This is a genomic window from Proteus faecis, from assembly GCF_003144395.1.
Taxonomy (GTDB): Bacteria; Pseudomonadota; Gammaproteobacteria; order Enterobacterales; family Enterobacteriaceae; genus Proteus; species Proteus faecis.
Genome location: NZ_PENZ01000049.1, coordinates 1 through 57,671, shown reverse-complemented (window position 1 = coordinate 57,671; position 57,671 = coordinate 1). Strand labels below are relative to the sequence as shown.

Here is a 57,671-nt window from a genome sequence, read left to right as displayed (position 1 = left end):
ATTATAAAGCTAAAGTCATCTATTTAAACTGTGGGGATAAGTTATGCGTTGGAATGATCGCCGGAGAAGTGACAATGTTGAAGATAGAAGAGGGCAATCTTCCTCCGCGTCTGGTGGTGGTAATCTCCCATTAGGATTAATTGCACTTTTATTACGCACGAAATACGGGTTTGTAGTTATTATTATTTTAGTGATAGCCAGTTTTATGGGGTTTGACTTTAACTCATTAACCGGTGAAACCAACCAAGCGCCACAACGCAACGAACAACAAAGTGCTCTTTATAATGAGGCTGCAGATTTTAGTAGCGTTGTTTTAGCCAGTACAGAAGATTTTTGGCAAACTATTTTTGCTCAAGCAGGCAAACAATATAGCTATCCTAAACTCGTTTTATATACCAATAGCACCGCAACGCAATGTGGCACAGGCACGAAAATAATGGGACCTTTTTATTGCCCCGCGGATAGAAAAATTTATCTAGATCTCTCTTTTTATAATGAAATGAAACAGAACCTAGGTGGTGGTGGTGAATTTGCTCAAGGTTATGTGATTTCACATGAAGTTGGACACCATGTTCAGCATTTATTGGGTATCACTAATCAAATGCGTGAACAACAACAAATGGCGCGCTCGAAAGCAGAGGTAAATCGTTTATCCGTAAAATTAGAGTTGCAAGCAGACTGTTTTGCTGGAATGTGGGGACGTTTTATTGCGGGTGAAGGTCGTATTGACGAAAGCGATTTATTAACTGCGATCAAAACGGCACAAGCGATCGGTGATGACAAATTACAGAAACAACAGCAAGGTTATGTCGTGCCTGATAGCTTTACACACGGCACGGCAGAACAGCGTAAGACTTGGTTTATGAGAGGCTATAACAGTGGTAGCATCAAATCTTGCGATACATTTGCTTCTTCGTCTTTGAACTAATACCATTCGTCGGTAACTATAAGATAATTAACGCTATAAAGCGAAAGGCTTAGGAACAAATATGAGTAACGTTGATCCCTCACTATTAATTTTGCTGGTTCTCGCCGGACTTGGCATTATTAGTCATAATATGACTGTAACGCTAGCAATGCTTGCTTTGCTAGTGATTAAAATTACGCCGCTAAATCAATATTTTCCTGTTGTTGAAAAATATGGTATGACCATCGGGATCTTAATTCTGACTATTGGGGTAATGACCCCCATTGCAACTGGGCGTATTTCAGGGCAAGAAGTGCTTAACTCATTTTTAAACTGGAAATCACTGCTAGCAATTGCAATAGGTATCGCAGTTTCTTGGTTAGGTGCTCGAGGCGTTTCTTTAATGAATAACCAGCCTTCGACGGTTGCCGGCTTATTAGTAGGAACTGTCATTGGTGTCGCACTTTTCCGAGGAGTTCCCGTTGGGCCATTAATTGCAGCAGGTATTCTTTCATTGTTAATCGGTAAATCCTAGCTGTGTCATTTTCCCATTTACATCAATATCAGCAAAAATTAGCTCAATTAGGGCAACGCCAATTACTACTATTAGCGGGGGAACCGGCATGGCAAACTGCGCTGATCCAGCAAGTTACTCAATTATGCCAAGGTGATTGGGTCACAATTTCTTCCAATCAGCCTGATGCTTTGTTACCTGAACAAGCTATTCGTCTATTAGGGCGTGAGTTCTTACATGCTGTTTTTGATGCTAATGAGGGATTTAATACTGATGCTTTAGCTATGTTAACGGGGACATTAAAAGCAGGCAGTATATTGATTTTATGCCTACCTGAGATTGAAAGTTGGGATCGTTATATCGATAACGATAGTCAGCGCTGGAATGATGCTCAAGGTGTGCTTTCAACACCAAATTTTATAGCATGGTTAAAAAATATCACTTTAGGTGATGAGCAAGTGATGCTATGGCAACAATCCATGCCATTTCAATTACCTACATTGATTGAAAAAGCTAAACCTTGGGCGCTTCCACAGGGTAAACCGACAGCAGAACAGCAAGTTATTTTAGACAAATTGCTTTTATCGACATCTGGTATTTCGAGTGTTATTGCACCAAGAGGCCGAGGAAAATCAGCTTTAGCAGGAATGTTTATCGAGCAATATCAAGGAAATGTATTGGTATGTGCGCCTGCTAAAAATAGCACAGATGTTTTATCTGCACACACCAGTAAAGCTATTTCATTTTATTCTCCTGATAATTTATTAGCACTGTGTATAAATAACGAAATTCAAAGTGATTGGCTGATTATTGATGAGGCTGCTTCTGTGCCCATTGCACAATTAGAAGCGCTGTGTGGTTATTTTCCTAATGTATTAATGACAACTACAGTACAAGGTTATGAAGGAACTGGGCGAGGTTTTATGCTGAAATTAGGAGACAACATTCCTAATTTGCGTACCTATCAATTACAAACCCCCATTCGTTGGGCTACTGATTGCCCATTAGAAAATTGGCTTAATCAGTTGTTATTGCTTGATGAGCCGAAATACAATTTTGATTGTCAGCAACAAGGTGATGTCGATATTCACCAGCTTCAAGGAAATTGGCATAATAATATTTCACATCTATATGATTTTTATCAGTTACTGACTAGTGCGCATTATCGAACAACACCACTTGACCTACGACGTTTACTTGATGGTCAGAAACAGCGTTATTGGTCAGCATCAATCAATAACAAGATTGTAGGTGCTGTGTGGTGTATCGAAGAAGGGGGATTACCTTTCGAACTTGCTCACGATGTTTGGTTAGGTATTCGTCGGCCTAGAGGTAATCTAGTTGCTCAATCATTAGTCACTTATGGTTTAATACCTGATGCAATGTGTTTAAACTCATTGCGTATTAGTCGTATCGCTGTTTTACCTCAATATCGACGCCAAAAAATTGCCGCAACTTTGATTGCTAATATTGTAAAAGAGAGTCACAAACAGGCGATTGATTATCTTTCAGTGAGCTTTGGTTACACTGAGACATTAGCGCAGTTTTGGATGCAATGTGGTTTTCAAATAGTACGACTAGGGGTACATAAAGAGGCAAGTAGTGGATGTTACACCGCAATGGCGATGTATCCACTGACTGAAAAAGGCGAACAATTATTGCGCTCGTCTTTAAGTGCCTTTGCTTTGCAATATCAGCAGATAGAACTGCAAACAAAGCTCCGCTTAGCGGATAAGTTAATACCAAGTTATAGTGCGACAGCACAAGACAATTGGTTAATGATGGCAGGTTTTGCCTTTGCTCATCGTCCAGCTCTTACTGTTTATGAGAGTGTTGCTAACTTTTTGGTCGGTTATGAGCAACGCTATCCGTTATTAGTGGCTTTTTTTGTAGACAATAAATCAGTTGAGCAGTGTGTGGCTGAGTTTTCTTTATCAGGAAAAAAAGTCTTAACCAAGCAATTAAGAGAGCAATGTGCGCGATTAATGGCTGAAAAAGATGCTCAATTAACATCGCGTTATCAACAGTGGTTATCTACTTATTCTCATCCTTCTTGTTTTGATTTTGTTTAGGCCAATCATCTTCATCATCCCATTTATCATTAAAATCACGATGTGGAGGTAATTTCCGCTTATTTTTAAGAAATTGCTTAGGATCGATTTTGTTCATATCTTTAATAGCGTTAATAATAATTCCTATTAAAAGAATTAAAATTACCCACCAATAGTTAGCAAACCAGTGCATAAATAAGCCTTATATTTTAAAATTGTTGTTGAGAATGAGGATCTTTTTTATTTGCTCTATAAAATAACGCAATAAAGCATAGGTTGGAAAAACACAGCATGAAACGGATATTACTGATTATAGCAGGTTGGTTATGTGTTGGATTAGCCACATTAGGTGTTATTTTGCCTGTGTTACCTACTACACCTTTCTTATTACTTGCTGCATGGTGTTTTTCTCGTTCGTCAAAGCGTTTCCATTATTGGTTACTTTATCGCTCTTGGTTCGGTCCTTATTTACGATATTGGCAAACTTATCGCGCTATGCCTAAAGGGGCAAAGCCTAAAGCTATTTTAGTGATCTTAATTACCTTTGCAATTTCACTGTGGTTAGTGTCTATGCTTTGGGTCAGAATAATATTACTGGTAATTTTAGTCTGTTTATTGATCTTTATGTGGAGACTTCCTGTTAATGATCAACAAGAAGCTCCATATGAAAAATAACATTATTCAGGCAAAACAATGTAACGAGCAAATATCTCGTCAAGATTAGCTAAAAGCCACTGTTTACCATAAATATTCTCTTCTTCTAACACAGATTTTAGAATATCAGGTGTATAAGCAAGAGACGCTTCATGAGAAAGAGGCCAATAACTGATATGCCATGGCTCGTAAGCAATATTGCTCTCTTTATGAGTAAAAGGGCGATAAAAATCATACGCTGACATATTTTCTGTTAACCATTCATTAAGCTCTGCAAAATAGCCACCATCCTCGTATTCCCAAGGCTCTAATTGTAATGACTGGCCTGCAGGTAAACGAAAAGGATCATAAATATCAATCTCAGTGCCCCAATGATGACGACTTGCACCGGGCAATGCTGACCATTTTAAAATCGCAATACAGCGTTCACCTTCTGATAATGTATGAATATCTATTGGCTGACTTTGTGCATCTAAAACAGGACGAGAGCCTTCAAACTTTCCATTCCATATTGCTAATTGGCGATTAAAATCACGAAAAGAGCTAGCAGGCATTAATTTAAAACCCGCTTTTGTGGCTTGTTGTTGTAATGCTAAAAAAGCCTTAGTGGCATTAAATTGTAAGCGATGCTGACCGGATAAAGTGACTAAATGGTCGGTAGAACGGCCTGTTAACATTAAAGGCGTTATCATAAAATAAGTTGCTCCATAACCCGCTGATAAATTCGGCTAAGTTGTTGTAAATCTGCGGCATTAACGCATTCATTAACTTTATGAATTGTTGCGTTAACGGGGCCTAACTCGACAACTTGCGCGCCCATTTGGGCAATAAACCGACCATCAGAAGTCCCTCCACTGGTGGAGAGTTCCGGTTCTAAGTTGGTGTAATGTTTAACGGAGTAACGTACAGCTTCAAGTAATTTTCCTTGCCCAGTAATAAAAGGCTGACCAGATAAAGACCATTCCAACTGATAGTGAAGTCGGTGTTTTTGTAATAACGCCTCTGTACGTTGGCGAATTTCTTCATCTGTAATAGCCGTACTAAAACGGAAATTAAATTGAATAAATAGCTCACCGGGGATCACATTATTACTGCCTGTACCGGCATGGATATTGGCAATTTGCATTGTGGTCGCAGGGAAAAATTCGTTACCTTCATCCCAAACAGTATTAACGAGTTCTTGGATAAAAGGGGTGGCAAGATGAATAGGGTTTTTTGCAAGGTGTGGATAAGCGACATGACCTTGCACACCTTGAATAATTAAATTTGCTGTTATTGAGCCTCGACGACCATTTTTTACCATATCGCCTAAATGATGTTGACTTGAAGGTTCACCGACAAGGCAATAATCGAGGCGTTCACCTCGCGACATTAAAGATTGTACGACTTTAATCGTACCATCAGCAGCTTTTGCTTCTTCATCTGATGTAATTAAAAAAGCGAGTCGTCCACGGTGGTCGGGATAAGAGCGAACAAAACGTTCAGCCGCTACAACCATTGCAGCAAGCGAGCCTTTCATATCTGCGGCTCCGCGCCCATATAACATGCCATCACGAATAGATGGTTCAAAAGGTGGGTTATCCCACAAATTAGGATCACCTGTTGGTACAACATCAGTATGACCAGCAAAAGCCAGCGTTTCACCTTCACCACCACGGCAAGCCCAGAAATTTTCAGTTTCACCAAAAGGCATTCTTTCAATAGTAAAACCAAGAGGGACAAGCCTATCAATAATCAGTTGTTGACAACCTTGATCATCAGGACTGATTGATGGACGCGAAATCAGTTGTTGTGCAAGCTCAATAACAGGACAGGACATAAAAATTAAGCTCCTGTAAAGGTGGAATAATTATTGACATCAAAACCAACAATAAAGCGATTATCTGATGACACAAGGATAGGGCGTTTAATAATGGCAGGTTTATCTAACATAAGTGAGATTGCAGAGGTAACATCAGTGATTGCACTCTTTTCTTCATCGGATAATTGGCGCCAAGTTGTTCCTCTTTTATTCACAAGTGTCTGCCAATCTAAATTTTCTGTAAAGGTGCGTAATAATGCTTCCGTCAAACCCTCTTTGCGGTAATCATGAAATGCGTAAGGAATGTGATTATCATCTAACCATTTACGCGCTTTTTTGATGGTATCGCAATTTTTTATGCCGTACATGGTATATGTCAGGTTTGTCGTGGACATGATATTTTCCTTATATGACAATACGTAATATTAGTATTGATGAGAATGAGTGTTATACAATTCCAAAATAACAGCTTTTGGTGTAGTGAAAAATCCTATTTACATTATAAAATATATCGGATATTAAACTGTCACGTTAGTGTAACGAATTGTGTAGCGTAGGGTAATATAAATACGAATAAAGATTTCCGTTGGTAAAAGAAAATATGAAAAGTATTTCACTGAGTCTTATATTGCTTTTACTCTCTTCTTTTAGCTGGGCTGATGAAGAAAAAGATGACCCAAAAGTTGATGAGTATAAAATAGCCTTAGAGGCTTTTTTTAACAGTGATTATTTATTGTGTTTGGGCGAAGGGAAATGGCCTGTCTACAGCAATGAAGATGATGCACCATGGGTATTAGAAAGAATGCATGCATTAGTTGAAGCTGGATTGATTGAACAAACCGAAAATGGAGAAGAATGGGTGTTTAATCTTAGTGAAAAAGGGCGTAAAGCTTGGCAACCTTATCAAGACTTCTGTTATGGACACCTTTTCATTAGTCAGATAAAAGAAATTCAGCCAATAGACTCAGGTAAAAGTAAAATTTATTTTTATTATGGTGTGAGAGGTATTCCAGCATGGGCAACCAATGAAGAAATACAATCCGCCTTTAGTGAACTTGATATTGTGATTAATGGAATAAATCGAGAGTTGTATCAGCTAAACATCGAAAAATTACCTGGCAACCATTTTAAAGTATTGAGTTATCCAGTACCGATTGAGTAATACATGATTTGATATAGATTTAAATGGAATATTAAAGCGATATATCTTATTACCCCGACCTTGTGTCGGGGTAAAACGTTTAGTACTGATGCTTAATAAGAATAAGACTAGCAGCTAAACGGGACGTGACTTGCAATTTCTTTAAAATATTACGAATGTGAACTTTCACTGTTTCTTCAGAAATAAATAAATTCTCAGCAATTTGTTTATTTTTCATTCCAACAGACACTTCATGAAGAACATCTAACTCTCTTTTAGTCAACGCTGAAAGTGGATCAGAATAGTTTTGCCTAAGTTGAATATATTGCCACACTCGCTCACTATAAACGGGATGCCCAACAGCCGCTTTGCGTAGGCTAAGTAATAGCATGTCTAATTCACACTCTTTTAAAAGATAACCGTTTGCGCCAGCATCCAATGCAGCATAAACATCATTACGTGAATCAGAAACGGATAAAACAAGAACATAAGATGTTAATCCGGAGCGACGAAGTGTTCGAATAATATCAATACCTGAACGCCCTTGCAGATTTAAATCCATCATAATTAAATCTGGTTTTAACTGTTTTGCAGCGGTTACAGCCTCTTGAGCATTGCCACTTTCGCTTACTACGACAAAATCCTTGTCTTTTTCTAACAATAGCCGTAATCCATATCTCATGATAGGGTGATCATCCACTATCATAATTGAGTAGCTAGGCATAACCCCTCTCCCTAAAAAAAATAATAATGTGCGTAATCTTTTCAATCGCAGAAAATAAAAAAGCAAATTCCAAATGAGGAATAAAAATTAGAATCAGACATCTTATTAAAACAATAAGAAAATAAAATTGACGGTTGGCAATATTACACCAATTATTGTTACGGGTAAAAAAGAAAATAACCGAAAAGACTAACAAAAATTCTAATTCTATAAAATCTTTATAGTTACAATGAGTTGTACAGAAGAGAGTCTATATTAAAAATAATCAATAAGTGAAAACAGTTATTGTTTTTTTTAACTATATAAAAATTTTAATTATTTTAAATGTTAATTTAATATCTGGTAAATAATAAACAAATATTGTCTTTTTTCTGTTCGAGTTTATTACATCGATGAAATTAAATAGTGTTAATAATATACCTATAACTAGGTATTAATTGTTTTTAATAAATCGAGTTTACTAATTTGAAAAAAGTGTCGTAGCCGTCATGATTTAACGCTCCATTACCATTATACTAACGAAGCCCTTACCCTATTGATACAAAGGATATGAAGATGGAAGACAAATTAAAACAAAGCGCTCTAGATTTTCATGAATTTCCCGTACCTGGCAAAATCACCGTAACACCAACAAAACCACTCATAACCCAACGTGATTTAGCATTAGCTTATTCACCAGGCGTCGCCGTTCCTTGTTTAGAAATTGCAGCAAATCCTCTTGCTGCTTATCGCTACACAGCAAAAGGTAACCTTGTCGCAGTGATTTCAAATGGTACTGCGGTACTTGGACTTGGAAATATCGGCGCTTTAGCTGGTAAGCCTGTGATGGAAGGTAAAGGCGTTTTGTTTAAGAAGTTTTCTGGCATTGATGTTTTTGACATCGAAGTAAATGAAACAGATCCTGATAAACTTGTTGATATTATTGCGTCATTAGAGCCAACATTTGGTGGTATTAACCTCGAAGATATTAAAGCACCAGAGTGTTTCTATATCGAGAAAAAGCTGCGTGAGAAAATGAATATTCCTGTATTCCATGATGATCAGCATGGTACAGCGATTATCTCTACAGCCGCTATTCTCAATGGTTTGCGTATTATTAAAAAAGAAATTAGCAAAGTAAAATTAGTGGTATCAGGAGCGGGTGCCGCGTCAATTGCGTGTATGAATTTATTAGTTGCTTTAGGGTTAACACGCGAAAACATCACAGTATGTGACTCTAAAGGGGTTATTTATCGTGGACGTGAAGCTAATATGGCAGAAACCAAAGCTGCTTATGCGATTGAAGATAACGGCGCTCGTACATTAGATGATGTTATTAATAATGCTGATATTTTCTTAGGTTGTTCAGGGCCCGGTGTATTAACGCAAGAAATGGTCAAAAAAATGGCACGAGACCCACTGATTCTCGCGCTTGCAAATCCAGAACCTGAAATTTTACCACCGTTAGCGAAAGCAGTACGTTCAGATGCAATTATCTGTACAGGACGTTCTGACTACCCAAATCAGGTTAATAACGTATTGTGTTTCCCCTTCATCTTCCGTGGTGCATTAGACGTTGGTGCGACGACCATTAATGAAGAGATGAAACTTGCTTGTGTTCATGCGATAGCCGAATTGGCATTAGCTGAACAAAACGAAGAAGTTGCTTCTGCCTATGGTGATCAGGAGCTCTCTTTTGGTCCTGAATACATTATTCCAAAACCGTTTGATCCACGTTTGATTGTGAAAATTGCGCCAGCTGTTGCAAAAGCAGCAATGGATTCTGGTGTTGCAACACGTCCAATTGAAGATTTCTCTGCTTATATTGAACACCTTAATGAGTTTGTTTATAAAACAAACTTATTTATGAAGCCTATTTTCTCTCAAGCGAAAAAAGAGAAAAAACGTATTGTGTTAGCAGAAGGGGAAGAAAACCGTGTCCTGCATGCAACACAAGAATTAGTCACATTAGGATTAGCCACACCAATTTTAATTGGTCGCCCTAGTGTAATTGAAATGCGTATTCAGAAATTGGGTTTACATATTAAAGCGGGTAAAGACTTTGAAGTGGTGAATAATGAAAATGACCCACGTTTCAAAGAGTATTGGCAAGAATATCACCAAATTATGAAGCGTCGCGGTGTATCACAAGAGCAAGCTCGCCGTGCAATGATTGGCAATCCAACACTTATTGGCGCCATTATGGTGCGCAGAGGTGAAGCAGATGGTCTGATTTGCGGTACAGTGGGTAGCTATTCTGAACATTTTGAAATCTACAAAAATGTGTTTGGTTTACGTGAAGGAATGGAGACAGCAGGGGCAATGAATGCCCTGTTATTGCCAAGCGGTAATACCTTTATTACAGACACTTACGTCAATGAAGATCCGACGGCAGAACAACTAGCCGATATTACGATTATGGCCGCTAATACTATTCGTCGTTTTGGTATTGAGCCAAAAGCTGCGTTGGTTTCTCGTTCAAGCTTTGGCTCATTTGATAGCCCATCTTCAATCAAACTCAGAAAAGCATTAGAGATAATCAAACAACGTGCACCTGAATTAGAAATTGATGGTGAAATGCATGCAGATGCAGCATTAGTAGAATCTATTCGTCGTGATGTGATGCCAGATAGCCCATTAAAAGGCTCTGCAAACTTGTTAGTGATGCCAACAATGGAAGCCGCACGTATTAGCTATAATTTACTACGTGTAACGAGCTCTGATGGTGTGACTGTAGGGCCAGTATTAATGGGGGTTGCTAAGCCTGCTCATATTTTGACGCCAATAGCATCAGTACGTCGTATCGTGAATATGGTGGCATTAGCGGTTGTTGAAGCTCAGGCTCAATCTCAAAATTAATTGTTACTAATTAAATAGTTGTATACATAAAAAGCGCCTTTTATCCGGCGCTTTTTTTATACGTTTAAAATAGATAGTAATTATTAAATACAAATTAATATGAGAATGATATTGATAATTATTATTAATAATATTAATCTAGCAATCCAATTAAAATAAGTATATATAACTAATAGGATGATTATGTTTTTCTCAATATCAAAAAGGATCTTACTACTCGTTTCATTAATAAGCCTTTCAGCATGTCATTCGATAGAAAAACAACCAGTATCAACCATAGATCTAGAAATGATTCAGTCGGCAAACATCATTGATACACGAACTGGGCAATCCATCACGGCAGATACACTGTTAACACGATTAGCAAGTCAATCACGTGTGATTATTGGTGAAAAACATGACAATGCTTATCATCATGATATTGAATATTGGTTAATGACAGAACTGCCTAAAAAGCGCCCTCAAGGCGCCGTTTTACTCGAGATGTTAACACCAAGCCAGCAATCCTTAGTTGATAACACAAAGAAACGTTATTCTGGTTCTGAATATCTACGGGATGAACGTCTAATGGCGGCATTAAAATGGAATTCAGGTTGGCCTTGGAAATGGTACGGTAATATTGTTAAAGCTGGGCTAAGCGCTGATTATCCTTTATTAGCTGCTAATATTGACCGTAGTGAAATATCTAGCGCGTATAAAAATCCTCCTGTTATTGATGGTGTACATTCAACAGATATATCTGTTCGCCAACTCATTCAAAAAACAATCGAGCTTTCTCATGGCGGTGAGCTTGATGAAACACAAGCCGAAAAAATGACGGCTATTCAACAATTGCGTGATCGTGCAATGGCAAAAAGTTTATTAGATGCACCGACGCCCGCACTTTTAATTGCTGGCTCTTTTCATGCCACAAAAGTAATGGGTGTACCTTTACACGTTACTGATTTAGCACCACATGAAAACGTGACAGTCGTGATAATGGTGGAAAAGGGAAGTGATATTACTTCAGTTCATGCGGATTATCTTTGGATAACACCTGTTGCATTACCTTAATTTCTTGATAACACGAATATGATTATTTCATCTTGTATGGATCAAATGCCAAAATTTCAGCTTTATAGTTTTAAGGCATTGATTTTAGCTATCGGTGTACATGCTGTTTTTGTCATAGCTTATTTTTATTTCAATAAAGAGAAGGCGGTATTTATACAAGAGCCCGAATTAGCTGTAATGATGAGCTTAAGTGAAAACGTACAAGCGATCAGCGATGAAACACAGGTTATAGGCGTTGATCAACAACTGGCAGTGGCAAGCCAAAAAAAGGTAGAGCAAGATATTGCTGAAAAACAACCCGATCTGGTTGTGAATGAAAATGCTGATATTTTGTTCGAAAAGCCAAAAAAAAGAGTCAATATTGAGCAGACAGCTAAAACGATACCTGTTACTTCGCCTGTAAAACCAGCACCTACTGTTAGTGAAGATGTGTCTAGCCAATCAGCACCTTCAAGTAGTCGCTCTGCGGCGAAACAGCAATCTAATGATGTTAGTGCAAATTATGACAGCGATTCAGATAGTTCAGAAAGCGCGTTAGCATTATGGCAATCTAAAACAAAAGGGCACCTTAATCGCTATAAAGACTATCCTGAAGAAGCAAAAAACAAAGGTAGAACAGGTATCTCTAAAGTGCGCTTTATTGTTGATGAACAAGGTTATGTTATATCGAGTGAATTAATTCTCAGTAGTGGCGTGCGTTCTTTAGACAGAGAAGCACAAAGAGTACTCAAACGTGCTGAACCCTTGCCTATACCGCCTCTTGAGTTATTGTCGAAAGGTAAAATAATGGTTGAAATGCCAATTGAGTTTTCTACACTAATGTTCTAACGACAGGTTAAAAGGAAATAAACATTATGTTAATCGCAACAAAAAAACGGATGACGTTAAAATTAACGAGTGCGATCATGGCATTGTTAATTTCAGCAACACCTGCATTGGCTCAAAATCAGAAGGACTCCCTAGTGATGCCACCAAAAGCGAATAAAATACCTCACGTGATGACAGCGCATGGAGATACGCGTACCGACAATTATTATTGGTTACGAGATGATTCACGTAAAGATCCCAAAGTGCTCGATTATCTGAATGCAGAAAATGCTTATACTGAATCAGTGATGAAAGAAGGTAACGCCCTTGAGGAAACACTCTTCAATGAGATGGTAAGCCGTATGGCTCAAAACGATGAATCAGTGCCTTATATTTATAACGGATATACGTATCGTACTATTTATCAAGAAGGTAAAGATTTCCCTATTTATCAGCGTAAACCAGTAAATAGTGAAGGTGAATGGGAGGTTCTCGTTGATGGAAACGAACGTGCTAAAGGGCACGAATTCTATCAATTAGGTGATCTGACAATTAGCCCAGATAACAAACGTATTGCTATTGCTGAAGATAAAGAAGGGCGTAGAAACTATAATGTTGCCTATAAAGATTTATCGGATAATGCATGGAAAGAGAATGTGTTAACCAATATCTCAGCAAACTTAGTATGGGCAAATGATAGCAAAACACTATTTTATGTTGATAAAGATCCGCAAACGCTACTGCCTTATCAAATCTATCGCCATCAATATGGCACTGATCGTAAACAAGATGTCAAAATCTTCGAAGAAAACGATGATCGCTTTTATACATGGATGGGTAAAAGTAAATCTGAAGATTACATTCTGGTCTCTATTGAAAGTTCAACAACCTCAGAATCACGTTTAATTGACGCAAATGCGCCAGAAAAACCGATGGTTGTTTTCTCTGCACGTCAAGAAGGGCGTGAATATGATATCGATCATTTCAATGGCGAATTCTATATTCGTTCGAATCATGAGAGTGAACTATTTGGCCTTTATAAAACCGCGTCAATCGATAAGCCTTGGGAAACCGTTATTGCACCACAAAAAGATGTCGATTTAGAAGGTTTTGATCTCTTTAATCGCTGGTTGGTTGTTGAAGAAAGAAAACAAGGTCTCGTGTCATTACGCCAGATTGATTGGAAAACAGGTCAATCAACTTATGTTACGTTTGACGATCCTGTTTATATGGCATGGCTAGGATTTAACCCGCAAGCAGATAGCGAAGAGCTTCGCTTTGGTTATACTTCTATGACAACGCCGTCTTCAACTTATCAATGGAATATGCAAACGCATCAAAAGCAGTTACTTAAACAACAAGAAGTAAAAGGCTTTGAACGCGATCTGTATGAAAGTGAGCGTATTTGGGTAAAAGCACAAGATGGTGTTGAAGTTCCTGTATCATTGGTTTATCGCAAAGATTTATTTAAGAAAGGTGAAAACCCTATCTTAATTTATGGCTATGGCTCTTACGGTAGTAGCATTGATCCTTCATTTAGCTCACCTCGTTTAAGTTTGTTAGACAGAGGCTTTGTTTATGCGATTGTGCATGTGCGTGGTGGTGGTGAATTAGGTAAGCGTTGGTATAACCAAGGTAAAATGGAACATAAAGTTAATACTTTTACTGACTTTATTGATGCCACTAAATACCTAATTGCCAAAGGTTATGGAGCACCTAAACATGTTTATGCAATGGGAGGCAGTGCAGGCGGATTATTAATGGGCGCCGTTGTGAATATGGCACCAGAATTATACCGTGGTGTGGTATCTCAAGTTCCATTCGTGGACGTTGTGACAACAATGCTCGATGCTTCAATTCCTTTAACAACAGGGGAATATGAAGAGTGGGGGGATCCTGCGGATAAAGAAGTTTATTTCCGCTTAAAATCGTATAGCCCATACGATAATGTGGTTGCTAAGGACTATCCTCATTTATTAGTCACAACAGGGTTGCATGACTCACAAGTACAATATTGGGAGCCTGCAAAATGGGTTGCTAAATTACGTGAATTAAAAACAGATAATAACCTACTATTGCTTGATGCTAATATGAGTGCAGGGCATGGTGGCAAATCAGGACGTTTTAATCGCTTACGTGATACAGCGAAAGAATATGCCTTTATTCTGATGTTAGAACAGCCTGAAGTCTATTTTAAAACTCAAAATATAAAATAGAATAATTGGTATAATAAATTAGTTTAATAATTTAGCCTGTCTCTCTTTAAGAGGGACAGTGCTATTATTTAAAACGAATATAACAATAATAATATTTTCTAGTTTAATCACTTTATATTTATATAAAGCAACGTGAGCCTATTTAAATAAAAATAAAGAATAGGTTTATTATGAAAGTTACAAGGAAAATACTTAGCACTCTTATTTTATTTTCGGGTGTTAATCATTTTGTCATCGCATCTGAAACAGATAAAGCAGTTCAATTTAGTAGCTTAAAAGTTTCATCAGCACAAAAAGAAACACCAGAACAAAAAGCATTAGGAAAACCGGGGGCTTATAGCGCTATTGGTGAAATTAATAATCTTGAATCTGTAGAACAAGCATTACGTTCAACGCCAGGAACGTATACTCAAATGGATGTAAGTCAACCGGGCGTTAGTGTCAATATTCGCGGGCTTAGTGGTTTTGGGCGTGTGAATATGATGGTGGATGGTGTCACACAAACAACATATAGCACATCACCTAGTCAAATTAGCCATGGCGGCCAACCATATAACCAATTTAATAGCATGCTTGACCCAAACTTTATTGTTCAAGTGGATATTTCGCGAGGCCAACAAGATGGTGAAAATAGCATCAATGCCTTGGCAGGTAGCGCTAACTTTAAAACTATTGGTGTAGAAGATGTTTTATTTAAAGGTAATTCATGGGGAGTAAGAAGTAAAGCTGCTGGTGGTACGAATGGTCTAGGTTATAACGGTATGGTTGCTTTTGCTGGGCAACGTTCCCTATTTAATGATGATGGTTCAGTTGGCGCAATGCTTGCTTTAAGTGGACATAAAATAGAATCGTCTTATAAGAATGGTGCAGGATTTAATAGTGAAGAATTTGCCACTAATAAACACTTTAATCAAAAACCACATTCAGAATTGGCGAAAATTAATATTAAACCTAATGACTCTCATGAATTAGAATTAAGTGGTCGATTTTATAATAATAATTTTAATAGGCGTAAAATTGATGCCAAAGATTATTATGCAAAATATCGCTATACGCCATTAAATGACCTTTTTGATAGTGAAATTCGCTTAAGTCACAGCCAAGCATCTCAAAAATTTGAAGGTGATTCTTTAATGAGCTTGCGTAATGCAAATGCGGAAAATATCTCTGATTCATTAGTGGCTAAAAATACTAGTCGTTTTAATTATGGTGAATTAGATATGGCATTTACATTAGGTTCAAAGTTAATGTTTACAGAATATAAACGTAGCGTTATTGCCCCATCGACAGATGCTTGGCAAGCAAACAATATGGTTGAAAATAACGCGTTTGCACCTAAAGGGAAAAATAATTTAACCAGCTTCTTTTCACAAATGAAATTTGAATATGACATTTATACGTTAGATCTCAATTTAAATTATGTGGATTACAATATAAAAGGACATAAACCGGCGTGTGCTAGCCGTGATGCGTGCTTCCCTGAAGGTGCAATGGATCTTAATCGCCATGATAGAAATTGGGAGCCGGGAATGCTAATTGCAGCTGAAATTATTCCTGAATTTCAGCCTTTTGCAAGTTATGCTTACACTATGAGGGCGCCAACTTCACAAGAGATCTTCTTTGCCAATGAAGGTGGTGCGTCAATGAACCCATATTTAAAGAGTGAAAAGGCTGATACATTCCAACTTGGATTTAATAGTTATCGTCCTGATTTAATTATTGAAGGGGATAGCTTACGATTTAAAGGATTGTGGTATCACACCAAGATCAAAAATTATATTTCTAGTGAATCTTTTATCGTGTGTAAAGGAGGGATCCGTTGTAGAGCGGATGATTCACTAACATTGGATGACTACGTCAATATGGAAAATGATGGTAATATTCATCTTCATACTAACAGTATCGATCCTGTGACTTTGCGTGGTTATGAGTTACAAGCTAATTATGATGCAGGGATATTTTACGCTAACCTTTCCTATAGTGATCAACGCACTTCACAACCCACATCAATTGCGAGCTTAGATTTTGGACAAACTCCGGCTTCAGAACTTCCTAAATATTATGCCACTATTGATACTGGTGTTCGCTTCTTTGATGACCGGTCATTAGAATTAGGCACAGTGATCCAAATAACAGGTAAATCACGTAAATCTGCACCGGAAGGAATAGACTACGATTTAGGTATAGTACCTATGGTAGAGCAAGAAAAAATCCCAACGATAATTGACGTTTACAGTAATTATCAAATTAATAAAAATGTCTCATTGAAATTTGCTGTGCATAATTTAATGAATAAAAATTATTCTAATGCACTTGATAGAAGTAATTCATCACCAATTATGCAAGATCCGGGGGCTAACACACAGACCGCTCGCGGTAGAAGTTATTTGTTTGCAGGAGAAGTGCGTTTTTAGTATTCAATGATAATTATCTAAAAATACCATCTGAATAGATAAATAATAAAAGACGGCATCAAATATGATTTTGATGCCGTCTTTCTTTTGTATGAAATTAAATCAGCAATGAAGGTTAATTATCACTTTTAGTGGTTGTTTTACGTTTTGTTCTTATTTTTTGTGTTTTAACTACTTCACTAGTGATCCAGCCATCTTCAACACGGGTTTTTAGTGGATCACCCACTTTTACTTGTTTAGTATTTTTCAGCACCTCTCCAGACACTGTTTCACTAATACTGTAACCGCGAGAAAGTGTTGCGAGAGGGCTCACACTTTCTAATCGAGAACAGCTAATTGCAAACTGTTCACGTTGACGAGATAACTGTTGTGAAATACTTTCTCGCATACGGTAAATCAACAGTTGTTGTTGACGAAGTAATGCCTGAATTTGGGAGCTAGGTTCTTGGTAGTTAAGGCGTTTTTGTAGTTGTATTTGTTGATGTTGCTTGGTTTGAAATAGTCGTTGAAAACTAGAAACTAAACGTTGTTGTGTGGAAGCTAATACATTTTGCTGACGAGCAAGGCGTAAATGAGGATGCTGTTGCTGCAAACGATGATGGAGCTGTGTTATTGCACGAAGTTTTTTCGCTAAATAGTAATCCATTGCCATTTCGAGGCGTTGTTGCTGCGATTGTAATTGGCGCAATAGCTCAAGTTTGTTACGACTAATGAGTTCTGCCGCAGCAGAGGGGGTTGGTGCTCTAAGGTCGGCAATAAAATCAGCAATGGTCACATCGGTTTCATGACCAACTGCACTCACAATTGGAATTTCACTGGCAAAAATAGCACGAGCAACACGTTCATCATTAAACGCCCAGAGATCTTCTAATGAACCACCACCACGGCCAACAATTAAAACATCACACTCTTTACGGCGATTAGCAAGTTCGATGGCATGAACAATCTGCATAGGCGCTTCAATACCTTGAACAGCAGTAGGGTAGATAAGCACAGGTAATGAAGGATCACGACGGCGAAGAATATTTAAAATATCGTGTAATGCTGCACCCGTTGAAGATGTGATGACCCCGATTTGTTTTGCTGGTGATGGCAGCGGTTTTTTGTAAATGGCATCAAATAATCCTTCTGCACTGAGTTTTTGTTTTAATAGTTCAAATTGTTGTTGTAGAAGTCCGTCACCAGCTGGTTGCATACTTTCAACAATCAATTGGTAATCGCCTCGTGGTTCATACAAGGTAATTGTTGCGCGAACTAAGACTTGCTGACCATGCTGAGGGCGAAAAGTTACTTTAGTATTTTGCCCACGAAACATCGCTGCTCTAATTTGGGCATTAGTATCCTTTAACGTAAAATACCAGTGACCAGAAGAGGGCTGAGTAAAATTGGAAATTTCAGCACTGATCCAAATGCGACCCATTTCCATTTCTAATAACTGGCGAACGGTCTTATTTAGACGGCTAACAGTAAAAATATTATTGTTTATCGGTAGTGTCATGTGAGCCAGATCAAATTTTAAAACAAAGACTTAATTGATTGATACTACCTAAGTTAGTGGTAGGGTCAATAAAATTTTTGAAAAAAAGCTAGAAGCAACCGATTTCGGTGTGTATAATGCCGCGGCAATATTTTCTATTTCCTAAAAGCCGCCTTGGTGAGATATTGCTATGTTACGAATTAAAAAAGAAGCACTTACATTTGATGATGTTTTGTTAGTTCCTGCACACTCCACTGTTCTTCCTAATACTGCCGACTTATCTACTCAACTGACTGAAACAATCCGCCTAAATGTTCCTATGCTTTCTGCTGCAATGGACACTGTGACTGAAGCCCCTTTAGCTATTGCATTAGCTCAAGAAGGTGGAATTGGTTTTATCCACAAAAACATGTCTATCGAACGCCAAGCTGAAGAAGTTCGTCGCGTGAAAAAACATGAAAGTGGTGTTGTCACTGATCCTATCACCGTAACACCGGAAACTTCTTTACGTGAAGTTCAAGCAATGACTGAACGCAATGGCTTTGCGGGTTATCCTGTTGTGACTAATGATAACGAATTAGTTGGTATTATTACTGGCCGTGATGTTCGTTTTGTTACTGATTTAGACCAACCCGTTACTGCGGTAATGACACCTAAAGAACGTTTAGTGACAGTACAAGAAGGTGAAGCACGCGATATCGTTATGCAAAAAATGCATGAAAAACGTGTAGAAAAAGCGTTAGTGGTTGATAATCACTTCCACCTGAAAGGTATGATCACAGTAAAAGATTTCAAAAAAGCAGAACGTAAACCTAATGCTTGTAAAGACGAACACGGTCGTTTACGTGTAGGTGCAGCTGTTGGTGCGGGTGCAGGTAATGAAGAGCGCGTGGCAGCATTAGTCGCAGCTGGCGTAGATGTTTTACTGATTGACTCTTCTCACGGTCATTCTGAAGGTGTATTACAACGTATTCGTGATACTCGTGCTTTATATCCTAACTTACCTATTATTGGTGGTAATGTTGCAACCGCAGAAGGTGCTTTAGCATTAGCTGATGCTGGTGTAAGCGCAGTTAAAGTAGGTATTGGCCCAGGATCAATTTGTACAACACGTATCGTAACAGGCGTTGGTGTACCGCAAATTACCGCTATTGCAGATGCAGTAGAAGCACTGAAAGATCGCAATATTCCTGTTATTGCAGATGGTGGTATTCGTTTCTCTGGTGATATTGCAAAAGCATTAGCAGCAGGCGCGGCTTGTGTTATGGTTGGTTCAATGTTTGCAGGTACTGAAGAATCTCCGGGCGAAATCGAACTGTTCCAAGGCCGTTCTTATAAATCCTATCGTGGCATGGGTTCATTAGGTGCAATGTCTAAAGGTTCATCAGATCGTTACTTCCAAACTGATAATGCAGCAGACAAATTAGTACCAGAAGGTATCGAAGGCCGTGTTGCTTATAAAGGTTTATTGAAAACTATCGTTCACCAACAAATGGGTGGTTTACGTTCATGCATGGGCTTAACAGGCTGCGCAACAATTAAAGAGTTGAATACCAAAGCTGAATTTGTCCGTATCAGTGGTGCTGGTATTCAAGAAAGCCATGTTCATGATGTGACTATCACGAAAGAATCACCTAACTATCGTTTAGGCATGTAATTTATCCCGAGAAAGGCTTGTTTTAGTTATTACCTTGTTTTAATTATAAATTAGCAAGCCTTTCAACTTTATGACTTTATCTGTTTTGGAATTCACCACAAATGACAGCAAATATCCATAATCATCGCATTCTTATCCTTGATTTCGGTTCACAATATACGCAGCTTATTGCTCGTCGTATCCGTGAAATCGGCGTTTATTGTGAACTCTGGGCATGGGATGTTACAGAAGAACAAATTCGTGAATTTAATCCTAATGGTATTATTCTGTCTGGTGGCCCTGAAAGTACTACAGAAGACAATAGTCCTCGAGCACCCGAGTATGTCTTTAATGCAGGCGTTCCTGTATTAGGAATTTGTTATGGTATGCAAACGATGTCGATGCAATTAGGTGGCGACGTCGAAGTTTCTGGTGAGCGTGAATTTGGTTATTCACAAGTTGAAATTCGTGAAACTTGTGCACTGTTCAATGATATTCAAGATTCAGTTAGCGAAGATGGCAAACCATTATTAGATGTGTGGATGAGCCACGGTGACAAAGTTACTGCTATTCCATCAGACTTTGTGACAGTAGCTAGCACCGAAACTTGCCCATTTGCTATTATGGCCAATGAAGAAAAACGCTTTTATGGTGTTCAATTCCATCCAGAAGTTACACATACTCATCAAGGCTTAGCGATTTTAAAACGTTTCGTTTTAGATATTTGTGGCTGTGATGCTCTGTGGACTTCTGCCGCAATTATTGAAGATACCGTTGCTCGTTTAAAAGAGCAAATTGGTGATGATCACGTTATTTTAGCGTTATCAGGTGGTGTTGATTCTTCAGTGACTGCATTACTGTTAAACCGTGCAATTGGTAAGCGTTTAACATGTGTGTTTGTTGATAACGGTTTATTGCGTCTGAATGAAGCAGAACAAGTTATGGAAATGTTTAAAGGTAAATTTGACCTAAATATTATCCATGTTGAAGCAGAAAATCGTTTCTTAACTGCGTTAAAAGGCGAAAACGATCCTGAGAAAAAACGCAAAATCATTGGTCATACATTCATTGAAATCTTTGATGAAGAAGCCGTTAAACAGCCACAAGTTAAATGGTTAGCACAAGGTACTATCTATCCTGATGTGATTGAATCAGCCGCATCAGCAACGGGTAAAGCTCATGTGATTAAATCGCATCACAACGTGGGTGGTTTACCAGAAGATATGAAGTTGGGCTTAGTTGAGCCATTAAAAGAGCTGTTTAAAGACGAAGTACGTAAGATTGGTCTAGAGTTAGGTTTACCATACGATATGCTTTATCGTCACCCATTCCCAGGACCTGGTTTAGGGGTTCGTGTATTAGGTGAGATCAAGAAAGAGTACTGTGATTTATTACGTCGTGCTGATGCTATTTTTATTGAAGAATTGCATAAAGCTGACCTATATAACAAAGTAAGCCAAGCATTTACTGTGTTCTTACCTGTACGTTCAGTAGGCGTTATGGGCGATGGTCGTAAATATGACTGGGTTGTTTCATTACGTGCCGTTGAAACTGTGGACTTTATGACAGCGCATTGGGCTCACTTACCTTATGACTTCTTAGGCCGTGTTTCTAACCGCATTATTAATGAAGTTAGTGGCATCTCCCGCGTCGTTTATGATATTAGCGGTAAACCACCAGCAACTATTGAGTGGGAATAAAATAACGTTTATCAGCAATAGTTGATAAAGGTTAAAAAACCAAGAGCCATCAGTATGTTACTGGTGGCTTTTTTGTCTATTTCTATTTATTAGCGATAGGCTTATTTTTATAAATAATAAACTCAATAAATTTTTGAATTGATATTTATTCGCTTAACGGTAATTTAGAATAAGTTGTTCTATCGTAATGAATAGACCTTTATTATTCTTACTAAGAGATCTTACAAATTAAGAAAATAGGAGATAAGGAGATCATGCATAATGAGATATTAAAAAAACTCCCACAAATAGAGCAAGAGCATCAAGTTAAATTACTTTATGTTGCAGAAAGTGGTAGTCGAGCCTGGGGATTTGCTTCAACAGATAGTGATTATGATGTACGAGGTATTTTTATACGTCCTCGCAATGCTTATCTTTCTATAGATAAGCCAAAAGAAACCTTCGAATGGATAGAAAATAGTTGGTTTGATGTAGGCGCTTGGGATATTACCAAAGCACTACATCTATTGCGAAAATCGAACTGTATATTATTAGAATGGCTTCAATCGCCAATAGTTTATCAACAATATCCTAATGTTCAAAAAGAGTTGTTTGAACTGGCAACACTCTATTACCAGCCAAAAGTCATTGTGCATCATTATAGAGGGATAGCTAAAGTTGTGAGTGGCTATTTTCCGGAAGATAAAACAAAAAATGAAGCCGATGAAAAACCTATAAAATTAAAAAAATGGTTCTATCTATTACGCTCTCTGCTGTCGGCTTATTGGACAGTAAAAACAGGTGATATCCCACCCATGGAGCTAAATAAATTGATAAAAATCTTATCTGTTGAAGAACAAAATGTTATCCACGAATTAGTAGAATTTAAATCAGATAAAGATGAGCATTTTACTTGGGTTCCAACAGTGGCGATGCAACATCTGGTGATTTTTTTATGGCAAGAGACAAATGTCCAATTAGCTAAAAGAACAGTACCAGATAATGAAATTTTAAATAATTGGTTTAGGGAAAAATTAGATGAAACTGACTATTGAAGATATAAAACCTTACCTTTTATTTGAAAGTATTGCTGGAAGTCGTTCACATAATCTTGCAACGGAAACATCGGATACAGATATTAAAGGTGTATTTTATCTCCCTAAAGATCTTTTTTATGGATTGGAATACACACTCCAAGTAAGTAATGAAACTAATGATATAGTCTATTACGAACTTGGAAGATTTATAGAACTATTGTGTGCATCTAACCCTAATATTTTAGAGCTGTTGAATTCACCTGAACATATGGTTATTTATCGACACCCTTTAATGTCATTGATAAAACCAGAATGGTTTTTGTCTAAAACTTGCGTTCAAACATTTGTGCACTATGCTCAAGGACAAATTAAGAAAGCTCAAGGACTAAACAAAAAATAGTAAATCCGGTTGAAAAAAAATTAAAAACGATCCTCGATTTTTGTTATGTAATTGAAAATGGGAAAACAATATTAATCAATACGTGGCTAGAAAATCGACATTGGAAACAAGAGCATATTGGGTTAACAAAACTTCCCCATGCTCAAGATATTTATGCAATTTATTATGATGATAAAGCGCCTTATCAAGGAATAATAAAAAAAGAGAATGCTAATGATGTATTGCTAAGTAGTATTTCTAAAACAGCAAAACTAGAAGGTTATCTTAGTTTTAATAAAGAAGGTTATAGCGCATATCGCAAACAATATCATGAATATTGGCAATGGGTTGAGCAACGTAATGATGCTCGTTATCAACAAAACATCGGGCATGGAAGAAGTTACGATAGTAAGAATATGATGCATACTTTTAGATTACTTTATATCGCACTAGGGATAGCACAAGAAGGGAAAGTGAAGGTTTGGTGTGATAATAGAGATGAATTATTAGCAATTAAAGCAGGACAGTTTAGTTATGATGAATTATTAGAGCGTAGTGAAATTCTTATTAAGGCTATTAAGAGTGCATTTCAGCTAAGCTTATTGCCTGATGAAATTGAACCTTCAAGTGCGGAACTTGCTCTTATAAATATGAGAAAAGAGCTTTATAAATAGTAGGAAAATAAACTAACTAGAAATTAATATCCCTTACGTAATGTAAGGGATATGCTATTTTTAATATTTTAAATATACGAACAAAATATGAAAATATTTATTAAATAGCGTTAACGTATAAAAATATTAATTAGTTGCAAGGTACTCTGGGTAAGCATCTGTTAACTTCATATATATACGTTTGTGCTCTGCATTTTTTCTGAAATCTTGTTTTAAACAGATTTTAGCTGTATTTTTTAACTCTGCTGGTACATTTTCAGCGTTTGTAGCGGCAATAATGGAAAAACGCACTTTCCTTTTAGACCGACTTAAATTATAAGGTAAACCTAAAATACGTCTTGCGACTCTGTTTGTTTTCACAACTCACTCCTTTTTGCATGTAATTTAGAGAAAGCCTATTCATTATAACAGAAAATAAAAAGGATAAGATGCTGGTAATCTTATTAGTTTAGCATTAAAGGCTATTTAGTCTCTATATTTTAAAATATAACAAGACTAATAAAATAAATATTTTTCTATTTAAAATTTAATTAACTATCTAAATTGTATTTAGTTAAAATTAAACTATTTACACTTATTAGGTGTATTTTAAATATTTGTCATATTAAAAATAATAAATTTACTTTAATATTAACAATAAGTTATTTGTCTCATAATTGAGATAAAATAAGCTGTTTCAAATTACAATTAATTATCATTTTTTTGAAAAAATATTAGAAACGAGATATCGCTAAAAATTTACGTTATTTTAATTTAAAGAGGTATGGATCCAATTAAGATAACCTTTAAAACCATTTTCAATCGGTATTATAATCACTTCAGGAGTCTCATAGGGATGTATTTCGACAAGAGCATCAATTAAGTTTTGCTGTTTGCTTTTTTCGGACTTTATCATCATAAGTACTTCATTATCTTCAATAATTTTATTGTCCCAATGATAAATAGATTTAACTTGAGGTATTAAGTTTACACAAGCAGCAAGTTTTTCATTGATGAGGTAATGAGCAATTTCATTAGCGATTGTTTCATTTGGTGCTGTTGAGTATGCAATTATCATTGTTTTTCCTTTTAAAATTAACTTGATTTTTCATAGTAGCAATAAGGCTTGGTGATTTTAATTTTATCAAAATAAAACTTTTTAAAACTTAAATCTAATATTTTTATTTTTAGCGAAATAAAACAGTATTTTCAAAAAAAACTTTCTCGATACGAGCTGTTTACGGCATTATTAAGGGCATTTTACGTATTATAAGGTTCTTGTAGTAAAGAAAAATATCAGGGTGCCGATATTATTAGCAGATTAATGAAATCTATCTATTTGTGTTATAGGCTTAATTTGGCCAAAGGCATTTTATCTTCAATAATATCTCTAATATAAAATAAACTAATTAGTCATAAGATTTATAAAAATTTGTGGGGTTTAAAATGGATAATAATTCGCTAAAAAACGCGAGTTTATTTGATAATGATCCCGTTCTCTATGCAGCGTGGCTTTACTATCAGGACGGACTCAGCCAAAGTGAAGTTGCAAATATTATGGGTGTTTCTCGTGTTACTGTCGTGAAATATTTGCATTTAGCTAGAGAAAAAGGATTCGTAAATATTAACTTGGATTCATCAGTATTTTCTACGATTGATTATGCCATCAGAATAAAAGCAAAATTCGATCTTAATAATGTGCTTATTTTACCTGATGAAGAAAAGAATAAGTCGCAACATACTTTAAATATGAACAGAGAAAGATTAGCAAAAGCAGGAGCAATGTATCTTTCTCAGATAATTAATGATGATGATATTTTAGGTGTTGCTTGGGGACGAACAATTTATAAATTGGGTAATTATCTTTCACCCAAGTCATTAAAAAATATCACAGTACTACAAATGATAGGTGCCGTAGCACCACAGCCAGATTTTAAAACAACAGAAGCAGCCGCGTTAATTGCAAACAAGTTGTCAGGGTGCAGTATTAATTTGCATGTACCTGCGGTAGTTTCTAGTGCGCGTCTAGCAATGGAACTTCAAGCTGAGCCTATTATTAGGCGCAGTTTTTCAGCGCTAAATCAGTGTAATAAAGCCCTTTTTGTTGTGGGTAATACATTTGATGATAATCCTTTGGTAACAACGGGGGTTTTAACGAGCAGTGAGATGGCTCAATATCGTGATTTAGGTGCTGTTGGTGTAATTTGTGGCCGTTTTTATGATGCGCAAGGTAATCCTTTAGTTTCTGATATTGATCTTAGAATAATGGGAATAAGCCTTGCTCAGTTAAGACAAATAACACAGCGACTTTTTATTGCTGGTGGTGTGGAAAATATTCAAGCAACAATAGGGGCGATAAAAGGAGGTTATGCCACTGATATTGTGATTGATGAAGTGACAGCGCTGGCATTATTAGAGCTAGATAACTAATAATAAAATCCTCGTGAATGCGAGGATTTGTGGGCAAGTGTGACTATTTAAGATCTGCTTATCCCTGATAATAAGCATTTATTTTGAGCAGCCTTTTTCTTTATGTGTAAGCTTTAAGAAAAAGATAAAAATGATAAGTTGTTAACATTTTTATCTTTTTTAATATGACTCCCTTGCCTTAAACACTTATATCATTCATTATATAAAAAATTATATAGCGATGATTGGGATCACCACTTTTATGAAACGCCAATTGCTTGCTAGTCTAGGATTAGCATTAGGATTAATTTGCCATAATACATTTGCAGCCGAGCTTCATCTTTATGCAGGGGCTGGATTAAAGCAACCCGTAGAGCAGGTTGTGGATGTGTTTGAAAAAGAGACAGGAAATAAAGTCACTATTGAATATGGTGGCTCAGGCCAAATATTAACACGCTTTAATTTAACTAAGCAGGGAGATTTATTCTTTCCTGGGTCACAAGATTATGTTGAAAAGTTAGATAAAGAAGGCCAAGTTGTTAATCAGTATTCTATTGTTCGCCATATTCCAGTTATTGCTGTGCGTAAAGATAAAGTGGGTAATATTAAAACGCTAGAAGATCTTGCGAATAGTTCATTAAAACTAGGAATGGGGGATGCTAAAGCTATCGCATTAGGAAAAAGTGGCGAACAACTTATTGATGCATCAGGCCAAGGCGATAAATTACGTGATAAAGTTGTTGTACGTACAGCAACTATTAAACAATTGCTTATGTATTTATTAAATGGGGAAGTGGATGCTGCCATTGTTGGATATGCAGATGCAATGAAAAATCAAGATAAACTTGTTTTACTTCCAGTTCCCGAAGGTAGCCCAGAAGAAGTGGCAACACTTGCTGTTTTAAAAACATCAGTCAATCCAGAAGAAGCACAATTACTTGCTGATTATTTTACTCGAGCTGAAGGGATAAAGGCTTTTACTGATTATGGTTTTCTTCCTGTAATTTCGAAACCATAAATTTTTTCTCACATAAATTGTGTTTTTTTGCCACCAACTCACTGGTGGCTTTTTTCATTATTATAGCAAAATAAATATTATCTTAAAAAAAGGAAATAACGTGTTTCGATGGGCATTAATTCCACTTTTTTTATTGCTATTTCTGATCTTAGGCTCGCTAATTGCGCTGATATGTCAACTTTCTTATGTTGAATTGAGGCAAGTTATTATTGATCCTGAATTCCATTTTGCTATTGGTATGTCACTTAGTACAGCGCTAACGTCTTTATGTTTAGCAATTATCTTAGGTGTACCTGCCGCATGGGCAATGGCAAGAATTCCTTTTAAAGGGCATCGATTCATTGATTCGTTATTAGATTTGCCTTTGGTGACTCCTCCATTAGTTATTGGTATCGGACTATTATTATTGTTAGGAAATCAGGGGCCTTTAACGGGTATTTTTCCTGAGTTATCTCGCTCTCTTTTTTCACCATTGGGTATTATTATTGCTCAAACTTATGTCGCTAGCGCGATAATTATGAGAAATAGCCTTTCTGCTTTTAAGTCGGTTGATCCTGCTTATATTCAAACTGCACAAAATTTAGGATTAACACCAACAAAAACATTTTTCTTGATTGAAATACCACTTTGCTGGTCGGCGCTAATGAGCGGAAGCATTATTGCATTTTCTAGAGCTTTAGGTGAATTTGGCGCTACGTTAATGTTAGCGGGTGCAACAAGGCTAAAAACCGAAACGTTGCCTATGGCAATTTATTTAAATATCGCTAGTGGAGACTTCACTCTGGCAATAGGCTGTGCACTTGTTCTTATTGCTATCGCGATTACTTTATTATTTGCCTTACATCGTTTACAGCGAGAAAGGAAAAGATCATGCTAGAAATTCGTTCATTAACAACGGGTATATTAAAAAATGTTTCGTTGGAGGTAGAAAAAGGAACATGTTTAGGAATAAGTGGTACATCCGGAAGTGGTAAAACAACGCTTTTAAATGCAATTGCTGGATATACTTTATACTCTGGTGATATCTACCTTGCAGATAAAAATATAAATAAACAACCAGTATGGTTACGCTCTTGCCGATATTTAAATCAACGGCTTTATTTATTTCCGTTTATGACAGTGACACAAAATTTATGGTTAGCACAATATGGTGCAAAACAGAAAAGAAGTAAAGAGAGAGAAAAAGCGATATTAGAGCAAATGGGAATTGCACATCTTGCTACACGTTATCCTTATCAAATATCAGGAGGGGAGCAACAACGCGTCGCATTGGCAAGAGCGCTTATTAGCCAACCCAAACTTTTACTACTGGATGAACCTTTTTCAAGTTTGGATTGGGAAACACGTTATCAACTTTGGGATTTAATTGATTCCTTAAAATCTAAGGAGATAACGATGATCATGGTTACTCATGAGCCTCGTGAAATAAAAGCGCTAGCAGATAAAACGGTTTTATTGTCTAAAGGACAAGTTGTGACTGAGAATTCTATGCTATGAAATTATTGATTACCAAGCCATTACTGACCAATGGATAATACGGCCCATAATTTTTACAGAATTTGTTTCCGCTGATTCATCAGGAAATTCGTCTTTATTATAGCTACGTATAATCAATTTACCGCCCGGTTGGCGATAGAGCAGTTTTATTCTAAACAAGGCATCTTGTTCGATCGCATAAATACCACCATCAACAATACGTGTGTTGCCCGTATCGACAGTAACTGTTGAGCCATTTGGAATAACAGGTGACATACTGTCGCCATAAACAGAAAAACAAATTACGTTCTGAGATGATGCGCCATAACGGCGTAATGTACTTTTTGAAAATCTTAATTTATATCCATTATGATCTTCGTTAGTACAACAACCGTCACCTGCTGCGAGTTCAATACTTTTAAAATAGGGAATTTCTACTTCATCAGCACCTAAAGGGGTATTACTGTCCCATTCACTCACAGGTTGCCATTCATTCTCTGGTGGAATTTCTGAAGTTGCATTGGTTTTTTCTTCACCTTCAAGTAGCCAAGCTAAATCACAATCTAATGCTTTTGCTAATTCAGGTAAAAAACGGGGACGTTTAGTTTTACCGCTTTCTAGTTGCTCTATGGATTGCTGTGTCGTACTTGCTAAAGTGGCAAGTTCTGATTGTGTTAAACCTAACGCAATGCGTTTATCTTTGGTACGTTTCGCAATAGACATTAGTGACTCCTAATACGTGTCCTTACATATTCAAGTACAAAGAGTATATCGTAAAAAGAAAACAAATTAAATTGTATTTTATCTTAAGCTTAAAATGAAGAATAGATTAATTACTTAATTTTGAAAACGTCGTCAGCACTATCTGGTGGGGTAAGATAAGGGTTTTCATCAGTAACTTCAGGATCTCTCAAGACTTCTCCACAGAAAATAATAAGGTCAGGTCTTTTGTGTTTTAAGTAGTTAAGTCGCGTTGTGCATTCATCTTTAGTATAAATTGTTTCTGTAACAGGAACGGCATCACAAGAATCATTTCCACAAGGACTTACCAACAATACATAACCGACCAGCATGAGCTGTGAAGTAAACATAAAATATCCTTTTAACTATTCATGTTTGGTCATCAAAATCAGACCGCTAGATTACCTATTTGCTGATAAAAAAGCAGTTTCTATTTGTCTTAAATAGCATTAATGATGCAAAAAAGTGTATGTGATCACAATTTTTCTAGTGTTTGTTTGTATTTTTTTGCAATGTGTTATAGGCGAATGACCTAAATATCAGACAATAATACGCTATGATATATTGTGAAAACAAATAGAATTGTTTTTTGCTCTGCTTACTTGTTGTAATGTTGTTATTAGTATTATTTAAATTAATATTCTCTATGAAATATTAATTTAAATAATGTTTGTTAATTAGATAATTTTAGGTAAAAAACCTTATATTTAGAACGAGAATAATTAATGATGTATCCCACTTTCTAGTAATAAAGAAAGTGGGAACTTTATTGTCAATTAACCTTTACCAGATTGAAAAGAGGAATAAAGTGTCATCCCTCCATCAATAAAAATAGTTTGTCCGGTGATATAGGTTGATTGTTCAGATGCTAACCAAGCGGCTACATTGGCAACGACTTCTGGCTCAGCAGCATATTTCATGGGGATCATCTCTTCTAATTCTTCACGAAGCGTATCATCTTGCATTTTTTCTTGGTTGATTGGGGTATTTATTGCTCCAGGCCCAATTGAATTAATTCTAATACCCTTACTTGCATATTCAAGAGCGAGAGATTGAGTCAGCATTCTTACTCCACCTTTACTTGCTGCGTAACTTGCAAACGTGGGCCAAGGGATAATTTCATGAACTGAAGACATATTAATGATATTGCCTTGAATTTTATTTTCTACAAAATATCTTAACGCGGAGCGGGCGGTAAGAAAGTAACTAGTTAAATTCACATCTATAATTTTACGCCAATCAGCTAAATCAACGGCATGAGAAGGTGTTTGTGTTTCAATACCAGCATTATTAATAAGAAGGTCGAGCTTGCCAAAATGGTTGATGGCACAATAAATAAAATTATGAGCAACATCTTCGTTGCTAATATCACCCCCAAAAATAATGGCTTTACCTAAATTTAATTTATTTAAATCATCGGCAAGGCATTGAGCCTCTTTTTTATCAGAATGATAGTTAATCACGACATTCATTCCTTCAGCGACTAATCGTGACACAACAGCAGCACCAATTCCTCTTGATGATCCTGTAACGACTGCGACTTTTCCTTGAAGATCGTTGTACATACTTCCTCCGATATTCGATTTGAAAATTAAGCAAAAAGTAATATAAGAGATAAAAAGGATTATTTATCTAGCACTCTACTAATCTTATGGTTAATATAGCCACTTATTTATTTTTCACTTCTCTTTATTGTAGGTTGTTATTATGTAATACGCATTAAGGCACTGAAGGAATCGTGCAAATACAGAAAAATTAACGTACCGAGTTTATTTTAAAATTTGGTAGAGATTCTGTTACTTAATGAGTATTAAATAATGAATAATCAATCACAAAAATATGATAGAACCTATCACTATCCTTTTTCACCTGGCACAACAAATGACGATCGTATAAATGCGCAATGGTGGCAGGATATTTGTCAAATAAAACAACTTATCCATACAGAAAAACTAGATGGAGAAAATAATTGCCTAAATAAAATGGGGGTTTTTGCACGCTCGCATGCAACCCCAACACAATCAGCATGGACATCTCAATTACGCCAACGTTGGCAAATGATGAAAAATGATTTAGGTGAATTAGATATTTTCGGTGAGAATCTATATGCCATTCATTCTATTGAATATGCACACTTAGAAGAATATTTTTATGTATTTGCAGTTCGTTATAAAGATAAATGGCTAAGTTGGGAAGAAGTACAGTTTTATGCTTCTTTGTTTGATCTTCCCACTGTACCAGAAATTAAACTGCCTAAGTGTCAGGATAAAACCGATTTTGAAAAAATGATTGTTTCACAAGCCAAACAGGCAAGTTTTTTTCAATCGCATGATGTTTTAACGCAAAAACCAAGTCCAATGGAAGGTATTGTTACACGAGATGCACAGTCATTTTCGTTAGAGGATTTTTCACATCGTGTTTTTAAATATGTTAGAAAAGACCATGTTAAAACAGATGTTCATTGGAAAAAAAATTGGCGACGAGCCCCTTTAATTTGGGAAAAAACACAGGAGTCTCAATGATGCTTCATAAGAAACTACATACTGAAATGTCATGGGAACACCTTTGTGAACTGTATGATGAAATAAATGATATGGCTGGTGTTATGCAAGATCCAATTCATCATGCAGAAGGCGATGTGGCGATACATACACAAAGAGTAATCAATTCAGTTAAATCATTGCCAGAATATACAATGTTAACTGAAAGAGAACAGCAAATTTTATGGATCTCGGCACTACTTCATGATGTAGAAAAACGCTCTACAACTCGGGAAGAGGAGGGACGTATCGTTTCACCAGGTCATGCGCGTAAAGGTGAATTAACAGCACGTCTTTTTCTGTATAAAAAAGTACCTTTAAGCTTTGCTGATAGAGAGCAAATAGCAGCTTTAGTTCGTTTTCACGGTTTACCGTTGTGGGTGATGGATAAACCTGATCCTAAAAAAGCCTTGCTTGCTGCATCACTGAGAGTAGATTGCTATTTGTTGGCATTATTGGCTAAAGCAGATGTTTTAGGGCGAGATTGTGAAGATAAACCCGCTCTTTTTGATAAAATCGCGTTATTTACACTTTATTGTGAAGAGTTAAATTGTTGGCGTAGGGCTGCTCCATTTCCATCAAGTGATGCTCGTTTTCACTATTTTTATACAGAAAATAGTACAGATTGTAATTATGAGCCTTATCCTGAAAAAGGAAGTGAAGTGACCGTGTTATGTGGATTACCTGGTATGGGAAAAGATACTTTTATTCGCCAACATTGTGCAGACTTTCCGATTGTGAGTTTAGATGATCTCCGTCGCCAACATAATATTAAACCTGATAACAGAGATGCTAATGGTTGGATAGCACAGCAAGCAAAAGAACAAGCTCGTATTTATTTACGAGAGCATAAACCTTTTGTTTGGAATGCCACCAATATTACAAGAAAAATGCGAGATCAACTTATCTCTTTATTTTATCGCTATAATGCAAAAGTGACATTGATTTATATTGAAGTCCCTTATGTGCAATGGCAGAGGCAAAATAATGCAAGAAACGAAGCTGTGCCAGCTAAAGTAATGGAACGCATGTTGAGTAAATTGGAAGTACCAACACCAGAAGAAGCGCATAAAGTGATTTATTGGATTGAAGGTCAATCTCAGACCATATTTTAATTATTTGATTAAATTCGGTGAAATGATAATCCGGTTATAAAATAAAATGAGGGTTACTTATAAAAATAAGTAACCCTTTTTTATTTATTGGATAGGACTAATTTACAGGTAAAACAACGTATTAAATTTACTTTTTAACGTGATGGATAATATCGAAATAGACATTACGATCATCAGCATTTGGATAAATACGATAGGTATACTCATCATTTTTAACTGTGATATTTTCTACATCTCGGGTAAATAGCGTTTTACCTTCAGTATCTTTGGCAACTAAGGTACGTATTTTACCATCGTCTGACATTGACCAGTCACCTTGCATCTTTTGTTTTCCTTCTGGCGTAAACATAATAAATGTGCCATTAGGGTAGTATTCTGCAAGTCCAAAATAGTTGCTAACTTGGGCATTATCTGGAGATGTTTTATTTCCTTTTTCATCGATAGCATCAGTTGTTATCCAAACTTTTTCTATCATGACTTTTTCATAGTCGTTAAGTTCTTTTTGAGCCTGAATAACACCTTGAGTTTGAATATTAGTAGTAGTTGATGAACTCTCTGCAGCAAAAAGAGAAAAACTAGCGCTTAGTAATGAGATTGCGATAAGTGATTTTATTTTCATTGATATATCCTTATTGTACGTTGTGCTTTTTGTCAGTAATTTATGTTATGTCTGACGGTATGAATAAATTTAAGTATAAAATGGGAAAAGTGCGAGGAAAGAAGTATGTCTAAATGTTTCGTATAAAAAGACTTTTTGACAAAAATAAAGGGTTTAAAATATCAAGTGATCTATATTTATTGGTATTATTATCTGCTTTTATCCTTGTTCTAGATATAATTGCTATGAATAGAGTAATTAAAAAAACAAATGCTATTTATAGAGAGTATGGAAAATAGATAAAAAACTTTATTGATTTACAATATGAACTCAAAGATTGACTCATTGGTGAACTAAATAGACAAGATGATGACATTTTTATCTAACATAAATGTTATTTAGATCACAAAAATGAAAGATGAGAATTGAGTGTGTTTTAAGCATTGCTTTTGCATTACTTAAGTAATTTATGTTCTTTGTTAAAAGGGTATCGTTCTCTTTGGTCTTTAATGATCAAAAATTCTTTATGATAAATGTGTTTTAGAAATCGACGGCGATAAAAATAATTAATGCATTACTCGATTCAATTCGATTGTATTTTATTTAAGCATTATTACTAATACTTTATAGGAATATAAAGTGTTTTTTTATAATTCCTTATTTATAAAAGCGAATTCTATTTTTAAATTTCATCTTTTAATATTATTTATCGAGTGTAAATAAAAAGTAATATTAAATTTACTTATGGTAAATAAGTTGAAATGGCGTTATAAGTTGATTCCTCCTTTTCTAAAAAAGAAATAAATCTTAAATTTATTTATTAAATAATCTTACTGTTATCATTGTTTATTTCTGCTTTTTTTGTTTTTTTATTTTTGTATTTCTGCTTTTTTTTGCTTTTAATAAATAACATATGATTGTAATCACAATCCCATAACAACTAATAAACTAAAGTTGTTGCCATAGAGGTAACATTAAATGAAAGCAGAACGTCATAAAAAAATAATTAATCTGATCAAAGGTCATGGTGCAGTAAAAGTTTCTGTTTTGGCTAAAGAACTTGATGTTACCAAAGAAACAATACGATCAGATTTAAATACACTCGCAGAAAAAGGAATTATAAAAAGATGCCATGGAGGCGCTTTTATAGAATTTGAAACATTAGACAAAGTAGCTAAGAAAGAAATTATACAATTTCTAGAATGTAATGATCAAATTGATAAAAACGATTTAGCAAATAAAACAGCAATAAATAAGGTGTGCGTACTGGGTTCATTTAATGTTGATATGATTAGTTATCTTCCTAGACTGCCAGAAGCCGGGGAATCCTTATTATCGAATAAATTTATCTTTTCACCAGGAGGTAAAGGTTGTAATCAAGCATTGGCAGCGAGTTATGCTGATGCACAGGTGCATTTTATAACGAAGATAGGTACTGATCAATTTAGTGATTATGCAGTTAATTTTATATCGTCATCAAGAATAAAAACATCAACGATATATCAAACTGAAAATTATCAAACAGGAACTGCATCTATTTTTGTTTCGGAAGAGAGTGGAGAAAATATTATCTCTATTTACTCTGGTTCTAATATGGATATTTCTGCTGATGAAGTCAAAATACAAAAAGATAAAATTATTGATGCAGATATAATTTTACTTCAATTAGAAACGAATATTGAAGCATTAAAAGAAATTATTGCTATTGGAAACGAAAATAATATACCTATTATTCTTAATCCAGCACCTTATAACAAAATAGTTAATGAATTACTTCCAATGATAGATGTATTAACACCTAATGAAACGGAAGCTAGTTTATTATCTGGAATAGAAGTACTTGATTTAGAATCTGCAAAAAATGCTGCAGTTTCTATTTATCAACAAGGCGTAAATAAAGTGGTTATTACGCTGGGTAGTAAAGGTTCGTTAGCTTATGACGGATATAAGTATATTTATTCGCCAGCATATCCGGCAGTTGTAAAAAATACAGCAGGGGCAGGTGATGCTTTTAATGGTGCGCTCGCTGCCTCGTTGGCAAAAGGAAAGCAGTTTTCTTATGCGTTACGCTATGCATCAGCTTTTTCATCACTAGCTGTTGAGACGAGTAATGCTTCAGAAATGCCTGAAGATATTAATGTCATGCATCGCATCAATCAAACAACATATTCACAGATTGTCACCCAATCCCCTGAATAAATAGTCTTTTTTGAAAGAGGAATAAAAATGAAAATCTTATTTATTGGTGAGTCATGGCACATTCATATGATCCACTCCAAAGGCTACGACAGTTTCACTTCCAGCAAATATGAAGAAGGTTCAACGTTCTTATTAAGTTGCTTAAGAGAAAAGGGTGTTGAAGTTGATTATATGCCTGCTCATACCGTTCAGGTTGCATTTCCACAAACGGCTGAAGCATTGGCTAAATACGATGTCATTGTTATTAGTGATATTGGTGCAAATACGTTCCTTCTGCAAAACGATACTTTCTATAACATGAAAGTTATTCCTAACGCATTAGGGTTAATTAAAGAGTTTGTAGTTAATGGCGGTGGCTTATTAATGATTGGTGGTTACCTGTCATTTATGGGTATTGAGGCTAAAGCAAACTACAAAAATACATTACTTGCAGAAGTTCTGCCTGTTGAAATGCTGGATGGTGATGATCGTGTAGAAGCGCCTGAAGGTGTATTTGCAAGTGCTGTAAATGCTGATCATGCATCAGTAAAAGGTTTTGGTGAATGGCCTATGTTCCTTGGCTATAACAAAGTTTCAGCTAAAGAGAATACAGAAACTGTTTTAAATATTGGCGAAGATCCATTGCTGGTATTTGGTCAGTTCGAAAAAGGAAAAACAGGCTGCTTTATGAGTGATTGTTCTCCTCATTGGGGTAGCAAAGAGTTTTTAGCATGGCCTCATTATGCGGATATGTGGTTTAACATTCTTAAACAAATTGCTCGTTAATTAGAATTAAGAATAACAGTCATAAAAAGTAAAAAAGCGCAGAGTTGTCGCTCTGCGCTAATAAAAACCGATTACTTGAAAAATAAAAAAAGAAATCACTCATAGCCAATAATCCAAAAGGAACATCTTATGAGTACAAAAAATTTATCAACACCATTGCTGATGTTAGCAACTGTGTTAGCTGGTATGCTATCACCAATGCAGTCTGCGGTGAATGGGCAGTTAGGACATGTTTTAAAAGATGGTAATGCGAGTGCAGTTATCTCTTTTGCCAGTGGTTTAGTGGTAATGTTTTTTATCATTATGTCAAAAAAACAGTATCGCCAGCAATTTGCTTCAATTCCAAGTTTAATTAAAACGCGCAAAATTCCATTATGGAACTGGTTTGCAGGCCTTTGTGGTGCAATGGTTGTTTTCTCTGAAGGGGCTTCTGCAAGCGCGTTAGGAATTGCAACATTCCAAACAGCATTAATTTCAGCACTCTTATTATCAGGCTTACTATGTGACCGCTTTGGTGTAGGTGTTGATGAGAAAAAATATTTCACACCATATCGTGTATTAGGTGCAATATTAGCTGTTGTTGCAACTTTATTTGTAGTTTCTCCACAATGGCACTCAACCTCATTTATTTATTTAGCAATCTTACCTTTCCTTGCTGGTTTATTAGCAGGCTGGCAACCCGCAGGTAACGCTAAAGTTGCAGAAGCAACAGGTTCTATGATGGTGTCTATCACTTGGAACTTTATTGTTGGTTTCACTGTTTTAACGATTGCTCTTATTGTTCGCATGGCATTAGGTCATCTCACTCTTGAATTACCAGGTACTTGGTGGATGTATTTAGGTGGTCCTTTAGGGCTTATGTCTATCGCATTAATGGCTATTTTAGTTCGTGGTTTAGGCTTACTGATGTTAGGTGTTGCTTCAACAGCGGGTCAGTTATTAGGTTCTGTATTAATTGACTTATTATTACCATCATTAGGCAATACCGTTTATTTAGTGACAATCATCGGTACATTATTTGCGTTAGTGGGTGCGATTGTAACTACAATCCCTGAATTCAGAGCGACTAAGTCAGCAAAAGCGTAGGAGTATCGTAATGAAAGGTTATATTCAAACCGTAACTGGCCCCGTGAAAAAAGAAGATATGGGGTTAACATTGCCCCATGAACACCTTTTTAATGATCTCTCAGGTGTTGTTGATGAACCTTTTTATGAATTCTCGCATGTGTTAGTTGATAAAAAAGTGAGTGCAGATATTCAGTGGGGACTTAAATACGATCCATATTGCTGTTGCGATAATATGGATAAGAAGCCTATCGAAGATGTTATTTTTGAATTAAATAACTTCAAAGAGTTAGGAGGCAGAACAATTGTTGATGCAACTGGATCTTCATCAATTGGACGTGATATTAGAAAATTAAGACAAGTTGCAGAAATAACCGGTATTAACGTTGTTGCATCTTCAGGACTTTATATTGAAAAATTTGAAGGGAAGCGTTTGGCTGATGATATTGATGCAATGGCAAAAATCATTGATGATGAATTGAATGTAGGTATCGATGGTACTGATATTCGTGCCGGTATGATTGGCGAAATTGGCGTTTCTCCATTCTTTACTGATGGTGAAAAAAATAGTTTACGTGCTGCTGCTATTGCGCAAAATAGTAATCCTCATGTTTCAATGAATATTCATATGCCGGGTTGGCAACGTCGTGGTGATGAAGTTTTAGATATTCTATTAACAGAAATGGGATGTAACCCCGCTAAGATTTCATTGGCACACTCGGATCCATCAGGTAAAGATATTGATTATCAATGCAAAATGTTAGATCGCGGTGTTTGGCTTGAGTTTGATATGATTGGTCTGGATATCTCTTTCCCTAAAGAAGGCGCTGCACCAAGTGTTATGGATACCGTAGAAGCTGTCGCAACCTTAATTGAAAGAGGTTATGGTAGCCAAATCGTATTAAGCCATGATGTGTTCTTAAAACAGATGTGGGCGAAAAATGGGGGAAATGGTTGGGGATTTGTTCCTAATGTATTCCTTTCATTATTGGCTCAACGTGGCATTGATAAATCTATTATTAAAAAATTATGTGTAGAGAATCCAGCTAATTTGTTGGCTTAAATCTGAAGTGAGTAAATAACAATAAATATACCCCTTGAAGTAAATTTAGCGGCATCTTAATAAAGTGCCGCTTTTTTATGTCTCAAGGAAAAGAAGACAAAATGAGGCATTAACGTAAATGGAAATTTTCAATATAACGTAATGTATGCGTTGAACCATTAATGACCAAAGAGTGTGTTTGTAGGTATTGAGCTTGTTGATTAACGCCAGATAAGAAATCACCTTTGGTAATTGCTGTTGCTGCAAACATAACATCTTGGTTACGTACTAATGTGTCTAATGACAATTTAATATTTACATCTGTACCCATTTTATGACAACGTGCAATTTCAGAGACCGCATATTCTCTATTTTCTGCACTATTTCCCTTTGCAATATCCCGAGTAATCAAACGTGCTTGCATATCACCGCCTAATGCTTTAGCGATAGCCGCACTAATTACTCCCTCAGGTGCTCCACCAATACCATACATAACATCAATACTGTTATTAGGCATTGTGGCATATAAAGAAGCTAGAACATCACCATCAGGGAGTGTAATAACATTAATACCTTTCGCGCGTAGATCTTTAATAATATCGTGGTGACGTGGTTTATCTAAAATAGCAAGAGTTAGTTGTTCAATAGGTTTATTTAATGTTTGAGCAATAGCGTCAAGGTTATATTCAAGACAATGGTTAAGATCAATCACACCTGCAGCTTGCTTACCAACAATTAATTTTTCCATATACATGTCGGGAGCTTGTAAAAAACTGCCTTCAAAGCCAGCGGCTAAAATAGCTAGGGAATTATTTTCACCCATAGCTACCATACGTGTACCGTCAATAGGGTCAACCGCAATTTCTATTTTATCGCCTTTCCCATTTCCTACTTTTTCGCCAATATAGAGCATAGGTGCTTCATCTATTTCACCTTCACCAATGACAATTTCACCATTGATATTTAGGTTATTTAAACGTTCACGCATGGCACTGACAGCAGCATCATCTGCTGCATTTTTATTTTGTTTGCCAATCCAAGGCATTGCTGCAATAGCTGCTGCTTCTGTTACAGAAGCGATAGCATTAGTTAATTCGTCATTTAATTTCATATTATGAGTGTATTTTGCGATATAAATGGAAGATTAAGTTAGGTTACCGATCATACCTTTTTTTCGAAATTGTGTGCTAGGTTTAAATCAAGAGTTCTCGAAATAGATTATTTAGGAATAAACTAAGATAAATCTGTGAAAATTAAAGTATAACTAAGGGGAAGAGATTAAAACTATGTGATGCTTAACGCAAAAGGATTAGGTTTATGGACGACTTTTTGACGCTCATTGTTACAATATTTGTCGTGGTATCTTTGTATTGGCAATATCACGCTTATATAAATAGCAACTCATTGTTACATCGAATTAAACAGCTTGAAGAAAAGTTTACTGAGCAACAAGAGAAATTATTTAAGTTATTAAATAAAGATAACGCTGTGGATATTCGCACAGAGCTTGATACTCAGAAATGTGAAGTTAAGGATTTATCCCGTGATATAAAAAGAGAGCCTCAACCAACGGGTCCAACTTATCAATCTAAAACAGTTGAATCTATTGACACAATAGAACCGGTGCAAAATAAGGCGGAGAATAACGGTACACCTGTATATCAACATGCACAAGCATCACAAGAAAAGGCATTTAATAAAACTTTTCCTAATGAAGAAAATCCATCTGTGCAATCTTCTAGGGTTAATGATATTAACCTTGAAAACAAACAATCTAGTAAGCCAGAAATATCAACAGCCCCTACACCTAAAGAGCCTGAACCATATCGGCCGAAGGTAGCAACAAGCCGTTTTGCTCATCATTACCAAAAAGAGGTAAAACAAACATATGTTGAACCAGCATCAGATCTGCTTATGGAGAATAGAGCGGGTGTGGCAAGTGCAAGCCTTACGAGATCTGAAACCAGTCATTCAGAAAATGCTACACCTCAAGTAAATCGACCGGCATCGCAATATAGACCTAATTTAAATCCTCGCTCAAAACGCCAACAGAAATCGATTTTGGGACTTATTTGGAATTGGGTAGTAACAGGAAATCCGCTGGCTAAAATAGGGATGTTATTACTCTTTTTTGGTTTATCTTATTTACTTAAATACAGTATTGATAATGAGCTTGTCTCAGCATCAACACGTTTAATGATGGCGGGAACAGGATGTTTAGCCTTATTAGGTATTGGCTGGTGGCTTAGAAAGAAAAATCTGATATATGCATTAATTTTACAAGGTGGCGGTATTGGTGGGTTTTACATCACTATTTTTGCTGCGACTAAAATTTATGATTTTATTCCTATTGGCATCGCTTTAGCCATTATGGTCTTGATTTGTATTGTCAGTGTTATTTTAGCGGTTCTTCATCGAGCAATTAGTTTAGCTGTATTAGCCTCATTAGGCGGATATTTAGCTCCTGTTTTATTGTCCACGGGAAGTGGCAATTATATAGCTTTGTTTAGTTATTATCTTATTCTTTCAATTGGTATTCTTATTATTAGCCATTGGCAAGTTTGGCGTTTATTAAATCTGATTGGTTTCGCTTTCACTTTTGGTATTGGTTTTATATGGGCAATACCAAATTACACTCATGCGGATTATTTACCTTGTCAGTTATTTTTAATTGCGAATTGGTTGATTTTTGGTATTGCAACAGAACTTTCAACACTGAAAAATAAACTGAAACTTAATATTCCTTTTGATGCCACATTACTATTTGGTACACCATTAATTGGTTTTATTTTCCAATATCGATTAGCCTCAGAATGGCCATATGGAGTTGCTATTGCCTCATCTCTTTATGGATTAGCTTATTTTGCACTAAGTTGGTTTGTACTTAAGCGTTATCGTGAAGAGGGTAAATTACTGGCAATTGCCTTCTTGATGCTTTCTGCTACTTTTGCCACTTTAGCCGTACCATTTGCATTCTCTGCTGAATGGATATCGATTGTATGGGCAATTGAAGGGGTGATGATCCTTGCATTTTCTGTTTTACAGCAGCAAAAGAAACCGGCTATTGCAGGGACTATTTTAGTTGCAGTTTCTTTCGTTTTATTATTTAACATGCCTATTATCTCGTTAGGTGATTGGTTAATGCTTGTAACACAAGTCATTGTTGTATTTACTGTCGGAGTACTGTGGTATCGAGCTCAATTTACTCATCTTGATAATCGAGCTATTGGATATGTGACACTCTTTATCTCTACTGTAAGTTGGGGATATAGCGTATTACTTTTACAAGAATATGGTGAACATTGGCTCTCTCCAGAAGTAAAATCTATTACCTTTGCTTTTATTCTTATTAGTTGCTGGGGTATGTTCTTTGCAGGGAGAAAAGCTCAATTTTCTGAGTTAGCAAGTTGCTCTATTTTATTCTGGCCGATGTCGGCGCTTATTATGTTGGTGTATATCTATCTTTCAGGTTCGTTAATTGATAATGGGTTAAGTACAATTATCTGGATCACAATTTTTGCGAGTGGTTTCTACTTACTTAAAGTAAATACGTTATTGTTGAAACAAAGGATCAATAAAGCATTAATCCACAGTATGCATCTTATCTTTATTGGTCTTTTCTTATTTACTGAATTTATTTGGTTAATGGATGTTACGTACCTTTATGTGAGCCTACATTTCGCAAGTATTATTTTGGGTATAAGTTTATTTATCGCAATAAGTTACATGCTAGCAATGAAAGTGAATTGGATAAAAGAGTACCAAAATGCTTATTGGGTAGTGACTTTGCCCGCTTTAGGTTTACTGGTTCTTTCTTTGATCTTTGCAAACTTTAATGACGGAACTGAAAGTGGTATTAAATTTATTCCATTATTTAATTTGATGGATCTAATCGGGATTATTGGAATATGGATTGGCTATCAATTTATTTCAGTAATAAAATGCTCACCTAAATATCAAGCATTATTGAAAAATAACTTGCCTATATTGAATTACATTATTCCTGCGATGATTTTTTGGTGGGCAAATGGCATTTTATTAAGAGGATTAGTCTTTGCAACAGATATTGATTGGTCGAGTTATGCAATAATTAATTCCAAAGTGATCCAAACAGTATTAGCAATTATTTGGGCAATTACTGCGCTAGTGACAATGGTGATGGCGACACGTAAGAAGTCTCGTTCACAATGGTTTATTGGTGGTGTATTGTTGGCGGTGGTTATCGCTAAACTTTTCCTAATTGATACATCATTAAGTAGTGGATTACTTAGAGCATTAGCCTTTATTGGTGTTGCAATACTGATTTTATTAATTGGATATTTCTCACCATTACCACCGAAAAGGCAAAGTAACAATACAGGCGTGTAAGCAATAATTATGCTTGCATTGTGTTTATTTTATAAATTAAATCATGCATATAATCTTAAATGATTAATGCATGATTTAATGGAAAGGAGAACTATAATGCATCAAGGTCAATGTTTATGCGGTAAAGTTAAATTATCAACAGCACAAGATATCTCTGCGCTCAGTGTTTGTCATTGCAGTATGTGTTTACGTTGGAATGGAGGACCAGGTTTTTCAATTGATTGCAAATCAGATTTGAAGATTGAAGGCGAAGAAAATATAACACGTTATGATTCATCTTCATGGGGAGAGCGAGCATTTTGTAAGTATTGTGGCTCTCATCTTTTTTACCATCTAAAAGAACCCCATACTTACTATGTGTCAGCAGGGTTATTTCCTGATGCGAAAGAAAGCAAACTGACAATGCAAATTTATATAGATAGCAAGCCTCATTATTATAATTTTGTAGAAAAAACACCAATGCTAACAGAGCAAGATATTATGAATATGTTCAATCAATAATATCTTATTTATTGATTTTTTATATTTTTAAAGGCTCTTTTCTATATGAGCCTTTTTTATTATAGTGTAATGGTCATGTTAAGGTTTATAAAAATTGATTTAACATTCTTTGTTATGTTTTAATTTAAAAGGAAAGAGTTATTGATAAATACATTGATAATAAGTCGAGTTGAAATATTTAACTTGGGAATAAAAACACTGCTTAGTCAGATTAAAAAAATTAATATCCGAAAGGTAATGAATGATGAAAATGATGCATTTCGCTATTGCCGACAATTTTCGGTTAATCTTATTATTTTTTACTCAACGCCTTCAGTCTCATTAATTGACTCTATAAAAAGAATAAAGCGTTCTTCTTTATCAATTAAAATAATTGTTATTTCACCAAAAACAGACTCTATATTATCAATAACACTTCTTCAATTGGGTATTGAGGGTTTTATTGTTGTTGATACTTCTTGTGACAATATTCTGCAAGCTATTCGACAGGTTTGCATCGGTCAACGGTATATAAGCCAAGAGTTAGCGATGGAAATCGCACTAACAAAATTACAGCAAGAATTAAATCCTTTGCATCATCTGTCTGAAAGAGAATTGCAGATTATGTCGATGATTATCAGAGGGAAAAAAATCACACAAATCGCCAGTGAACTGAATATTAATACAAAAACAGTAAATAGCTATCGTTACCGAATGTTTAGTAAACTTAAAATCTCAGGTGATGTAGAATTAACTCATATAGCAATACGCTATGGGTTAATTGAGATAGAGAGTCATTTACAAAGTGGAAGACAAATTTGACGCCAAAGCATTTTTAAGCCGACTCACTGATAAACCAGGTGTGTATCGGATGTATGATGCGACAGACACAGTAATCTATGTCGGTAAAGCTAAGGATCTGAAAAAAAGGCTTTCTAGCTATTTTCGTACACAGGTAAATAGCCGTAAGACTGAAGCTTTAGTGAAGTGCATCGCAAATATTGATGTTACGATCACCCATACAGAAACGGAAGCTTTATTGCTTGAACATAGCTATATCCAGCGTTATCAACCTCGCTATAATGTATTGTTACGAGATGATAAATCCTATCCTTATATCTATTTAAGCAGTGATAAACACCCTAGACTTGCTAGTTACCGTGGTGCAAAACATGCCAAGGGTGAATATTTTGGCCCCTTTCCTAATTCATTCGCAGTAAGAGAAACATTGGCATTAATGCAAAAATTGTTTCCTATTCGTCAATGCGAAGACAGTGTTTATCGCAATCGTTCAAGACCTTGTTTACAATATCAAATTGGCCGTTGTCTTGCTCCTTGCGTAAAAGGTTATGTTTCTGATGAAGAATATGCTCAACAAGTTAATTATGTGAGGCTTTTCCTTTCAGGTGATGATACACAGGTTATTGACGGGTTGGTTAAACGTATGGAAGAAGCTAGCCAAGAATTACGTTTTGAAGAGGCAGCTCGCATTCGTGACCAAATCCAAGCTGTAAGACAAGTGACTGAAAAACAATTTGTCGCCAATATTGGTGATGATCTTGATGTGATCAGTGTTGCTTTTAATGGTGCGATTGCTTGTGTTTATGTTCTCTTTTTCCGCCAAGGTAAGGTGTTAGGAAGTCGGAGTTATTTTCCTAAAGTTCCTGCAAATACTTCAATTGATGAAGTTGTTCAGACTTTTATTGGTCAATTTTATTTACAAGGTAGTGCAATTCGCACTTTGCCAACTGAAATTTTGCTCGATTTTAATCTAGAAGATAAGGCGATCCTTTCTGAATCTATATCTTCAATTGCAGGGCGAAAGATTCAAATTCAAACAAAACCGCGTGGTGATAGGGCGCGCTATTTGAAATTAGCTAGAACAAACGCAGCTACGGCATTGGCTTCAAAACAAGTCGAACAATCGACAATATCACAACGTTATACCTCTTTGATGTCTCTTCTTGATATGAAAGAGATAAAACGAATGGAATGTTTTGATATTAGTCACACTATGGGAGAGCAAACTGTGGCTTCATGTGTAGTATTTGACATGAATGGCCCATTAAAATCGGAATATAGACGCTATAATATCAGTGGTATTACTCCTGGTGATGATTATGCAGCGATGAATCAAGTGTTAACTCGACGTTATGGTAAATCATTAGAAGACAGTAAGGTTCCAGATATTATCTTTATTGATGGTGGTAAAGGGCAATTAGCACAAGCAATAGAGGTATTTGATTCTCTTAATGTTGATTGGGACAAATCACACCCGAAATTAATTGGTGTTGCAAAAGGGAGTGATCGTAAAGCTGGGCTTGAAACCTTGTTTTTTGTGCCAGAAGGGGAAGGAATGGCGTTGCCTTCTGATTCGCCTGCGTTACATTTGATCCAACATATTCGTGATGAATCGCATCGTCATGCGATAACAGGGCATCGTCAACGTAGAGCAAAAGTAAAAAATACCAGCTCACTGGAGTCTATTGAAGGTGTAGGACCTAAGCGTCGTCAAATGTTGTTGAAATATATGGGGGGGCTACAAGCTTTACGAGATGCAAGTGTTGAAGAAATTGCGAAAGTTCCGACAATTTCGACTGCATTAGCAGAAAAAATTTTTAATGCGTTGAAACACTAAGTGTATTGATGCACCATATTAATAACTCTCACTTTTCTAGGTCGTGTAGAACGCTATGCAACTAAATATCCCAACTTGGCTAACTCTATTTCGTGTCGCTCTAATTCCATTCTTTGTTTTGGTGTTTTATTTACCATTCAAAGATGCTCCATTAGTCTGCGCTATTATTTTTATGGTAGCAGCTGCAACAGATTGGTTTGATGGTTTTTTAGCACGTAGATGGAAACAAACTACCCGCTTCGGCGCTTTTCTTGACCCGGTAGCGGATAAAGTAATGGTTGCAACAGCACTTGTTTTAATTACTGAGTACTATCATGAGTGGTGGATAACCTTACCAGCAGCAACAATGATTGCTCGTGAAATTATTATCTCTTCATTAAGGGAATGGATGGCTGAATTAGGAAAACGTAACAGTGTTGCTGTTTCTTGGATAGGAAAAGTGAAGACGACCGCACAAATGGGATCGTTGGTTGTGTTATTATGGCGTCCTACGGTTGAAGCAGAGTGGTTTGGATTCGCTTTATTATATATCGCAACAGTGTTGACTTTCTGGTCAATGTTTCAATATTTGAGCGCTGCGTGGTCAGATTTGCGCGAAGGTTGATCGAAATGACTGAAAATTCACCGAACAGTCAAAAAGATGCAAATATAGTGTTGACTAGATTCAGGAAATCAGTAGAATGCAACGCATCGAAAGGCACAACGGTTTACAGAAATAAATAAGTAAATCAGCAAGTTCGGTAAAGCGGGAATAGCTCAGTTGGTAGAGCACAACCTTGCCAAGGTTGGGGTCGCGAGTTCGAGTCTCGTTTCCCGCTCCAATCTCTTATGAGATTGAGCAGTTGAGGCGCGTTGGCAGAGTGGTCATGCAGCGGATTGCAAATCCGTGTACCTCGGTTCGATTCCGGGACGCGCCTCCATTAATGCCCAGGTGGTGAAATCGGTAGACACAAGGGATTTAAAATCCCTCGGCTGTAAGGCTGTGCGGGTTCAAGTCCCGCCCTGGGCACCATCTCTTTTAGATAAAGAGTTTGGTGCAAAAAGAAAGTCCATTCTAAATGGCAGTGAAAAGTAAATAAGTCGTCCATACCAGTATCTCTCTTAGTAGTAAGAATTTACGGACGCACCACAGAATTTAGCCCAGGTGGTGAAATCGGTAGACACAAGGGATTTAAAATCCCTCGGCTGTAAGGCTGTGCGGGTTCAAGTCCCGCCCTGGGCACCATATGAATAGCGGACCTTAACTTAGGTCCGTTTTTTCTTCCTCTAGCGATAAGTTAGTGAGAGAAAAGCAAAAAACTAAAGTTAGCAGTTTTAGACGTAAATGCTTTAAATTTATTTGTTATTTAGTTTGTATAAGCAAGTATTATGCATAACAAGTAAATACAATTTAGCCCAGGTGGTGAAATCGGTAGACACAAGGGATTTAAAATCCCTCGGCTGTAAGGCTGTGCGGGTTCAAGTCCCGCCCTGGGCACCATATGAATAGCGGACCTTAACTTAGGTCCGTTTTTTCTTCCTCTAGCGATAAGTTAGTGAGAGAAAAGCAAAAAACTAAAGTTAGCAGTTTTAGACGTAAATGCTTTAAATTTATTTGTTATTTAGTTTGTATAAGCAAGTATTATGCATAACAAGTAAATACAATTTAGCCCAGGTGGTGAAATCGGTAGACACAAGGGATTTAAAATCCCTCGGCTGTAAGGCTGTGCGGGTTCAAGTCCCGCCCTGGGCACCATATAAAAAACGGACCTCATTGAGGTCTTTTTTTTGATCATAAAAAATGAAAATCACTTTATTAGTTGTAGTAATAAGGTGATTTTCATTTAAATATTGTTTTTTATGAGTAATCGGTGATTAGTTCTTTGTATCTGAAGCAGTAACTCGATTTCTTAATGTAATAAAACGAGTCAATACATCCTCTACCGTAAGAAGTCCTACAGTATCTTCAGGTGCTTTCAGTACTTCACTGGCAATATGCCATGGTCCCCAAAAATCAGCATCGCTATTACCAAACATGGCTACTGTTGGCACACCAACACCAACTGAAATATGTAATGCTCCACCATCGCTGGTTAGCATCTGATCACATAAAGACATACCCGCCATTAATTCTCGAAGATTTTGTGTAGGTACTGGCGTAATAGGGATATCTTTGCATTGTTCGAGTATAAACTGTGCTTTTTCATCATCACCAGGATGTTGCTTATTATCATTGCTTCCTGGCGACCAAAAGAGAAGAATATGGCATTTTTCGCGTTGTGTTAATTGGTGCGCTAACGCGATAAATTTTTCTGCTTGCCAACGTTGTTGTGGTTTACGTGAACTAATTTGTAAGCCGTACACTGGAACATTTTCAGTTATTTTAATGCGTTGACGAATTGTAGAGATCTCTTCGTCTTTAACATACAACTTTAAAGGGCCTGCTTTTTTCTCTATTCCAAGAGGGTGAGCTAGTTGACAAAATAACTCAGCGATATGACCTTTGTTAGATGGTGTTGGGATGGGATCTGTCACTGCTGATGGTGCATCATCGCCAATAGCGATAATTCGTTTAGCTCCGGATAATTTTGCCCATTGTAATGCTCTTTTGGCCCAATGATCACGAGCAACAATTGCAATGTCATAATGCTGACGACGCATATCAAAAATAATTTTTAAGCGACTTAGAATGAGCTTTAAGGACGATTGTCCTGATTTTTTATGATGTAACTTACTGTAAATATGTACATTTCCGACAGAAGGGTTACCTTCTAAGATTGCTTGATTGTAAGAATTTACGAGAAGATCAATTTTTGTATTGTATTCACGGGAAAGAGCATCAATTAATGGTGTTGTAAGTATTAAATCACCAATGTTATCTCTTTGTATTATTAATATTTTGGGCATAATTAGATTTATTTATACTCGAATGAAAAAATAACACTGTAAGTAATAACTTATGTGTTAATCATAATCTATGGTTATGATTATAAACTATTCGATATGTATAGGCATTACTATCAAAAAATTAATTACTTTTTTGAATTGGAAATGCGTAATTATTATGCTGATTTGTAGAAAGTAAGGTGATTATCTATAAATAATCACCTTACTTATGATAAATCTTGATATGCAATTTGTTTTTAACAACTTACATAATATTCATTTTTTAAGATCATGTTTAAAAACAGGCTTCTAAAATATCTAGCACATCTTTAGTTGTTAGCTTTTTATAGCCTTTGCCAATAATTGTGGTTGACTGTGCAATTTCTGGAAGCATCTCTCTTGTTGCACCTAAGGCTTCTAATGAAGTAATAATGCCACATTCCTTTGTAAAACGTTCTAGTGCATCAATACCCTCAAGGGCAATTTGATCTTGTGTTTTTCCTTCAGGGGAAACTCCCCATACCTGAGTTGCAAAGCGTACAAATTTTTCAATACCAAACTTATAGATAAAACGATAATAAGGTAGAGAAATTGCAGCGAGTCCCATTCCATGTGCACAATCTGTATAAGCCCCTAATTGGTGCTCAATCATATGAACTTGCCAATCTTGAGTTTTGGATAATCCTGTGAGGGTATTTAATGCAAGTGTTGCATTCCACATAAGATTACTTCTTGCTTCGTAATCCGTTGGATTTTTAAGTGCGATACGTAAGTTATCAATAGAAGATTTTAATAAGCTTTCAATTAAGTAATCGGTTGTATTTGCACCTTGATCAGAAAAGTATTGTTCCATTAGGTGAGACATTGTGTCATATACACCACTCACCATCTGGTATTGAGAAACTGTAAAAGTATATTCTGGATTTAAGATTGAAAACTTTGGAAATACATTGGCAGGAAATAAACGCCCAATTTTATATTTAGTCTCTTCATGAGTAATGACCGAGCCCCCATTCATTTCAGAGCCTGTACCTACCATGGTAAGAATTGATGCGACTGGAACAATTTTATTTGTCACATCTTGATATTCAATCCAATATTTTTGAAAAGGATCTTCATTTTCACAATAAGCTGAAATGGAAATGCCTTTCGCACAATCAATAACGGAGCCACCACCAACCGCTAATATTAAACTGACATTGTGTTCGCGAACTAATTGAACACCTTCCATCATTTTTTTATACGTTGGGTTTGGCATAACACCTGGTAACTCAACCACTTTTTTACCTGCATATTTTAGTATTTCTATGATTTCATCATATAAGCCACTAGACTTGATTGCATTACGGCCATACATCAACATAACTGTTTCGCCATAACGCGGTAATTCATCATTTAATTTAGCAAGGGAATTCTTTCCAAAATAAATAGTTGTCGGATTGTAGTAAGAAAAGTCGAGTTGCATTTTGATATCCTATTGAGATAATAAGTTAATAATCATCCTAATTAAATATAGCTTATGTTTTAACTTCAAAAGAGATATTGATACATATTTATTGAGATAAATGTTATCGCTAAGATCCCTTAGGCAATTAAGCTTATTCCTGATTTGTAAGTATGGCTAATAATTTGTATAGAAGACGCTTCGTGTATCAGTGTTTATTTAGGAATTGAGTTTCAAATTGATTACTTTTATGAGTTCATCTTTCAATTTTCATGGTTAAATTTGGGGTTGAAAATATTATATTTTCAATCTCTTCAGATGGGCTCTATACGATATAAAATAATTAATATTGCTGTGGTCAAGTAATTATAAAGTATGGATTAACTATTTGAAAATTATTTGTTTTTTAATAAGAGTATTAGAAGGAAAACATGAAAAATAAGATAGATTGTGCTTAATAAATGACACTCTTATCGATTTATTATTTGTTGTTCTTTCAGAGGTAAAAATAAATAGAACTGTATACCTCCGTAATAAAATGTAAAAAATAAAAAGAATCGTAATTCAGATTGAACCTGGTTTATTTAAACTATATATATTAAAAAGAAATCTTAAAAAAATATAATTTATATGTGATGTGGGGTTTTATATGAAACAGATACTTATTATTACAGGAGGGGTATTATCGCTGACAATTATGCTAGCTATTCTTGTCGCTATTTTAATGGTGTCTGTGATTAAAGAAAATACAGATGAATTTTGGAGTGAAAGCCGCGAAGTGATTGAAAATTCATCATCAACATTACGTGAAACTCTTTCTACCGTAGAAGCAAAACGCGATACGCTTATGGCTCTTTATCAATCTAAAGATAATAATGGAAGTTGCCAGCAGTTAGCTGAAAAACTAAACGATGTTGAAAAAGCTCTTTCTAATGGAAATTTAGTGTTACCACGACCAGCAAAAGAACAAATTTCGACTATCAAAAATGCTTTTAATGGTTCAACATCGCCTACGAAAAACATTGCTTGTGAGCAAGCACTTCAAGTTATTAATGACTTAAGTCAGTAATCTCAATATCCTTTCTATTTTTATTTATCTTTTATCCAACAGTAAGATTATTTTCGGTTATTAAATTAATATATCTTAACTTAATTCAATGAATACACGATATATTTTTATTAAAAAGAGTAAATTTTCATTCTTCAACATAAAGTAGTAACCGATCATTTATATCTACATTTTTACTATTAGTAGATTATGTTAACGTTAAAAAGAAGTTGCTAAGGGGATTTAAAGTTGCGATATGAATATGCTAAAATTAATAGCTGATTCGCTTTAGCAATGAAGTTTAGTGATAATTTGGTTTATTTTTTGTTTCTAATAAAATGCATTTTTATCTTTATGCTATTTTTTATTTTCAATGTAATAAATCCATTTTATAGCTCAAGTAAGAAAAGCAAATCAGATAAAAGCTTCTACAAAAAAGCATGGTATATATATCAATATAATTTAAGAAAATATCAATTAACTATGAATATCGCAACATCAAACGTAAATGAAGTTAGCCGTCAAACAGCATGGATCAGAGTAATAATATTATCATTCGCGGCTTTCGTTTTTAATACAACAGAATTTGTTCCTGTTGCTCTGTTAAGTGATATTTCTGAAAGCTTTGGAATGATCCCAGCTCAAACAGGTTTAATGATCACGATATATGCTTGGGTTGTTGCTTTAATGTCTCTACCTTTAATGATAATGACCAGTAAAGTTGAGCGACGTAAGTTACTTATTATTTTATTTATAATCTTTATTTTAAGTCATGTTTTATCTGGCGTAGCATGGGATTTTAAATCTCTGATAGCAGGGCGTATTGGTGTCGCTTTTTCTCATGCTGTGTTTTGGTCTATTACCGCGTCACTGGCTATTAGGGTGGCGCCTGCCGGTAAACGAGCTCAGGCATTAGGTTTATTAGCGACAGGAACTGCGTTAGCAACGGTACTTGGTTTGCCTTTAGGTCGTGTTGTTGGGCAGTGGTTAGGATGGCGTGCAACATTTATGGGAATTGGCGTTTTAGCTTTAATTACCATGTTTGCGTTAATGCGTTATTTGCCTTTATTACCGAGTGAACATTCAGGATCATTAAAAAGTGTGCCTGTGTTATTAAAACGTGCTCCATTAATGGGGATTTTTCTGCTAACGGTCATAGCAGTTACAGCACACTTTACAGCTTATAGCTATATTGAACCTTTTGTTATTGATATTGCAAAGTTAGATCAAAATTTTGCAACCTTGGTTCTACTTATTTTTGGTGGTGCAGGCATTATTGGTAGTGTGTTATTTAGTCGTTATAGTGCCAAGATGCCAACATCATTCTTATTTTTTGCTCTTGTTTTACTCACTGCGTGTTTAGGTTTATTAATGATAAGTAGCCAAAATTTAACAACATTTATTGTGTTGATTATATTTTGGGGAATTGGTTTTATGTGTATTGGCCTTGGGATGCAAGTCAAAGTGATTGATTTAGCGCCTGATGCAACAGATATCGCTATGTCTATTTATTCTGGTATTTTTAATATCGGTATTGGTGCTGGGGCATTGATTGGTAATCAGGTTATTTTACATGCCGGTATGACAAATCTTGGCTATGCAGGAACAATATTAAGTATTATTGCAGTGGTTTGGTGTGGTTTTATCTTTAATCGCTATCGCGTTTCTATGGGCGGAGAGCCCCGTAAAAAGAATCAACTCCATCAACACTAACTAAGCACTCACATAATATAAAGGCACTTATTCAATAGAAAAAGTGCCTTTTTTATTAATAGAATTATATATCTAGCGATGAGATTAACGTGGATTTCATTTCATTATAGTGTGAGTCTAAGCTATCATAATTCCAAACTTTTTCTTTCATCATTAAGTGTTGTTTAATACTGTCAATATCATTGTTATGATAATAACTTTGTTTTGCTTCAAACATGAGATTACTTAATCGTGAGTTTTTACTATGACTAATTAAACATAAGTTACCGAAACTATTTAGCTTATTAGTTTCCCATTTTTCATACCCATTCATAGGGGTTTGTGGGTAATAGTGTTCAACAGAACTTCGGAATGTAAATTCAAATTTTTTTATGGCGTCATCGCTATTATAATATTTTTTCCATAATAGATAATCTAAGTAATTGAATATAAGATTATGTGCTATTTTTCCATAAGATAAGCGGTTTTCTAGATGTTCAATTTCTTTATTATTGGGCAAGTTTTCACATAGGTTGCTGAAATATTTTCTGTTCTTATCAATGTTTTTTTCTATTTCACTTTCAGAAGAATAAATTATTTTTTGATAAGAGAGTGTGTTAGGTACTAACCAAAGATCAAAAACGAATCTATTTGTCATCTTTTCTAAATAAGTTAAGTAGAGCTCTCCTTGTACCTTATGGGCATTATAAAGCCAATTTAATGCGCCATTGAGCCAATATTTATATGCTTGTGTAGGGGTCGACACATGAAGTGCAGAAAGTATCATTATAAGTGAACGCTGGGTCATATCATCATGATCTTCTTTACCATGAGTATTAGCATAATAATGCGTTTTGCTATTACTTTTACGATAAGTTTTTAAACTCCAGCTATCTTTATTTTCAATATATTCTCGTTTAATAATCCATTGGTCAAAAAGATATTTACATTTTAATAATGACCAAATAAAATTTCTTACATTATTGATGATATTTTCATCGCTTGAATTTATTTCAGAGGGTTTCAAAAGAAATTGATCAAAAAAGTCTAAAAGTCGTTTATCATCTAATGCAATTTTTTCATCTTTAGTGACAATATTAAGAACATGAATTAAAAAATTCGGAAATGAAATAACAGAATGGAAACGTTCAGAGCCTTCACTATTAGGAGAGTTTTGTTTATTTTCCTTGATAAAAGGTAATTGGATTAATTCATTTAAATTGAATTTTTTTGATGTGTTATCATTAGTGTTGATTTTTTCATTATTCTTATTATCAGTCGATGCATTTTCTAACGATTGAATAAATGAATTTATATCTGATGGTAATAAATTATCCCAATTTTCACCGAATATATGTTGGCGTTGCGTAGAGTCAAAACCAGATTGAATGTAACTATTCATATTAGCACAAGCATTCCAAACTAGATCCAATGCTAATTTGCTATATTTTTTATCTTTTTCATTTTTTATTCTATCAAGGATACTTAATAACTTAGCTTTTAATATTTCATGTTTTTCTAATTGTTCTCCTCGATTATTCATCACTTCAAAATAGTGATTTAAATCAGTTTGTGCAGGCACTTCAACTCGAAGAATTTGTACTTTATTGATGAGGTAATCAGTAAATTTTTCTAAACTTACATTCCGTTCGTTAAGGATTTTAATAAGAGAATCATTAATTATTTTATAACCATTTACAATAGCATTATTGATAGGATAAATATTTTCTGACTTTAAATCGTCACTATTTTTGTTTAAATTAAAAAGGCTATTAATGGTGTTTTGTGAACTCTCTCGGCACTCAAATTCAATATTGGGTGAAAAGTAAAAATCTTTGTTTTTTAATTCTTTTTGTATCCAAATCATCAATAGTGATAATGTCGTTAAACGTTGTTGGCCATCAATAACTTCATAGATTTCTTTTTTATTATGTTGTTCATGCTTAAAAACAACAAGAGTACCAATATGATAATAATTAGCATTTTTATGTTGTAAGTAATCTAATATATCATTGATTAATTGTGATACTTCACCTTTTTCCCAAGAGTAATTACGCTGATACATAGGGATCATGTAATGAGCATGTTGAAGTAGATCTTTAACAGAAAGAGAAATAGGTTGGCTCACGACATATACCTCATTTTTTTAAATAACTCTTCAATAGAATTTGTCTTACTAGAATAATTTTTTTCTACAATAGGTAAGTAAAATTGTAAAAAATCTGTGGGCTCAATCGAGTTTCTCAATAATTTAAAAAGATTGTTTTCGAGTACATAATTATCCATACTGGCCAATTGTAATACTTGATAATTTAAGCGTAAGCTGTAAGCCCATATAAAGATCTTTTCAATAGCCTCAGAAATTTGTTCAATACCGAATTTGTCATAATAGTAGAGAAGTAGGCAATTAAACATCGTTCGAACATAACTATCACCAATACGATGTCTTGCATTATAAGTGTTAATCGTGGTTAAAATATTTCTAGCATTTTCTGTAAGATGCACCTCATCCATGACTGAAGTGCTTTTTAAATGAGGTAATAGCATTTGATAATAGCTAACCATTTCAAAAAAACGACGACCATTAATAATTTTTTGTTCAAGTTGAAATGGGTACATCATCGATTGGTGATCAATTTTTCTTGTGTAGTGAGCATTATAATCATCAACAACATGATGTATCATTTGAAGAGCTTTAACACAGGGATAAGCATGACTTTTTTCTAGATTAACACCTTTAAATAAGCCTATATCGTTTTTAGTAAATTTACGAGCAGATTCCCCATTTATCCACTTTTTAATTCGATAAAGGTATTCTCCAAATAAGTTACTTAATGTTTCACTATTACTATTTTCCCATAAATGTACGGTATGTTCTTTTAACACACTATCCTGAGTACTAAATTCACGTAAATGAAATGCCTTTAGTAGATCGTGAGGAACAAGATCTCGTCCTCGAGCATTTTGTGAATCAAAGAATTGGAAAGCTTCTGAGATATTATCAATAGTTACTTTAACTAACTCACAATTGTTCAATAAAAAAACAATTTGTTCTTTACCAAATGTGGGACGATTAATATGTTGACAAATAAGTTGGTAGTTAGTCTGAATATTAAATTGAGAAATCTTATTATCAAAAATAGGATTAAAAATAACTTTATCTAATTCTAAAAGTTGTTTTTTTAGTTTTTTATCGATTTCATTGTTGTCATCGAATAAATTGGTCTCTAATCGTTCGTAGATAAATGCTTTAATTATCAGTATTAAAGTAATAATTCTTTGCTGTCCATCGACAATATCGTCTATTATTTTTTCATTTAAGCAATGTTGATGAATTACTAATGTACCAATTCGCCAAGCCTCCTTATCTTGATGATGAAATAAATCAATAAAAAATTGTTCAATATGCTGTGTTGTCCATTTATAAGGGCGTTGGTAATCAGGGATGGAGAGATGGGGATTGAGTAAGATGTTCTGTATTTTTGTAATCTCAGGCTTTATTTTAAATACATTATTAGAAGATGTTTGTAAATTCATGGTTTTTAACTTAGATAAAAATATTTTTATAAGATGAGAATGTAAATTATACAATAATTAGAAAGTGTACCTAATTTAGATAGATGAGGGTATAGAAATCATTCAAAATAAGTCATTGTACTTAGTGCTAAATCTAAGTAATCCTCAAATAAGCGCATTGAGCCTTAGCGAAAAACGCCGTAAACCCTCGCCCAATGCGAGCGGGGATATAAGGCGAAAAGCCCGCAGGGCTTTAAAGATCAATCAGGCGTTGACTGACTCTGAACGTAGGCTCNCACAAAAGCCCCGTTTTACTTTGCATCCGTAAATGTGTGTTTTGCTGCCGGAGCAGGCGCGACGATACTGATTTCAGATTGTTGACCATCACACTGACTGCCAGTTTTGGCGGGTAAGCAACCAGCAGATGCACATGGTCAGGCTCTCCGTCCATCTCAATAATTTCGCATTCAAGTTTTGCCGCAGCGGAGCCAAATGCGTCACGCAGTTGAGCGATCATCTGTCCGTCAAATAGCTTGCGTCGATACTTTGTCATAAAGATCAGATGCACGACCAGTTTACTGACACTGTGTCGCTTGCGGAGGGATCCCTCCAGTAAATCATCATGATTACTCAATTGATATATTCACCTAACATGTTAAAATAAAAACATT

General features: G+C 35.6%; 49 protein-coding genes, 6 tRNA genes and 1 pseudogene. 38 read left to right on the top strand and 18 right to left on the bottom strand.

Annotation, left to right across the window (positions count from 1 at the left end):
- Nucleotides 1-43: 43 nt before the first annotated feature.
- From ypfJ to DK858_RS16960, 3 genes are all read left to right on the top strand, one after another.
- Nucleotides 44-928 carry a KPN_02809 family neutral zinc metallopeptidase gene (ypfJ, locus tag DK858_RS16970; RefSeq protein ID WP_109398412.1) on the top strand — a complete coding sequence of 295 codons (885 nt, stop codon included), beginning with the start codon at nucleotides 44-46 and terminating at the stop codon, nucleotides 926-928.
- A gap of 61 nt (nucleotides 929-989) precedes the next feature.
- The gene (locus tag DK858_RS16965; RefSeq protein ID WP_006533030.1) at nucleotides 990-1,442 is read left to right on the top strand and encodes a DUF441 domain-containing protein; all 453 of its coding nucleotides are present in this window, start codon (nucleotides 990-992) and stop codon (nucleotides 1,440-1,442) included.
- 2 nt (nucleotides 1,443-1,444) lie between these two features.
- Nucleotides 1,445-3,493 (top strand): tRNA(Met) cytidine acetyltransferase TmcA, encoded by a 2,049-nt coding sequence (locus DK858_RS16960; RefSeq protein ID WP_109398411.1) that lies wholly within the window; start codon nucleotides 1,445-1,447, stop codon nucleotides 3,491-3,493.
- On the opposite strand, the gene DK858_RS16955 is transcribed toward DK858_RS16960, so the two are convergent.
- On the bottom strand, nucleotides 3,456-3,665 hold the full coding sequence (locus tag DK858_RS16955; protein ID WP_109398410.1) for a YpfN family protein: 210 nt from the start codon (nucleotides 3,663-3,665) through the stop codon (nucleotides 3,456-3,458). The genes DK858_RS16960 and DK858_RS16955 overlap by 38 nt on opposite strands.
- A gap of 98 nt (nucleotides 3,666-3,763) precedes the next feature.
- Between DK858_RS16955 and DK858_RS16950 the strand changes: the two genes are divergently transcribed.
- On the top strand, nucleotides 3,764-4,147 hold the full coding sequence (locus DK858_RS16950; protein WP_109398409.1) for a DUF454 family protein: 384 nt from the start codon (nucleotides 3,764-3,766) through the stop codon (nucleotides 4,145-4,147).
- Nucleotides 4,148-4,149: 2 nt separating this feature from the next.
- Here DK858_RS16950 and DK858_RS16945 read toward each other — a convergent pair whose 3' ends face one another.
- From DK858_RS16945 to DK858_RS16935, 3 genes are read right to left on the bottom strand one after another with little or no spacing between them, the layout of a single operon-like run.
- A complete protein-coding gene (locus DK858_RS16945; protein WP_109398408.1) occupies nucleotides 4,150-4,818 on the bottom strand; it encodes a M15 family metallopeptidase in 669 nt (222 codons plus the stop codon).
- A complete protein-coding gene (gene dapE, locus DK858_RS16940) occupies nucleotides 4,815-5,945 on the bottom strand; it encodes a succinyl-diaminopimelate desuccinylase (RefSeq protein WP_109398407.1) in 1,131 nt (376 codons plus the stop codon). Before dapE ends, DK858_RS16945 begins: the two co-directional genes overlap by 4 nt.
- A gap of 5 nt (nucleotides 5,946-5,950) precedes the next feature.
- Complete coding sequence (locus tag DK858_RS16935) at nucleotides 5,951-6,322, bottom strand: ArsC family reductase (RefSeq protein WP_109398406.1); 372 nt, start codon at nucleotides 6,320-6,322, stop codon at nucleotides 5,951-5,953.
- A gap of 206 nt (nucleotides 6,323-6,528) precedes the next feature.
- On the opposite strand from DK858_RS16935, the gene DK858_RS16930 reads away from it, so the two are divergent.
- On the top strand, nucleotides 6,529-7,089 hold the full coding sequence (locus DK858_RS16930; protein ID WP_109398405.1) for a hypothetical protein: 561 nt from the start codon (nucleotides 6,529-6,531) through the stop codon (nucleotides 7,087-7,089).
- A 79-nt stretch (nucleotides 7,090-7,168) separates the two neighbouring features.
- On the opposite strand, the gene DK858_RS16925 is transcribed toward DK858_RS16930, so the two are convergent.
- Complete coding sequence (locus DK858_RS16925; protein ID WP_109398404.1) at nucleotides 7,169-7,792, bottom strand: response regulator; 624 nt, start codon at nucleotides 7,790-7,792, stop codon at nucleotides 7,169-7,171.
- Between the two features lie 555 nt (nucleotides 7,793-8,347).
- On the opposite strand from DK858_RS16925, the gene maeB reads away from it, so the two are divergent.
- From maeB to DK858_RS16900, 5 genes are all read left to right on the top strand, one after another.
- Nucleotides 8,348-10,630: an NADP-dependent oxaloacetate-decarboxylating malate dehydrogenase gene (gene maeB, locus DK858_RS16920; protein ID WP_109398403.1), complete on the top strand. Its 2,283-nt coding sequence runs from the start codon at nucleotides 8,348-8,350 to the stop codon at nucleotides 10,628-10,630.
- 183 nt (nucleotides 10,631-10,813) lie between these two features.
- Nucleotides 10,814-11,683: a ChaN family lipoprotein gene (locus DK858_RS16915; RefSeq protein WP_109398402.1), complete on the top strand. Its 870-nt coding sequence runs from the start codon at nucleotides 10,814-10,816 to the stop codon at nucleotides 11,681-11,683.
- 45 nt (nucleotides 11,684-11,728) lie between these two features.
- Nucleotides 11,729-12,511 (top strand): energy transducer TonB, encoded by a 783-nt coding sequence (locus tag DK858_RS16910; protein WP_228407359.1) that lies wholly within the window; start codon nucleotides 11,729-11,731, stop codon nucleotides 12,509-12,511.
- 26 nt (nucleotides 12,512-12,537) lie between these two features.
- Nucleotides 12,538-14,706, top strand: a complete 2,169-nt coding sequence (locus DK858_RS16905) for a S9 family peptidase (RefSeq protein ID WP_109398400.1) — start codon at nucleotides 12,538-12,540, stop codon at nucleotides 14,704-14,706.
- A 170-nt stretch (nucleotides 14,707-14,876) separates the two neighbouring features.
- On the top strand, nucleotides 14,877-17,120 hold the full coding sequence (locus tag DK858_RS16900) for a TonB-dependent receptor (protein WP_109398399.1): 2,244 nt from the start codon (nucleotides 14,877-14,879) through the stop codon (nucleotides 17,118-17,120).
- Between the two features lie 115 nt (nucleotides 17,121-17,235).
- Here the strand turns inward: DK858_RS16900 and xseA are convergent, their stop codons facing one another.
- Nucleotides 17,236-18,618, bottom strand: coding sequence for an exodeoxyribonuclease VII large subunit (gene xseA, locus DK858_RS16895; protein WP_109398398.1), 1,383 nt, complete (start codon nucleotides 18,616-18,618; stop codon nucleotides 17,236-17,238).
- 169 nt (nucleotides 18,619-18,787) lie between these two features.
- Here xseA and guaB point away from each other — a divergent pair, with 169 nt between their 5' ends.
- From guaB to DK858_RS18390, 5 genes are all read left to right on the top strand, one after another.
- Nucleotides 18,788-20,254 (top strand): IMP dehydrogenase, encoded by a 1,467-nt coding sequence (guaB, locus tag DK858_RS16890; protein ID WP_109398397.1) that lies wholly within the window; start codon nucleotides 18,788-18,790, stop codon nucleotides 20,252-20,254.
- Between the two features lie 101 nt (nucleotides 20,255-20,355).
- Nucleotides 20,356-21,933, top strand: coding sequence for a glutamine-hydrolyzing GMP synthase (gene guaA, locus DK858_RS16885; RefSeq protein WP_023581924.1), 1,578 nt, complete (start codon nucleotides 20,356-20,358; stop codon nucleotides 21,931-21,933).
- A gap of 254 nt (nucleotides 21,934-22,187) precedes the next feature.
- On the top strand, nucleotides 22,188-22,967 hold the full coding sequence (locus DK858_RS16880) for a nucleotidyltransferase domain-containing protein (protein WP_109398396.1): 780 nt from the start codon (nucleotides 22,188-22,190) through the stop codon (nucleotides 22,965-22,967).
- Entirely contained in the window at nucleotides 22,951-23,349 is a 399-nt protein-coding gene (locus DK858_RS18395; RefSeq protein ID WP_228407357.1) for a DNA polymerase beta superfamily protein, read from the top strand. Before DK858_RS16880 ends, DK858_RS18395 begins: the two co-directional genes overlap by 17 nt.
- A gap of 221 nt (nucleotides 23,350-23,570) precedes the next feature.
- Nucleotides 23,571-24,002, top strand: coding sequence for a hypothetical protein (locus tag DK858_RS18390; RefSeq protein WP_228407356.1), 432 nt, complete (start codon nucleotides 23,571-23,573; stop codon nucleotides 24,000-24,002).
- A gap of 126 nt (nucleotides 24,003-24,128) precedes the next feature.
- Here the strand turns inward: DK858_RS18390 and sra are convergent, their stop codons facing one another.
- Complete coding sequence (sra, locus tag DK858_RS16870; protein ID WP_109398395.1) at nucleotides 24,129-24,362, bottom strand: stationary-phase-induced ribosome-associated protein; 234 nt, start codon at nucleotides 24,360-24,362, stop codon at nucleotides 24,129-24,131.
- A 388-nt stretch (nucleotides 24,363-24,750) separates the two neighbouring features.
- A complete protein-coding gene (gene cutA, locus DK858_RS16865; protein ID WP_109398394.1) occupies nucleotides 24,751-25,059 on the bottom strand; it encodes a divalent-cation tolerance protein CutA in 309 nt (102 codons plus the stop codon).
- Between the two features lie 368 nt (nucleotides 25,060-25,427).
- Between cutA and DK858_RS16860 the strand changes: the two genes are divergently transcribed.
- The 4 genes from DK858_RS16860 (at nucleotide 25,428) to DK858_RS16845 (ending at nucleotide 28,905) form a co-directional block, all read left to right on the top strand.
- Entirely contained in the window at nucleotides 25,428-26,411 is a 984-nt protein-coding gene (locus DK858_RS16860; protein ID WP_109398393.1) for a sugar-binding transcriptional regulator, read from the top strand.
- Between the two features lie 241 nt (nucleotides 26,412-26,652).
- Complete coding sequence (modA, locus tag DK858_RS16855; RefSeq protein WP_109398392.1) at nucleotides 26,653-27,408, top strand: molybdate ABC transporter substrate-binding protein; 756 nt, start codon at nucleotides 26,653-26,655, stop codon at nucleotides 27,406-27,408.
- Nucleotides 27,409-27,508: 100 nt separating this feature from the next.
- Nucleotides 27,509-28,285 (top strand): ABC transporter permease, encoded by a 777-nt coding sequence (locus tag DK858_RS16850; RefSeq protein ID WP_109398391.1) that lies wholly within the window; start codon nucleotides 27,509-27,511, stop codon nucleotides 28,283-28,285.
- Nucleotides 28,279-28,905, top strand: coding sequence for an ABC transporter ATP-binding protein (locus tag DK858_RS16845; protein WP_109398390.1), 627 nt, complete (start codon nucleotides 28,279-28,281; stop codon nucleotides 28,903-28,905). Before DK858_RS16850 ends, DK858_RS16845 begins: the two co-directional genes overlap by 7 nt.
- Nucleotides 28,906-28,914: 9 nt before the next feature.
- Here the strand turns inward: DK858_RS16845 and DK858_RS16840 are convergent, their stop codons facing one another.
- The 3 genes from DK858_RS16840 to DK858_RS16830 all read right to left on the bottom strand — a co-directional run bounded on the left by DK858_RS16840 (nucleotide 28,915) and on the right by DK858_RS16830 (nucleotide 31,190).
- Complete coding sequence (locus DK858_RS16840) at nucleotides 28,915-29,607, bottom strand: XRE family transcriptional regulator (protein ID WP_109398389.1); 693 nt, start codon at nucleotides 29,605-29,607, stop codon at nucleotides 28,915-28,917.
- A 110-nt stretch (nucleotides 29,608-29,717) separates the two neighbouring features.
- Nucleotides 29,718-29,975 carry a hypothetical protein gene (locus DK858_RS16835; RefSeq protein WP_109398388.1) on the bottom strand — a complete coding sequence of 86 codons (258 nt, stop codon included), beginning with the start codon at nucleotides 29,973-29,975 and terminating at the stop codon, nucleotides 29,718-29,720.
- Between the two features lie 426 nt (nucleotides 29,976-30,401).
- Nucleotides 30,402-31,190 (bottom strand): glucose 1-dehydrogenase, encoded by a 789-nt coding sequence (locus tag DK858_RS16830; RefSeq protein ID WP_109398387.1) that lies wholly within the window; start codon nucleotides 31,188-31,190, stop codon nucleotides 30,402-30,404.
- Nucleotides 31,191-31,442: 252 nt separating this feature from the next.
- On the opposite strand from DK858_RS16830, the gene DK858_RS16825 reads away from it, so the two are divergent.
- Nucleotides 31,443-32,147: an RNA ligase family protein gene (locus tag DK858_RS16825; RefSeq protein ID WP_109398386.1), complete on the top strand. Its 705-nt coding sequence runs from the start codon at nucleotides 31,443-31,445 to the stop codon at nucleotides 32,145-32,147.
- Nucleotides 32,144-33,280, top strand: coding sequence for an AAA family ATPase (locus tag DK858_RS16820; RefSeq protein WP_109398385.1), 1,137 nt, complete (start codon nucleotides 32,144-32,146; stop codon nucleotides 33,278-33,280). The genes DK858_RS16825 and DK858_RS16820 overlap by 4 nt, the downstream gene beginning before the upstream one ends.
- A gap of 127 nt (nucleotides 33,281-33,407) precedes the next feature.
- On the opposite strand, the gene DK858_RS16815 is transcribed toward DK858_RS16820, so the two are convergent.
- Complete coding sequence (locus DK858_RS16815) at nucleotides 33,408-33,899, bottom strand: DUF4822 domain-containing protein (protein WP_109398384.1); 492 nt, start codon at nucleotides 33,897-33,899, stop codon at nucleotides 33,408-33,410.
- A gap of 957 nt (nucleotides 33,900-34,856) precedes the next feature.
- Between DK858_RS16815 and DK858_RS16810 the strand changes: the two genes are divergently transcribed.
- The 4 genes from DK858_RS16810 to DK858_RS16795 all read left to right on the top strand — a co-directional run bounded on the left by DK858_RS16810 (nucleotide 34,857) and on the right by DK858_RS16795 (nucleotide 38,970).
- The gene (locus DK858_RS16810) at nucleotides 34,857-36,077 is read left to right on the top strand and encodes a PfkB family carbohydrate kinase (RefSeq protein ID WP_109398383.1); all 1,221 of its coding nucleotides are present in this window, start codon (nucleotides 34,857-34,859) and stop codon (nucleotides 36,075-36,077) included.
- A gap of 27 nt (nucleotides 36,078-36,104) precedes the next feature.
- Nucleotides 36,105-36,842 (top strand): glutamine amidotransferase, encoded by a 738-nt coding sequence (locus tag DK858_RS16805; RefSeq protein ID WP_109398382.1) that lies wholly within the window; start codon nucleotides 36,105-36,107, stop codon nucleotides 36,840-36,842.
- A gap of 129 nt (nucleotides 36,843-36,971) precedes the next feature.
- On the top strand, nucleotides 36,972-37,928 hold the full coding sequence (locus DK858_RS16800; protein ID WP_109398381.1) for a DMT family transporter: 957 nt from the start codon (nucleotides 36,972-36,974) through the stop codon (nucleotides 37,926-37,928).
- Nucleotides 37,929-37,938: 10 nt separating this feature from the next.
- Nucleotides 37,939-38,970 (top strand): methylphosphonate esterase, encoded by a 1,032-nt coding sequence (locus DK858_RS16795; protein WP_109398380.1) that lies wholly within the window; start codon nucleotides 37,939-37,941, stop codon nucleotides 38,968-38,970.
- Nucleotides 38,971-39,079: 109 nt separating this feature from the next.
- Here the strand turns inward: DK858_RS16795 and glpX are convergent, their stop codons facing one another.
- Nucleotides 39,080-40,060, bottom strand: a complete 981-nt coding sequence (gene glpX, locus DK858_RS16790) for a class II fructose-bisphosphatase (protein WP_109398379.1) — start codon at nucleotides 40,058-40,060, stop codon at nucleotides 39,080-39,082.
- 206 nt (nucleotides 40,061-40,266) lie between these two features.
- Here glpX and DK858_RS16785 point away from each other — a divergent pair, with 206 nt between their 5' ends.
- From DK858_RS16785 to DK858_RS16735, 11 genes are all read left to right on the top strand, one after another.
- Nucleotides 40,267-43,317, top strand: coding sequence for a DUF2339 domain-containing protein (locus DK858_RS16785; protein WP_109398378.1), 3,051 nt, complete (start codon nucleotides 40,267-40,269; stop codon nucleotides 43,315-43,317).
- Nucleotides 43,318-43,413: 96 nt separating this feature from the next.
- Nucleotides 43,414-43,818 (top strand): GFA family protein, encoded by a 405-nt coding sequence (locus DK858_RS16780; RefSeq protein ID WP_109398377.1) that lies wholly within the window; start codon nucleotides 43,414-43,416, stop codon nucleotides 43,816-43,818.
- 237 nt (nucleotides 43,819-44,055) lie between these two features.
- Nucleotides 44,056-44,619 carry a LuxR C-terminal-related transcriptional regulator gene (locus DK858_RS16775; RefSeq protein WP_228407354.1) on the top strand — a complete coding sequence of 188 codons (564 nt, stop codon included), beginning with the start codon at nucleotides 44,056-44,058 and terminating at the stop codon, nucleotides 44,617-44,619.
- Nucleotides 44,603-46,435 carry an excinuclease ABC subunit UvrC gene (gene uvrC, locus DK858_RS16770; RefSeq protein WP_109398375.1) on the top strand — a complete coding sequence of 611 codons (1,833 nt, stop codon included), beginning with the start codon at nucleotides 44,603-44,605 and terminating at the stop codon, nucleotides 46,433-46,435. Before DK858_RS16775 ends, uvrC begins: the two co-directional genes overlap by 17 nt.
- Nucleotides 46,436-46,490: 55 nt before the next feature.
- The gene (gene pgsA, locus DK858_RS16765; RefSeq protein WP_075674025.1) at nucleotides 46,491-47,039 is read left to right on the top strand and encodes a CDP-diacylglycerol--glycerol-3-phosphate 3-phosphatidyltransferase; all 549 of its coding nucleotides are present in this window, start codon (nucleotides 46,491-46,493) and stop codon (nucleotides 47,037-47,039) included.
- A gap of 141 nt (nucleotides 47,040-47,180) precedes the next feature.
- Nucleotides 47,181-47,256: transfer RNA gene (locus tag DK858_RS16760), tRNA-Gly, on the top strand.
- Nucleotides 47,257-47,281: 25 nt separating this feature from the next.
- A tRNA-Cys gene (locus DK858_RS16755) sits at nucleotides 47,282-47,355 on the top strand.
- Nucleotides 47,356-47,360: 5 nt separating this feature from the next.
- A tRNA-Leu gene (locus tag DK858_RS16750) sits at nucleotides 47,361-47,447 on the top strand.
- Nucleotides 47,448-47,573: 126 nt separating this feature from the next.
- A tRNA-Leu gene (locus DK858_RS16745) sits at nucleotides 47,574-47,660 on the top strand.
- Nucleotides 47,661-47,828: 168 nt separating this feature from the next.
- Nucleotides 47,829-47,915, top strand: a tRNA-Leu gene (locus DK858_RS16740).
- 168 nt (nucleotides 47,916-48,083) lie between these two features.
- Nucleotides 48,084-48,170: transfer RNA gene (locus tag DK858_RS16735), tRNA-Leu, on the top strand.
- A gap of 119 nt (nucleotides 48,171-48,289) precedes the next feature.
- On the opposite strand, the gene DK858_RS16730 is transcribed toward DK858_RS16735, so the two are convergent.
- Nucleotides 48,290-49,321: a glycosyltransferase family 9 protein gene (locus DK858_RS16730; protein WP_194294860.1), complete on the bottom strand. Its 1,032-nt coding sequence runs from the start codon at nucleotides 49,319-49,321 to the stop codon at nucleotides 48,290-48,292.
- Nucleotides 49,322-49,595: 274 nt separating this feature from the next.
- Complete coding sequence (locus DK858_RS16725; protein ID WP_109398374.1) at nucleotides 49,596-50,765, bottom strand: iron-containing alcohol dehydrogenase; 1,170 nt, start codon at nucleotides 50,763-50,765, stop codon at nucleotides 49,596-49,598.
- 628 nt (nucleotides 50,766-51,393) lie between these two features.
- Here DK858_RS16725 and DK858_RS16720 point away from each other — a divergent pair.
- Both DK858_RS16720 and DK858_RS16715 read left to right on the top strand, forming a co-directional pair.
- Nucleotides 51,394-51,813 carry a hypothetical protein gene (locus DK858_RS16720; RefSeq protein ID WP_109398373.1) on the top strand — a complete coding sequence of 140 codons (420 nt, stop codon included), beginning with the start codon at nucleotides 51,394-51,396 and terminating at the stop codon, nucleotides 51,811-51,813.
- A 462-nt stretch (nucleotides 51,814-52,275) separates the two neighbouring features.
- The gene (locus DK858_RS16715; RefSeq protein ID WP_109398372.1) at nucleotides 52,276-53,505 is read left to right on the top strand and encodes a sugar transporter; all 1,230 of its coding nucleotides are present in this window, start codon (nucleotides 52,276-52,278) and stop codon (nucleotides 53,503-53,505) included.
- 64 nt (nucleotides 53,506-53,569) lie between these two features.
- On the opposite strand, the gene DK858_RS16710 is transcribed toward DK858_RS16715, so the two are convergent.
- From DK858_RS16710 to tnpA, 3 genes and pseudogenes are all read right to left on the bottom strand, one after another.
- Entirely contained in the window at nucleotides 53,570-55,612 is a 2,043-nt protein-coding gene (locus DK858_RS16710) for a DUF262 domain-containing protein (protein ID WP_228407352.1), read from the bottom strand.
- The gene (locus DK858_RS16705; RefSeq protein WP_109398371.1) at nucleotides 55,609-57,021 is read right to left on the bottom strand and encodes a DUF262 domain-containing protein; all 1,413 of its coding nucleotides are present in this window, start codon (nucleotides 57,019-57,021) and stop codon (nucleotides 55,609-55,611) included. The genes DK858_RS16710 and DK858_RS16705 overlap by 4 nt, the downstream gene beginning before the upstream one ends.
- A 256-nt stretch (nucleotides 57,022-57,277) precedes the next feature.
- Nucleotides 57,278-57,634: pseudogene (gene tnpA / locus DK858_RS16695) on the bottom strand (IS200/IS605 family transposase); the annotation flags it as partial.
- Nucleotides 57,635-57,671: the final 37 nt, after the last annotated feature.

Coding starts and splice junctions, on each gene's coding strand:
- DK858_RS16820 (WP_109398385.1), top strand. CDS start 32,144: ATGATGCTTCATAAGAAACTACATACTGAAATGTCATGGGAACACCTT.
- guaB (WP_109398397.1), top strand. CDS start 18,788: ATGTTACGAATTAAAAAAGAAGCACTTACATTTGATGATGTTTTGTTA.
- DK858_RS16705 (WP_109398371.1), bottom strand. CDS start 57,021: ATGAATTTACAAACATCTTCTAATAATGTATTTAAAATAAAGCCTGAG.
- DK858_RS16810 (WP_109398383.1), top strand. CDS start 34,857: ATGAAAGCAGAACGTCATAAAAAAATAATTAATCTGATCAAAGGTCAT.
- DK858_RS16935 (WP_109398406.1), bottom strand. CDS start 6,322: ATGTCCACGACAAACCTGACATATACCATGTACGGCATAAAAAATTGC.
- ypfJ (WP_109398412.1), top strand. CDS start 44: ATGCGTTGGAATGATCGCCGGAGAAGTGACAATGTTGAAGATAGAAGA.
- xseA (WP_109398398.1), bottom strand. CDS start 18,618: ATGACACTACCGATAAACAATAATATTTTTACTGTTAGCCGTCTAAAT.
- DK858_RS16925 (WP_109398404.1), bottom strand. CDS start 7,792: ATGCCTAGCTACTCAATTATGATAGTGGATGATCACCCTATCATGAGA.
- DK858_RS16785 (WP_109398378.1), top strand. CDS start 40,267: ATGGACGACTTTTTGACGCTCATTGTTACAATATTTGTCGTGGTATCT.
- DK858_RS16720 (WP_109398373.1), top strand. CDS start 51,394: ATGAAACAGATACTTATTATTACAGGAGGGGTATTATCGCTGACAATT.
- dapE (WP_109398407.1), bottom strand. CDS start 5,945: ATGTCCTGTCCTGTTATTGAGCTTGCACAACAACTGATTTCGCGTCCA.
- DK858_RS16950 (WP_109398409.1), top strand. CDS start 3,764: ATGAAACGGATATTACTGATTATAGCAGGTTGGTTATGTGTTGGATTA.
- DK858_RS16835 (WP_109398388.1), bottom strand. CDS start 29,975: ATGTTTACTTCACAGCTCATGCTGGTCGGTTATGTATTGTTGGTAAGT.
- pgsA (WP_075674025.1), top strand. CDS start 46,491: ATGCAACTAAATATCCCAACTTGGCTAACTCTATTTCGTGTCGCTCTA.
- modA (WP_109398392.1), top strand. CDS start 26,653: ATGAAACGCCAATTGCTTGCTAGTCTAGGATTAGCATTAGGATTAATT.
- DK858_RS16715 (WP_109398372.1), top strand. CDS start 52,276: ATGAATATCGCAACATCAAACGTAAATGAAGTTAGCCGTCAAACAGCA.
- maeB (WP_109398403.1), top strand. CDS start 8,348: ATGGAAGACAAATTAAAACAAAGCGCTCTAGATTTTCATGAATTTCCC.
- DK858_RS16930 (WP_109398405.1), top strand. CDS start 6,529: ATGAAAAGTATTTCACTGAGTCTTATATTGCTTTTACTCTCTTCTTTT.
- DK858_RS16805 (WP_109398382.1), top strand. CDS start 36,105: ATGAAAATCTTATTTATTGGTGAGTCATGGCACATTCATATGATCCAC.
- DK858_RS16800 (WP_109398381.1), top strand. CDS start 36,972: ATGAGTACAAAAAATTTATCAACACCATTGCTGATGTTAGCAACTGTG.
- DK858_RS16900 (WP_109398399.1), top strand. CDS start 14,877: ATGAAAGTTACAAGGAAAATACTTAGCACTCTTATTTTATTTTCGGGT.
- DK858_RS16915 (WP_109398402.1), top strand. CDS start 10,814: ATGTTTTTCTCAATATCAAAAAGGATCTTACTACTCGTTTCATTAATA.
- guaA (WP_023581924.1), top strand. CDS start 20,356: ATGACAGCAAATATCCATAATCATCGCATTCTTATCCTTGATTTCGGT.
- DK858_RS16905 (WP_109398400.1), top strand. CDS start 12,538: ATGTTAATCGCAACAAAAAAACGGATGACGTTAAAATTAACGAGTGCG.
- DK858_RS16955 (WP_109398410.1), bottom strand. CDS start 3,665: ATGCACTGGTTTGCTAACTATTGGTGGGTAATTTTAATTCTTTTAATA.
- DK858_RS16910 (WP_228407359.1), top strand. CDS start 11,729: ATGCCAAAATTTCAGCTTTATAGTTTTAAGGCATTGATTTTAGCTATC.
- DK858_RS16725 (WP_109398374.1), bottom strand. CDS start 50,765: ATGCAACTCGACTTTTCTTACTACAATCCGACAACTATTTATTTTGGA.
- DK858_RS16965 (WP_006533030.1), top strand. CDS start 990: ATGAGTAACGTTGATCCCTCACTATTAATTTTGCTGGTTCTCGCCGGA.
- DK858_RS18395 (WP_228407357.1), top strand. CDS start 22,951: ATGAAACTGACTATTGAAGATATAAAACCTTACCTTTTATTTGAAAGT.
- DK858_RS16880 (WP_109398396.1), top strand. CDS start 22,188: ATGCATAATGAGATATTAAAAAAACTCCCACAAATAGAGCAAGAGCAT.
- glpX (WP_109398379.1), bottom strand. CDS start 40,060: ATGAAATTAAATGACGAATTAACTAATGCTATCGCTTCTGTAACAGAA.
- DK858_RS16830 (WP_109398387.1), bottom strand. CDS start 31,190: ATGTACAACGATCTTCAAGGAAAAGTCGCAGTCGTTACAGGATCATCA.
- DK858_RS16780 (WP_109398377.1), top strand. CDS start 43,414: ATGCATCAAGGTCAATGTTTATGCGGTAAAGTTAAATTATCAACAGCA.
- DK858_RS16795 (WP_109398380.1), top strand. CDS start 37,939: ATGAAAGGTTATATTCAAACCGTAACTGGCCCCGTGAAAAAAGAAGAT.
- DK858_RS16775 (WP_228407354.1), top strand. CDS start 44,056: ATGAATGATGAAAATGATGCATTTCGCTATTGCCGACAATTTTCGGTT.
- DK858_RS16825 (WP_109398386.1), top strand. CDS start 31,443: ATGAATAATCAATCACAAAAATATGATAGAACCTATCACTATCCTTTT.
- DK858_RS16730 (WP_194294860.1), bottom strand. CDS start 49,321: ATGCCCAAAATATTAATAATACAAAGAGATAACATTGGTGATTTAATA.
- DK858_RS16845 (WP_109398390.1), top strand. CDS start 28,279: ATGCTAGAAATTCGTTCATTAACAACGGGTATATTAAAAAATGTTTCG.
- DK858_RS16840 (WP_109398389.1), bottom strand. CDS start 29,607: ATGTCTATTGCGAAACGTACCAAAGATAAACGCATTGCGTTAGGTTTA.
- DK858_RS16815 (WP_109398384.1), bottom strand. CDS start 33,899: ATGAAAATAAAATCACTTATCGCAATCTCATTACTAAGCGCTAGTTTT.
- cutA (WP_109398394.1), bottom strand. CDS start 25,059: ATGATAATTGCATACTCAACAGCACCAAATGAAACAATCGCTAATGAA.
- DK858_RS16945 (WP_109398408.1), bottom strand. CDS start 4,818: ATGATAACGCCTTTAATGTTAACAGGCCGTTCTACCGACCATTTAGTC.
- DK858_RS16860 (WP_109398393.1), top strand. CDS start 25,428: ATGGATAATAATTCGCTAAAAAACGCGAGTTTATTTGATAATGATCCC.